We start from the raw sequence: 56,037 nt of genomic DNA, 5'->3' as shown, positions 1-56,037 counted from the left end.
GACGCCGGCGGTGCCGCCCGCGGGGGCGGCGGCGCCGTACAGGGCCAGGGCCTTGGTCAGCTCCTTCGGGTCGTGGCCGAACAGCATCATCAGCAGGGTGAGCGCGGATGGGGCGATCAGCGCGGCGCCGACGCCCTGGACGGCACGGCCGGTCAGCTCCACCCACACCTCGGGCGCGACACCGGCCAGGAGCGAGCCGGCGAGCAGGATGAGCCAGCCGGCGCTGAACAGCCGGCGCGCGCCGAACAGGTCGGACAGGCGTCCGCCCAGCAGGAGGAGGCCGCCGAAGGCGACGACGTAGGCGTGCTCTCGGGCTGACGCCGGTGCTGCTGACCGGCGACAACAAGGCCGTGGCCAAGACGGTGGCGGCCGAGGTGGGCATCGACGAGGTGATCGCCGAGGTGCTGCCCGCCGACAAGGTGGAGGTGGTCAAGAGGCTGCAGGCCGAGGGCAAGGTGGTGGCCATGCTGGGAGACGGCGTCAACGACGCCGCCGCGCTGGCCCAGGCCGATCTGGGGCTGGCGATGGGCACTGGCACCGACGCCGCCATCGAAGCCTCCGACCTGACGCTGGTCCGCGGCGACCTGCGGGTGGCCGCTGATGCCATCCGGCTGTCGCGGCGCACGCTATCAACGATCAAGGGCAACCTGTTCTGGGCCTTCGCCTACAACGTGGCCGCCCTGCCGCTGGCCGCGCTCGGCCTGCTCAACCCGATGATCGCGGGTGCCGCGATGGCGTTCTCCAGCGTGTTCGTGGTCAGCAACAGCCTGCGGCTGCGCCGCTTCAAGTAGTACAGGTGGATGGCTCGGCGTCGAACGGCGTGGAGCCATCCCTTCATTGCTGGGGTGCTGCGGTTCTGGATGCGGCGAATCTCATCTGGCCACGCGGCTTGAACACGGCCAAGAGCGTGGCCAGGAGCAGCAACACCACCGCCAGGACGGTGTGGATCAGAACGGAAGGGCTCCTCAGCACATCTGGATCGGGCTCCGGGGCCGCCGCGACGCCGGCCAGATAGCCCAGAGTCTCTGTGTACATCAGCCGGACGACGATGGCACCCACGTTGATCAACAGCTTGAACAACACCCAGTAGTGCCGGAACAAGCCCCACGTGGTGCCCAGCGACTGGATCACCCCGGTGAGCAGCGACGCCCCGGCCAGCGGCACGAGGGCGTACCAGGCAGCCGGCTCCATCGCCAGATAGACCGCGCGCACTGTCCGCGCGTCCGGGCTGGTCAAGCCGACGACGGCCAGCGCCAGAAATACCAGCACTGCGCCAAGCCAGCCCACGGAGGCGCTGACGTGCGCCGTAAGGGCCAGTTTGCGCAGGCGAGGCGCCATGGGGCTCATGCGGCCAAGCGATTCGCGGCGGCCGTGGTGGCCTCGCCCGCGGCCCCCATGTGACGGCCAGGCCCATGGCCTCCCATGAGCATCAGGATGACGAAGAGCAGCACGGCAACGGCCGTGATGATCCCGGCCACCTTCACCCAGCGCGGCATGCGTTGCTCTGTCATCTGTCTGACCTCCATGGTCGCGGCGACTGCATGCGAACCATATTTTACGAAACACTCTGTCTTCGTCAAGTCACTGTGTATTGATCCCTCACCGCATATGCTCAGAGCGTGCCGAAGCTGTGGAACGAGACGATCGAGGCGCATCGTCGCGACGTCCGCGAGGCGATCCTCACGCACACGTCGGCGCTCGTGGCCGAGCATGGGCTGCGATCGGTCACGATGTCGCAGATCGCGGAGAAGGTCGGCATCGGGCGCGCGACGTTGTACAAGTACTTCCCTGACGTCGAAACGATCCTGCTCGCCTGGCACGAACGGCAGATCGCCGGCCACCTCGAACAACTGGCGCAGGTACGGGATCAGGTCGGCGAGCCCGCCGCCCGGCTACGGGCCGTACTGGGGGCGTACGCACACATCTCGCACCGATCCCGCGAGCACGGGGATGGCGCGCTCGTGGCGTTCCTGCACCGCGACGAGCAGGTGGGCCACGCCCAACAGCAGCTTCACGACATGTTGCGAGACCTGCTGGCGGAAGGCGCACGGACAGGCGCCTTCCGCGCAGACGTCGTGCCTGACGAACTCGCGACCTATTGCTTGCACGCGGTCACAGCGGCCAGGGAGCTGCCATCGGAGGATGCCGTCCACCGCCTGGTCATGGTGATCTTGGATGCGGTCTCGCATACCGCCGAGGGGTAAGGTCATGGGCGGTGGCGCCGACAGAGGGGCGGATATGGCCGGATACAGCCATAGCAAGAAGAACCACATAACCCGGTTGCGCCGTGTCGAGGGGCAGATCCGTGGCCTGCAACGCATGATCGAGGAGGACACGTACTGCATCGACATCCTGACTCAGATATCTGCGGCCACCAGCGCGCTGAAGTCGTTCTCCCTGGCCCTGCTGGAGGAGCACCTCGCCCACTGTGTCGCCGAAGCGACCCGGCAGGGTGGTCCAGAGGCCGAGGCGAAGGTCAAGGAGGCCAGCGACGCCATCGCGAGGCTGGTGCGTTCCTGACCTGCGTTTCGTCTCGTAGAGAGCAGGTGTGGCCGGGTGCCGCTGGGCGAGGCGGAGCGTGGGCTGCTTCGGTTGCCAGCGGCCGATCTTCTTGGAGATAAGGGCGGCGACAATCCGCTCGTAGAGGCGTCGTGCAGCCACGTTGGCCTCGGTCACTTCCCCACGGACCACTTTGCCGTCCGCGACTTCGGCGATGGCTCGCATGAGCTGTTCCCCCACGCCGTCGCCGCTCTCACCTATGCCGTTCTGGCGGTGACCACCACTGGCCACATTGCTTGGGGGTTTCGAGACCGCACGTCAGCCTGCGGGTGAGTAGGCGGTGGTGAAGGTCTTGCCACTGTCCTTGGACTCCAGCACCGTGCCGTCCTCCATGGCGGCCAGCAGGCGCTGCCGGTCCACAGCGGTGAAGGCGGCAGCCTGTGCGGGCAGCTTTCCGGCGGCCGACCAGGTCTTGCCGGAGTCCTGGCTGATGTGTACCTGGCCATCGGCTCCGGCGCCCACGATCACCTCGCCGGGCAGGACGTCGACGTGGCTGAGCGGGGGAGCCTTCGTGAGGTCGGTGTAGTTCAGCCCGCCGTCCTCGCTCACCTTCAGTCCGTCGGGCGTGGTGGCGTAGATGCGGGACGTCTGCTCGGCGCTCGCTCCGAGGTCGATCACCTTCTCCTCGGTGCCCTGCGTCCAGGTGGCGCCGCCGTCGATGCTGCGCCAGACCTTTGAGGTCTGGCTGTCGTAGGCGTACAGATTGTCCCCGGCCGGCTGGATGGAATGGAAGTCGGCCGAACCGTCTTCCGAGACGGTCTTCCAGGTGAGCCCGGAATCCGTCGACTTGATGAGGCCGAGATGCGGCGGTCGTTCGGGGGAGACATCCTCCGCCGAGGGGTGCCCGCTCGCCAGGAACGTCTTCGGACCCATGATGGTGAAGCCCATGTGGTCCTGGTCGCGGTCGGCGACCCGGGTGGCGGCCGTGGGCGAAGTAATCTTGAACAGCCCGTAGTGGCCCGCTACGTAAAGGGCTCCATCGGCCGGGTCGACTCCGAGTCCGTGCACATGTCCGATGCCCAGGTCCGCATTGGCCGTGCCGCCCGGCTCCTGTGCCGCTTGGCCGCAGGCGGTCAGCGTGACGCCCAGTGCAAATCCGGCGACACCCATGCGCAGCCGCTGTCCCGCAAACTTCATGCCGCGAGTCTACAGCTTACTACTATTGCCCCTCGTAGCAGCTAGAGGGTCAGGAAGGAATGACAGTGATGGGCGAGGAACGCGGCCACGCCCGGTGCCACAGCCAGCGTGGCAGGACCCACGAGCAGCGCGGCAACCGCCACCAGCCCGGCGATGCGCTCCCGCCGGCCGAGCGGCGCCTGCGGATGCAGCATCCGGCGGACGCGAGTCAGTGCCGTCTCACCGCCCGCGCCCAGCGCGAACGCCGGCACCTTCCCCGTGGCAAGGCCGACCAGCGCGGTCGCGATGTGGATGCGCTGATGGCGGCGTGCCGCAACGTCGTCGGCCAGCAACTCGACCAGCCGCGCGATCTCCACGCGGGCCTGCTCGAACAGGGGCACGCGAGGAAACGCCCGGGCCAGGGACTCGGCGGCGGCGAGCACCAGATGGTGGCGCCCCCGCAGGTGCGCCTGTTCGTGGGCGAGCACGGCGGCGACCTCTTCGGGGGCGAGCGAGCGCAGCGCACCGGTCGTGATGACCGCGTGACCCTTCCTCCCGGGTAGGCAGTACACCAGGCGCTCGTCGTAGTCCACCACGAGCGCGCCGAGGTCGCCGTCGTGTCTGCCGAGAAGCGACAGCGCTTCGCCGTGCCGGCGACGTTCGCCGCGCGCACGGAGCAGGACCACGGCGCCCATGCAGGCGACTCTGCTCAGAAGGAGGCCGGCGACGGCGAGGCTTGCCCGGGTGCCGGCCGAGCTCAGGGCCGCTTCGTCGTGAAGCAGGGCGGCGCAGGCCTCGAACAGATCGGCCAGGCTGTGCCCGACCACGGAGGCGGGTACGGCGACGGCGAACGCCGACAACAGCGCCGAGCCGACCACCGACGCTCCGGCCGCCTGCCACATGGCGATCGCCAGTCGCGGCGCGCGGTCGGCCCAGGAGGCCCGCTTGAGCACCTTCGGCAGCACCACCGCCGCGAAGAGCCCGTACAGGGCCAGGACGATCGCCACGATCATGAGCTGCGTCCTCCCGGCGGGTACACCTGGAGCGCTGCCTCCAAGGCACTGACCTCCTCCGAGGTCAGGCGCTCGAGGAAGTGCACCAGCGTGGCCGCCCTGTTGCCGCTCGCGGCCAGGGACTCGCGCATCACGTCGGCGGTGTAGGCCTCCTTGGACGACACCGCCTCGTAGATGTAGGCGCGGCCTACCGGCCGGCGCTTGAGCAGGCCCTTGGTGTGCAGCTTGTCCATCACGGTCATGACCGTCGTGTAGGCGATGGCGCGCTCCTGCCGCAGGTGCTCCAGGACATCCCTGACCGAGGCCGGACGCCTGATGGCCCACATGCGATCCATGATTGTGGACTCGAGCTCCCCCAGGCCACGCACCATTTGATCGTCCCTCCACCCGCTGTCTGCCCAAATGCTACCGGTGATCGTAGATACGTGGCCAGGAGTGCCTGCTGGTCACGCCAGGGAACTCAGGCGATCGCCGGCCGCGATGGCGCGCTTGATACGGATCAGGTCCTTGGGGGCGTTCACCGCGACCGCGCCGACGAGCGCGCCGTCCTTGGCGAAGGCGACGGCGAAACGTCCCTCGCCCAGGTCTCCCGTCACGACCCGGCTCTCGTCCGCAAGATGCGGCAGGCCGGCGGTCTGGATGCGCGCGCCGTGCACGTGGGTGGCGAAGGAGGGCAGGTCGGCGAAGGGCTTGGCGTTCTCAGGGCCGGCCAGCAGGTTGAGCGCCGCGGCGGCGCCCTGGTCGTTGGCGTTCGACCAGTGCTCGATGCGGACCGGTGTGCCCCCGTACAGGTTGTGCGGCCAACGCGCGACGTCGCCGGCGGCGACCACGTCCTGCGCGCCCACGGCGAACAGGCGCTTGTCGCACACCACCCCGTCGCTCACCGTCAGCCTGCTGCCCTCCAGCCAGTCGGTGTTCGGCACCACGCCCATGCCGGCGATGACCAGGTCGGCGGGCAGCGTGCGGCCGTCGCTCAAGCGCACCGCCGTCACCCTGCCGTTGCCGTCGAACCCGGTCACGCGGGTCTCGCTGACGAGTTCGACGCCGTTGTCCTGGTGATGGCCGGCCAGCCAGCGTGCGGTCTCGGTGCCCAGGACGTTCTGCATCGGGTACGGGGACGCGTCCACGAGCGTGACGCCGAGCCCGAGGGCGCGAGCGGTCGAGGCGACCTCGCCCCCGATGAAGCCGCCGCCGATGACGACGACGTTGCCGGGTTCCGCGGCCAGCTCCGCGCGCAGCGCCAGGGAATCCTCGACGGTGCGCAGGGTGTACACGCCCTCGGGGGCGTCGGGCAGCCGTCGCGGGCGTGCGCCGGTGGCGATGATCAGGCCGTCGTAGTGCACCTCCGAACCGTCGTCCAGGATCAGTCGCCGCTCTGAGGTGTCCAGCCGTACGGCATGGCGGCCCTTGAGCCATCGGTCGCCAAGCTCCTCGGCACCGGGAAGCGTGACCTCGTCGTCGCCCCTCAGCATGCTCTTGGACAGCGGGGGACGGTTGTAGGGCAGGTGCTTCTCGGCCCCCACCAGGGTGATCGCGCCGTCGAATCCTTCACGCCGCAGGGCCTGGAACGCACGGAGACCTGCCAGCGAAGCCCCGGCGATGGCGATGGAGTTGAGCTTTCTCATGCGACAGACAATACCCCTATAGGGTATATCTTTCGACATGAGGTACATCTCATATACCCGTAGGGGGTTAGGGTTACAAGGCGGCCATCCGTGGCATATCGTCCAACTGCCTTATACCTGTGAGGGGTATTGAACGAGGGGAGTCATGATGAGCAGTGCGGCAGTTGCGGGGAAGCGCCGTTCAGCAGGGCTCGCGCGAGCACCGGGTAGCGCCGGCGGACCCGGTCGTCGGCGGCGACGTGCGCGTTGCGAGCCAGTGCCCCCAGGCGCAGCCCGCCGTCCGGCAGGTCCTCGATGGCCGACAACGGCAGGCGGGAGATGTCGACGACTCGCTCGGGCCGCTCCACCTCCTCCCGCATCAGATCGAACAGGTTCGTGCCTCCGGCGAGGTGCCTCACCGGGCCCGCGAGCCCGATCGCCTCGGACACGGACGCGGCTCTGACATAGGCGAACTCCCTCATGCCCCGGTCACCTCCCGGATGGCGGCCACGATGCCGTTGTAGGCGCCGCACCGGCACAGGTTGCCCGCCATGCGCTCCCTGATCTCGGCGCCGGTGAGCGGCGCGGGCCGGACCAGGTCCTCGGTCGCGGCGCTCGGCCGGCCGTCGCGGTGCTCGGCGAGCATGCCGATGATCGAGCGGATCTGCCTGGAGGTGCAGTAGCCGCACTGGAACCCGTCGTGCGCGCCGAACGCCTGCTGCACCCGGGCGCCCAGCTCGTGGCCGGCCATGGCCTCGATGGTGACGATGGTCATGCCGTCGCACTGCACGGCCGGCGTCAGGCAGGAGTTGACCCGCTCGCCGTCGAGCAGGACCGTGCACGCACCGCAGGCGCCCTGGTCACAGCTCTTCTTCGTGCCGGTCAGGCGCAGGTAGTCGAGCAGGCTGGTGCGGGGGTCCAGGGACAGGTGGTGAGCCTGCCGTTCACATTCAGGTGGATGGTATGTGGCCGTTCATCAACGCCTCCGACGATTTCGTACATGTGTGTACGAATTATCGGTCACGATGCCCCATGGGCGTATAGAGGGCGGCTGGGCGCCGTCCCCGAGCGCCCAGCCGTGGATGCTCGACTACCACCAGCGGACGAAGGCCACCATGATCCCCATGGCGCTGTCATAAGCGATGGGCTCGTTGTACTGGGCGTGCACTTGATCCGGTCCCCTATGGAGAAGGCGAGGTTCGGCTCGCACGTGGTGAAGTCCGACACCGAGGTCGGGTGCCTCCTCGCGGATCGCCCCTTCGGCCATGGCCGTTTCCAGGAGAGGGCGTAGGTCGCCGGCGTGCTGTTCGAAGGCCCACGTGGACAGCGGGCCGACGGTGGTCTCGATGTTCCCGGCGTTCCTGAAGTGCAGGAATCCCGGTCCGGTCTCGGTAACGAAATCGAGGTACGCGTCCAGGGCGCGGTCAAGGCGCTCGGCGGCGCTGCCCTCACCGGCGAACGCCGCGCGCAGCCGCGCCCGCAGCCGGTCAATGCCCTTCTTGGACCTGTTGTCTGTCAGTGCGGGACGACGCCCTCGGCCAGCACTCGCCGGTAGTTCTTCACCCGATCTTCGACGCTGTCCAGGCAGCAGCTGGAGCACTTCACCTTCTCGGCCGAGGTGTAGTAGAGACAGCAGGTGTTGCGCAGGTAGAAGAGCCCTTCTCGGGTGCCCTCCTTGAGCCGGATGACCGTGCCGAGGCGATCCAGGTCGCCCGTGGCGGTGGCCAGGAAGGTTTCGTAGGCACGTTCGAGCTGATCGACGTCGCCGCCGCGGCGGCTGGCGATGCAGAAGGCCGCCGCACAGCCGTGGGCCACACCGCCGTAGAGCTGCCGCAGGCCGGCCCGCGTACGCACGCGCATGGCCCGCGCCAGCGGCAGCAGATGCTCGGCCAGTACCCACGAGACCAGGGTCTCCACCGGCGCCTCGGTGACGGAGGGCTCACGTAGCCCGACGGCCTCGAAACCGTGATGCGGGGAAAGCCGGATGGCGACGTTGCGGGGACGCATGTCGATCGCCACGCCGTCGACGGCCCAGGCGAGGACAGCCGACGCGGTCACGGTGCCCGCGTAGACCGCCATCACGGTCAACGCGGTCGCGTGGTCGGAGACCTGACCGCTCGCTCGCCGCTCGGCGTCGAGCACCCGGCCGAGCTCGTCGGACCACGGATCCAGCAGCCGGTCACAGCCGATCCAGCCCTCATCCGGCGTCAGCCCGCGCTCGAGCCGGAAGCGGTCGCCGAAGGATTCCAGGCGTGCGAAGACGTCTGTCACTCTAATTCCGTCCTTGTTTCATGTGGTCCGAGCTGCTTCGAGCAACTGTGCCGTATAGGAATGCGAGGGAGCGCTGGCGAGGTCCGCGGAGAGCCCGTGCTCGACCACGGTGCCGTTGCGCAGCACCACGATTCGGTCGCATGACTGCACGGCCTCGCCGAGATCGTGGGTGACGAACAGGACGGCCAGGGCCCGATCGACGGCCAGCGTGCGCAGGGTGGTGGCGATCCCGGCGCGGGTGGAGACGTCCAGCATCGAGGTGGCCTCGTCGGCGACCAGGAGGAGGGGATCAGCCGCGAGGGCGCGGGCGATGGACACACGCTGCCGCTGCCCACCCGACAACTGCCCGGGGAAACGTTGCAGGAACTCCTCCGTCGTGGGCAGCCCGGCGGCGCTGATAGCGTCGCGGACCCGGTTGTCCCGCGGTGTACCGGTCGTGACCAGGGGCTCGGCGACCAGGTTCGCGACGCGCATTCCGGGGTGAAGCGCGTCGTAGGGGTCCTGGTGGACGAACCCGATCCGCTGTTGGAGGCGGCGGAGCGCCCGGCCGCGCCGCGTGGTCAGCTCCTCACCTGCGATTTCCACCCGGCCGCTCGACGGGCGGATCAGCCCGAGGATGATCCTGGCCAAGGTGCTTTTTCCCGAACCGCTCTCGCCCACGAGCCCGACGATCTCGCCGCCGTGGATGTCCAGATCCACGCCACGCAGCGCCTCCACGGTCCTGGAACGTGTCCGGTAGTGGTGATGGACAGCGGCCACATGGACGACTGGTCCTCCCGGTGTGTGGACGCCCCGTGGCACCACCGGGAATGTCGGCTTTTCGTGATGGTGACAGGCCACCTGCGCTGCGCCGTGCCAGCGCAGAAGTGGATCTTCGTCGGCGCACAGGCTGGTGGACACAGGACAGCGCGGGGCGAAGCGGCATCCGCTCGGCAGCAGGTCGAGTGCAGGCGCAGAGCCGGGAATGCTGCCCCACGAAACCTGCCGATCAGCTACCGGGGTGGCGTTGAGCAGACCCGCCGTATAAGGATGGGCGTGCTCGGTGGCGAGCGTACGTGCTGGACGGACCTCGGCCAGCCGACCTGCGTACATGACGGCGACCCGGTCGGCGTACGGCATCAGCCCGGCAAGGTCGTGAGAGACGACGAGCATCGTGGTGCCGAGCTCGGTGAGCAGGGCCAGAACCTGCCGTTGAGTGATCACATCCAGCCCGGTGGTCGGTTCGTCGGCGATCAGCAGCCGCGGCTCGCCTGCCAGGGCCAGGGCGATCGCTATTCGTTGACGTTGCCCTCCGGAAAGCTCGTGGGGGTAGCAGCGCAGCGTGGCCGCATGGAGTCCGACACGTTCGAGCAGTTCGGCGGGGTCCGCGTGGCCGCCGTGCAGGGTGAGCATCTCGGTGAGCTGCCCGCCGATCCGGTGTACGGGGCTGAGGCCCGTCATCGCGCCCTGCGGCACGATGGCGATCTGGCGCCCGCGGATGTTCTTCCAGTCGGTGCGGCCGGCCAGCTCGTCGTCGCCGAGCCGCGCGGAGCCGGTCACGGTCGCGGTGCGGGGGAGCAGGCCGAGCAAGGCACGGGCGAGCGAGGACTTGCCGCAGCCGCTCTCGCCCACGAGCGCCACGACCTCGCCTTCCGCGACGTCCAGGTCGATCCTGTCCACCGCCGCCAACCCGCCATAGCTCACCGTCATGTCGCGCAGTGACAGCATCATCGGGTGGCCTCCCTGAGCGCGGGGTTGAGCCGTTCCTCGACGGCGATGCCGATGAGGGCGAGGGCGAGCACGGTGAGCGTGATGGCAGCGCCGGGCGGCAGCGCCCACCACACCCATGCGTCGGAGAGGAACACGCCGTTGGTCTGGACCCAGAACAGCGTGGTGCCCCAGCTGGGGGCGGTGGGGTCGCCCAGGCCGAGGAAGGAAAGGGTCGCGTCGTAGATGACGGCGCGCATCGCCGTACGGACGAACACCGGGATGAGCAGCGGGCCGATCAGGTAGGAGCCGTGCCGCAGCAGCAGCCACCAGCGTGGCGCCCCCATCGCGCGGGCCACCTCCAGATGGCCCTGTGACCACGCGGTCAGGACGGCGGCGCGCAGCACCCTGGCCGGGACGGGCCAGAGGATGAGCGCCAGGATCGCCACCCTCGTGCCGAAGGACTGGCCGAGGAAGGCCGCTGCCAGGATGTAGAGGATCAGCTCGGGCAGCACCAGCATGACGTCGGTTCCGCGCATCAGCGTGGCCGACAGCCAGCGTGGCCCGATCCCGGCCGCCCCGCCGACCAGCGCGGCGAGGACGGTGGTGGCCGCCGCCACGATGAAGGCGAGGCTCAGCGAGGTTCCGGCGCCGATGATGAGCTGGTCGAGCAGACTCCTGCCGAGGTCGTCAGAACCGAGGGGGAGTCCTTCCCCGGGAGGGGCGTAGGGCTCCGCGACTCGGGCGCGGCCGGCGCCGTCGGGCAGCACGGTGCCGTACACGGCGATCCCGATGACCACGGCGAGGATCCCCAGACCGATCAGTCCCTGGGGGCCGAGGAGGTTGCGGCTGGGCGCACGCAGGAACATCATCGGCCGCCTCCGGTTCTGGCGCGTGGGTCGAGCAGCGGGTACGTGGCGTCGGCCAGCGCGTTCATCAGCACCACCATCAGCGTCAGCACGAGGAACGCGCCCTGCATCAGCGGATAGTCGCGGGCCGTGATCGCGTCGAAGGTGAGGCGGCCGAGGCCGGGATAGGCGAAGACGGTCTCCACGACGATCGAGCCCGCGGCGAGGAAGCCGATCTCCATCATGAGGATGGTGTGCACGGGCAGCAGTGCGGGCCGCAGTGCGTGCCGCCGGACCAACTGCCCGTACGGGACGCCCCGGGCGTGCGCGTGCTGGATCGGCTCGCTGGTCAGCACGGTCAGCAGCGACGAGCGGGTGTAGAGGAACAGGTAGCCCATCCCGGTCAGCGTCATGGTGCCCACCGGCAGGATGAGGTGCGTCAGGACGCCGGAGATCGTCACGCCCTCGACGCCGGACACGCCGAACGTCGGCAGCCACTGGAGTTGCACCCCGAACAGGACGATGAGCAGCATGCCCAGCCAGAACTGCGGGAAGGAGTCGAGCACGATGGCCGTGCCGAGCAGCCCCGAGCCCTTGCCCTTACGCCGGCGCAGCGCGCCCAGCACCCCGAAGGTCACTCCCACCACCGCGGTGCACACGATGCTGGTGCCGACGAGCAGCAACGTCCACGGCAGCGCTTCGCCGAGGGCCTGAGTGACCGGCCGGCCGTCGGACAGGGACGTACCGAGGTCGAGTGTGAACACGCCGCCGAGGTAGTCGAGGAACTGCTCGGGCAACGGCCGCCCGAAGCCGTACTGGGTGGCTATCTGCGCGCGCTCGTCCGCGGTGAGCCGGGCCAGCGCCTCTGGGCTGCCGAATAGTTTCAGCGGGCCGCCGGGCAGCGCTCGGGGCAGCGCGAAGTTGAGCGTGAGCGCCACCGCCAGCACGGCGCTGTACTCGGCCAGCCGGCCCGCCGCGTATCGCCAGGTCGTCACGGCTTGAACTCGACGAGGGAGAACTTGCTGAGCACCGCGGAGCCGTTCTGCCAGGTCCAGCCGTTGTAGGCGTCCTTGCGGAAGGCGTAGGCGCCGTTGCGGTAGTAGAGCGTCAGGAACGGCATCTGCTCGGCGATCTGGGTCTGCAGCTGCTTGGCCGCCGTCGTCCTGGCCTCCATGGTGGGGGCCGAGGTGAGGGTCTTCACGGTGGTGTCGATCTGTTCGTTCTTGAGACCGATGATGTTCAGCGAGCCGTCGTCCGGGTCGGAGGCGACGAGCTGTGCGATCGTGCCGCTGCTCAGCATGACGGGAGCCGACCAGCCCCACATCGACATGTCGTAGTTGCGGCCCTTGCGTACGTCGTAGTCGGGCCAGACCTTCGCGTCCAGCGAGTCGGAGTCCAGTGAGGTGACCTTCACGGCCACGCCCACGGCCTTGAGCATGTCGCGGATCAGTTCGGCGCTGCGCAGCCGGTCGGTGGAGGTGCTCTGGACCAGCAGCTCGTACGACATCGGCTTCCCGTCGAGCACCCTGATCCCGTCGGCACCCGGCTTGGCACCCAGGGCGTCGAGCTCTCGCTTGGCGGCCTCGACGTCGTAGAGCGGGGGAAGCTGGTCGGGCTTGATGGGGGAGTCGGCGTGGATGAAGCCGGGATTACCTGGGGTGCCCTGGCCGAGCAGGGCGGTCTTCACCAGGTCCGCCACGTCGATCGCCTTGGCGAGAGCCCGCCGGACCTCGGGCTTGTCGAACGGGGTCCTGGTCGTGTTGAAGGCCAGGAGCGTGGAGGCGAACTCGGTACCCTTGACGACGCCGATGTTCGGCTGCCGTTCCAGTGCCTGGAGCTGTTGCGGCGGCACGATGCGGGTCGACAGGTGGACCTCGCCCGTGCGCAGCGCGGCGAACTGCGTGGACTCCTCCGGGATGACCACGACCTTGACGGTGTCGACCTTCGGCTTGCCCATGGCGTAGGAGGTGTTGGCGGTGAAGGTGTAGCCGCGGGCGTTGTCGTATCGCGTGAGCTTGTAGGGGCCGGTGCCGATCGCCTTGTCGGCACCTGCCTCGCTGACCTTCTCCACCGACGACCACAGATGCTGGGGCAGGATCGCCATGTCCGCCAGGATGCGGCGGGGGAACTCGGGGTCGGGGGCCTTGAGGGTGAGGGTCACCGTGTCGCCCTCAGCGGTCACGCTGTCCACGGGCCGGACGTCGATCGAGGAGTCGCCCTCCATGTTCTTCTTGTAGAACTCGACGCTGAACACCACGTCCTCAGCGGTCAGCGGCTTGCCGTCGTGCCAGGTGATGCCTGATCTGAGCGGCAGGGTGAAGACCTTGTTGTCAGTGGTCTGGATCTGCTTGGCGAGTAGGGGCGTGACCCCGTCACCCTGGACGATGACCAGCGTGTCGAAGATCAGCTTGACCAGGTTGTTCCCCGGATAGCCCGTCTGGTTGGTGAACGGGGTCAGCGTGCCCTCATCGGAGGAGATGGCGATGGTGATGCTCTTCGCGGCTGTCGCTGTCTTCCCGCTCTGGGGAGGTTCGACATCCGTGCCGCATGCGGCCAGAGCTAAGCAGAGCGTGGCCGCCGTTGCGATGAACGTCCTCGATTGCCGGATCACGGAACCTCCCGGGGGTATAAGAGGTCGGGACCACCGCCGCGGCAGGCGGGCGGTGTTTCATGCGACTCTATAGAGGTATTCCGTAGATACAAGAGCTCAATATGTAAACTCCGAAATTCCCCTTCACGTGCCGGCCGAGGGTAGCAGATGGGCTTCTACCTGCCTGTATGTAGGTCGGTGAGCGTAGGGCCGATGGGCGGTGGGTGGCACGGCAGGGTGTCCGTAACTGCAGGGAAACCTAAGCTACTAGCAGCAGTCGTAGCGGTGACGGTCTGTCACTCCTGCGGGGCGATGCCAGACATCAATGCGTGGCTACCCTGCGCATGCGATCGCGCAGATCGGTCGCGTGCGGGCCTCGCGTGAGTAGGAGCTGGCGTGCCGTGCCGATCAGGGCCAGGTTGATCGACTCGGCGTCCGCATCCCTCCGAGTGCGGTCATGCTCTTGCTCGCCACGTAGGCAGGCAGGCAGCCATGGGCGCCGCAACAGTCGTGCTCATGCGCCTGGCAGCCGCCTGGGCCTGCTGAAGCGGGATCTGCCGCTCCTGGCCCGCCTTCCTGCCCCTCACCCCGCTGGCTCCGCGGACGCCGCCGCCTTCACGAGCGCCCTACTTCAACACTATATTCCGTAGTAGAGCAGGCTGGTCCAGCAGTTACGGAGGCGCACCATCTCGGCTGTACGCACGATCGTCCAGATCTCTCAGCAGGACGATGACTCGTAGTAGATTTTCGGCAATCTTCCTGCTGTCCGCGGCGATAGTCGTCGTCCTGGCCACGGGTGTGGTGGTCCTCTCCACGATGGAGCCTCTCTCCGAGGTCACCAGGCCGGTCGAGCGCCCCTCCGCCATGGGCAGGCGTCATCCTGCCACGACGCCGGCGGCTGAACCGGTCGCGCCGCTGAAACGGCGCCTTGAGGCGCACCTCCTCGTGCTCGGCGACCGCACGCTGCCCGAGAGGGTGGTGGCGAGAGTCCGGAAACAGGCGGGCGTGTCCGCGGTGGAGCCCGTGGATGCGGCCCGCCTGCCTATCGACGGCCGGTACGTGTCCACGGTGGGCGTTGATCCGTCGTCGTTCCGCTCCTACACACCCGGCCCCACGGCGCGGTCGGATCCGTTGTGGCAGAGCATCGCTGCCGGTGATGCCGCGGTCTCCTTCGGTTTGGGAACGGACGGCGGCCTGGTTCTAGGTAGTTCGGTGAGTGCCGGCAGTCAGAGGCTGCGAGTCGGGGCCGTGGCCACCATGGGGCTGGGCGTCATCGACGCCGTCGTGTCGAAGAATACGGCTCGGCGCCTCGGTCTCCCCGAGAAGAACGCGCTTCTGGTGAACGCCCCGCGTGCGGATTCCGCCAAGCTCAAGGACGCGCTGTCGCGTAGGTTGCCGGGGGAGATCCAGGTCGTCGTGCTCAAACCCGTGTTCAAACCTCTCCAACCAGGCAAGCCTGTGGATTCTCCGTCCAGCGACCGGATCCGTACGGTCTTGACAGCGGCTGCGAGCAAGCTCGGCGCTCCCTATGTCTGGGGTGCCGAGGGGCCGAACGCCTTCGACTGCTCCGGGCTGATCCAATGGGCCTTCGGCCGAGCCGGGATCCGCCTGCCCCGGGTGACGCACCAGCAGTTCGCCAGTGGCCCGCAGGTGCCCTTCTCCGAGATGCAGCCAGGCGACCTCATCTTCTGGCGGCTGGACCCTACGAATCCCAGTTACATCTCGCATGCGGCGATCTACTGGGGAGATGGGAAGATGATCCAGGCTCCCCGGACGGGCGACGTCGTCAAGATCGTGTCCGTGCACACGCGAAATCTCGCGGGAGTCGTCAGAGTGGTCTCCGTATGACTGGCGAGCGGTATACCGATGCCGCCTGGACTATCGGACCAAGCGCTCGAGCTGAGCCCGCACCGGCCGGAACTCTTACCGTCATGATGATGGAGTTCGACGATCAAGGTCGGGGAGTAGCTTCTGGACACGCTCGTGCATCTCACGCGTGGACCGGTCGGGCTTCCACTCGCTGGGCGCCCTGAGCCACTCCAGGGTCGTGTGCTCGATGTCCTTAAGCCCGACCGATCCGCCACTCAGAAAGGAAGGCCACCTTGGCGACGTCTTGCCCCTGCGCATCGCGGAAATGGACACCCCGCTCGCCGAACCCATCGCCGCGGCCCTGACCGCCGCCATCAGCCGCGGCGACACCGGATACGCGCCCGCCGGCCGGCTCCCCGAGGCCTTCGCCGGCTTCGCCGCACGACACTACGGCTGGCACCCCGACCCCGCCGCCGCCCGCCTGGTCCCAGACGTCATGTCCGGCATCGTGGAGATCCTCCAGATCATCACCGCGCCCGGCGACGGCGTCGTCGTCAACCCCCCTTGATACCCGCCCTTCTTCTACTGGATCGAACGCATCGGCCGCCGGATCGTCCCCAGCCCGCTCGCCCACGGGCCCGACGGGCACCGGCTCGACCTGGACCAGCTGGAGCACGACTTCGCCGCCGGCGCGCGGGCGTACCTGCTGTGCAACCCGCACAATCCCACCGGCCTGGTCCTCACCGCGAGGAGCTGACGCAGGTCGCGGAGCTGGCCGGACGCTACGGCGTGCGGGTCGTCACGGACGAGATCCTCGCGCCCCTCACCTATCCCGGCGTGCGGCACGTCCCGTTCCCGTCCCTGGGGCACGAGGCCGCGGCCGGCTCCGTCGCCCTCGTCTCGGCCTCCAAGGCGTGGAACATCGCCGGGCTCAAGGCCGCCCGCCGCCCGTACCGACGTGGCGCAGATCCACGAGGAGGTCAGCGAGGGGGCCGGCCTGGCGTGCTCGCCTCCGAGGCCGCCTTCACCGACGGCGGCCCCTGGCTCCGGCAGCTGCTCACCGGCCTGGACGCCAACCGCCGCCTCCTGACCGCCCTGCTCGCCGAGCACCTGCCCGGCATCGGCTACCACCCGCCCCAGGCGGGATACGTGGCCTGGCTCGACTGCCGCGCGCTCGGCTGGGACGACGACCCCGCTGAGGTGTTTCTCCGTCACGGCAGAGTCGGACTGTCCTCCGGTACGAGGTTCGGGCCGCCCGGGCACGGGTTCGTCCGTCTCAACTTCGCCACCGCACCGGACCGGCTCGCCGAGGCCGTCCATCGCATGACCACCGCGGGCCAGAGACGAGACCGGCGACACACCACGGTGAGCATGAGATGCACGACGACAGCTCTCACGCTTCCACTACCGATCCGCATAGTAGTCACTCCCAGCATCAATCCGAGGAGCACGGCCACCACGGGCCGATGAAGGCGACATGGGGAGTGGCCGCCTCGGCGACACTGGGACACCTTCGTCATCGACTCCGACCAGCCTGGCCTCACCCGGACCATCGTGCAGGCCCGCGCCGACCTGACGGCCAGCCCGCGCGCTGCCTGCGGCTACCGCAACCTGCTGCTGGACGCCGGATTCGGCGAGGTGGAGGTGGAGGTGCACGTCGGAGTCTTCACCGGCACGACGATGCTCGGCATGCTGACCGGCATCGCGCAGACCGTGCACGCGGCCGGGATGATCACCCGGGAGCAGCTTGACGCCTGGACGGGCGAGCAGGTGCGACGAGCAGAACAGGATCGGCTGTTCCTCGCGCTGCCGCTGTTCCTCGCCTCCGCCACCCGGACGGATGGTCATTCTTCAAGCGTCTGAACGGGGCGGGGCAGGGTGGTGAGCAGGCCGACGAGGGCGTCGAACGCCCAGCCGCGCCAGCGCGCCCGGCTCCAGCCGCGGCTGTGGAGCAGCAGGTTGTACGTCTCGGAGAACAGGATCGTCAGCGCGACGTCGGCCCCGAGCTCGCTGGTGAGCCCGTCGCGCAGGGACGTCTTGCGGGCCAGCGCTTCGGAGAAGACGCGTTGCACGGTGAGGAGTTGCCGGACGTTCGTGGCCCAGACCTCGGCGAGGTCGGGTCGGTGGTGGCGGCGCTGCGCACGACGTCCATCAACACCTTCCACGAACTCGGCGGCTCGATAGGCATGGCGGTGGTCTCGACCGTGGCCGCGGCGAGCCTGGCGCCCGGCGGCACGGCCGGCGTCGGCGGGTTCGTCTCCGGGCTGACGCTGTGCGCGGTGGCCGCCGGCGTTGCGGCGGTCGTGTCGCTCGGCCTGGTCCCGCCGGGCCGGCCCGCGGCGGCCTTCGTCGGGCACTGGCACGGACACTGATGGAGGCCGGCCAGGCCGAGGAAGACCGGAGGGCATCGGCGAGAGCCCGGCCGCCGCGCATTGACAGAAGTCAGCGAGCCTCGGTCGTGCCGTAAGCGAGCCACCCCAGGTCACGGAAGCTGGCGGCCTTCGCCACGGCGTCTGAGGCCAGGTTCGCGGGATCGTGCATGTAGGTGGGCAGGGCGCCTTCGTCCAGCACTCGCCTGGCCGCCTGTGCGACGAGCCTGCGCGCCAGGCCGCGCCCGCGTGCCGGGGGAGCGGTCACGACGGCCAGCTCGTGCCCGTAGGCGTCGTGCCGCTTGATGCCCACCCCTGCTAGATGCTCGCCCGTCTCGGGGTCCGTGGCCACCAGGGCCTCCCCGCCGAAGGGCAGCAACCAGTCCGGCACGCCGGGCGCGTCGGCAGACACCCAGGCGCCGGCGTCGGGCAAGACTTCCGGGCGGGTGGTCCAGCGGTAGACGGCGGTGAACCAGCCGCGTTCGGGGAAGCCCACCATGCTAGGGACCATCGGTCCCACGAAGTCGAGATCCCTGTCCTTCGCGTACTGCTCGGCCACGCTCGCGGCGGCTTGTGGTGGGACCGACAACACCCCGCCCTCAGGGCTCGATACGCCGAGGGCGGGGTGCAGCTTGCCGTCCCAACCGGGCCGCTCCCGTTCTCGCGAGCCGATCACGTCCAACTTGGTAGTCGCGGGCCAGCCGCCCAGCCAGTGGGACAGGTGCTGAACCAGCAAGCGCTCCATCGTCATTCCCTTCATGTACGGTAGGGGGGTATGGTACATCGATCGGCATTGAGGAGGACACATGAGACGTTTCCCCCCGCTTGAGCCCGCGACTGCGCCCGGCAAGTCGAAGGAGCTGCTGCAGGACATCCTGGACAGGAGAGGCAGCGTGGGAGAGATGGTCGCCACCATGGCGCACTCCCCGGCGCTGCTGGAGGGCTACCTGAACCTGTCCCGCGCCATGAAACGGGTCAAGCTGCCACGGGATCTAAGCGAGAAGGTCTCCCTCGCCGTACAGGAGTGGATCGGCTGTGGCACCTGCATGCAGGCGCACGTCGAGGCGGGGCGCGCGGCCGGGCTCAGCGAGGCCGACATCGCGCTGGCGCGGCAGGGCACGTCCACCGACGCCAGGGAGGCGGCGCTGATCGCCGTGGCCGTCCGCGTGCTGGCCGAGCCGTCCTCACTCACCGATGCCGACGTCGCCGAGCTGCGGGCGCACGGGTGGAGCGACCGGATCATCGCCGAGATCGTCGGCGTGGTTGCCCTGAACATTCTGACTGGCGCTTTCAATCTTCTGGTGGGCTTGCAGCCGGAGGAACACACCGCATAGCCGCCATCAAGCGGCAGCTTGGCCCTGGAGGTGGACGCGCCAGAGCCCTGAGAGAGGTGCTTGCCGTGGAGGCCAGGTGTTGAGTCAGGGGGACGACACGCCGGTGGCACGACTGGTCGCCGGGTCGTTTCGCTCTGTCAACAGGTCCGGCAAGTCACGGCTCCCGGCTAGCGCTGGATACGACGCGTTCGGGGAGGACGCCACGGAACGCCGACGGCTACTGCAGCTGGCCGCTAGTGCCGGAGTGGGGCTCGGTCTCGACGGGGAGCCAGTCCGGCAGCTACTCGACTTGGCGCTCAACGTCGAACGCAGCACGGAGGACTGGCAGCTCGCGTGCGCCGATCACCTTCACGCCCTGCGCACCCGTTCAACCGCACAAGTCGTCAGCGATCTCGCGGTCGACCTCTACGCGCTACGCCAGCAGATCCACCATGCCCCCGATGGGGATCTGCCTGCTCTCTGCCGGACCGTGGCGACTCTGGCGTGCATCCAGGCCAACGCCACCACCCGGCTCGGCGACCACGGGGCCGCGATCCGCTGGTGGCACACGGCCCGTCACGCGGCCGACGCCTCACGCGACGCCGCGCTGAACGTGCTCATCCGAGCCGAAGAGGCGAGCTGCGGCTTGTACGGGCAGCGCTCCCCAGCGACCGTGCTGTATCTGGTCGAACGCGCCGAAACTATTCCCGCCCCATCGCTCAAGCTCCTGAGCGCCAAGGCCCTGTCTATGCTTGGTCGGCACGACGACGCCATCCGCGCGGTATGTGAGCTGAGTAACCGTGCGGAGGAAGATCCGGGGCGCGACGACCGGGGGTTCTGGACTGATGCCGACGTCTACTTCACTCAGAGCTGGGTCTATTCGGCTGCGGGAAAGGAACACCTTGCCGAGGCCGGACGCTCAGATTTGATGCAGTCCACCAGCTATTGGTCCACCAGCGAAAACAGTCCCTACCGGACCAACACCCGCCTCCACGAGGCCATGGGGTTCGTCGCTCGGGGAGAGGTCGACAGAGGGCTGCGTTGCGCGGCCGAGGCGCTCGACTCGCTGCCTGCAGCCCTTCGCCACGTCTTCGTCAGGGAAACCGGGCGAATGGTGTTGCAAGCGGTACCACTGGGGCAGTGGGACCGCCCAGCAGCGCGGGACGTGCGCTCGCTGTTGGCCATCGAGGCCTGACCGGCGGAGGCGTCGCGCACCGCGGCACCCGAGGTGTTCAGGTCGGCGCGGATGGCCGGAGCCGCGATGGTCACGATGGTGGCGTCCAAGATTGCCATGAACTGGCCGAGGAGGAGCACAGCGAGCAGCCCGCCGCTCCTGGCCGGCCTGATCGAAGACGGTGAGGTGGAGGTGGTCATGGACTCCGAGCATGCGCGGGTTCGGAGCGTCGTGGCAGTGCGTGCCCATCCTGGTAGCAGGACTACCTGGCACCAGGATCGGCGCCGGGCCAGGATAGGAGGGTGTCGTCCAAGAGCATCCGGGCACAGCGCCGCAGCGAGCTTGGGACGTTCCTGCATGGCCGGCGCGAGCGCATCACCCCCCGATGACGTGGGTCTTGCCCCAGGGGTACGGCGGTGTACACCCGGTCTTCAAGGGCCACTTCAGGCTCGAGGACGTCACCTTCATTCACGCCGAACCGGTCAACGCCCGCCTCGACCCCTCGCTCTCCCACTTCGTGAGCAGCACGAAAAGTCGCTGGCGGCCTTGATGGAGGCGGCTCGGTGAACTGGCTGATCCTGGCCCTGGCCGGACTGGTCGAGGTGGCCTGGTCCCAGAGCATCAAGCCGACGCAGAACTTCACCCGGCCGCTGCCCACGCTGCTCTGCCTGGTCCTGATGGCCCGCGATGGACCCATGTCCGGCCGGGCGAGTTCGCCATCAACAAGCTGGACATGTGGGTGAGTCCATCCGCACCGAAGGCGTGGTGCGCAGCGCCTTCCCCGACGCGCTCGGCGTACCCATCCATGAGGCCGACATCGCCGCCCTCGTCCAGGACGGGCACGCCGGGAGGGCCTACTCGCTGAGCGGCCCGCAGGCGCTCAGCCACCGCGAGCAGGCCGCCGCCATCGGCGAGGGATTGGGCAGAAGCCTGCGCTTCGAAGCGCTCACCTACGGCCAGGCACGCGCCTCCTACATCACCGCCGGGATGCCCTACGACATCGCCGAATACCTGCTGGGCTACCAGGCCGAGTACGCCGAGGAGCCGCCCACGGTCCTGCCCGACGTCGAACGCGTCCTCGGCAAGCCCGGCCGCACCCTCGCCCAGTGGGCCAGCGACCACCGCGCCGATCTCACCCAGGACTCCTAGCGGCCGGCCCGGCTCGGGCCGACGCATATCCGGGAATCGCCCGCAAGACCTGAACCACCCGTGCCCTGCCGACCAGATCCTGCCCGCCGCGCTCGAACACCTCCGCCACACTCACCACACCGCAGGCCACCTCCGACAGCAACGCACGACTCGTCGTACGCGCCATTGCCCAGCCGGCGCAACAGCGTCACCGACGACAGGCGGCTCTCCCGGCGAGCGGGCGCTGGAGCGAATGCTCCACGAAACGGCGGCCAGAGCGGCTGAGATCCTCGCGCTCAACGTCGAAGACCTCGACCTGGAACACTGCCGCGCTTACGAGGCGCTCGCTATCACCTGCGCGACCAGGGCGCGTGGCACTCGCCGCAGACGATCCCGGAAAATCTGCGCGACGAGCACGGCCGGTTCCTGTTCCTGGACGCGCTCACAGCGCTCGTGAACGGGCCGCGCCGCCCTCGTCCAGGCCCCAGACATTGATCGACTCCCAGAGGCGGTCATGACGCGGCCACAGTGGTGCGCGGCCCGCCTTCGTGCGCGTGACGTACGACGAGGCCACCGAGGACTTCAGAGCGTACATGGAGCGCAGCCTCTTGGCCGGAGTCGAACGGTACGTGAACCGAGTCTTCATCTCCGGCGCCGAGCTCGACGACCTCACCGGCTCGAACCCGACCGGCCTGTCGCCGTTCCTGCGGGACATCCAGCGAGACTCCATCGTCCACGAAGCCGCGCGGATCATCGCCGACCACCGGCACGCCCTGCTCACCCGTTCCCGCCGCGAGATCCCTCCGGCGCTCCACCCCCACGCTCGACCACTCCACCTGGTAAAGGAATCCGCCTGGCCACGCCCGACACACTGACCACCATCTGTGCCTACGACAACGGTGTTATGTGATCTGTCAAGCCGTCTCAGGCGTCTGTGTCTCATACATGAGCGAGGCAGGGCCTGAGCGCGGCGATGGCCTGCCTCCTCGCGTGAGGGGCAGGCCATCGCTTTGTCAGGGGTGGCTCGAAGCCGGATAACAGATTGTCGTGGGGGAGCAGGAGCTCCCTTCGCGGGGACGGGTGTCCTGGGTGGTCAGGCGAGGGTTTCGTGGACGTTTCCCTTCAGCCTGTGTCGGGCAGCAGGCTCCAGCGCTGGTTGTCGGAGCCGTCGTCGGTGTGCAGGCGCACATCGCCCAGCGGGAAGGCCGGGGGCTCGGCCTCCCAGAGCAGGTCCCGATCGGGCATCTTGATGATGTAGGTGTCCTCGCCCGCCGGCTCGATGGACCAGGGGAAAGGTTCGCCGAAGGTGGCGATCGACGCCCTCTCGCCTCTCCATGCCGGCGCGGCGTAGCTGGAGAACGTCGTGGCGTGGATGCCGACGTTCTGGATGGTGTAGCCGTTTTCGAATCGTTCGATCTTCCAGAGCTCGAACGAGCCCGGATTTGGGTCGGTGCCAACGACGAGGGCCTGCTCCCGTGGGGCGTAGGCCCGCATCGAGGTGTACGCCGCCATGTTGATGATCCGGTAGGTGCCCGGCTTGATAGCCGGGGCCTGGGGGCTGTTGGCGGTAGCTGCGGCGGCCGGGCCGCTCATGGCGCAGGAGCCGAGCAGCAGGGCTGTCATCAGGGCGGTTCTGATGAGGCCACGTGCGCTGCGGCCTTGGCGGGTTTTCGACAACACGTCCTCCTTGCGCGACTGATCGACTGCGGAGCATGAAACGGCCTTCTCGGCACCGAAGCAATCAGTCACTTTCTGTAATGAACTATGGCTTACGGTGATTAAGGGGCTCATCCTGTCCACCCAGCAGGTCGCCCGGCGGCGCCGCCCGGGGCAGCGGCTGTCCGGCGGGGTGATGCCGTCCGCGTCGGGCTGGAGGAGGAGACCGCAGGTGGCTAGCCGGCGATCCTGGCGTATTGGTAGTGGGTCTGGCCGTTCTCGTCGCCGGAGTGCGAGCGGCCCACCATGACTTCGTAGTCGCCTGCTTTGGAGTAGCTGTTGCTTTCGCGCTGGCCTGGGCTCCAGCGGTAGGAGGTCAGTTCGATGGCGCGCCCTCCGGCGCTCATGCTGGCGGTGGCGTAGCGGGTGGGCCCGTTCTCGTCTCCGGAGTGTGCGCGGCCGACCAGGACCTGGTTGCCCTGAGCGGTGAAGAAGGAGTTGCTCTCGCGCTGGGGCTCGCTCCAGGACGGTCCGCTCACCGTGGCGACTTGCCCGTCAATGAGAATCATGCCGCAGTAGTAGGTAGTGCTGCCGTTCTCGTCCCCGGAGTGGGCGCGGCCGACCAGGACCTGATTATGCGGGCAGACGACGGGGTTGCCGGTCGATTCCCTCACCGTCTCGCTGTAGCCGTTGATGATGATGATCTCGGCGGCGTGGGCGGGGTTCGCTGGTGAGAGCCCAGCGAGGGCCAGGGTGAGGATGGTGCCGGTGAGGACGGCGCGGATGGGGCGGATGGGGCGGATCTGTCGCAAGAGCATCTCCGGTGCTTGACTGGTAACGTCAATGACCACATCGCTTACTGTAATGCATTAATTACAGTAAGTAACTAAGTTTTGGCAATCCCCACCTCGCTCGCTGCCACCTGCCATCGCGCCCCAATCAGGAGTGTGCTGCAAGCGCGCCCGTGGAAGCGGACCGCCCCGAGGCCGGACTCAGCGGCCGTTCCAGCCCCAACGTAAGGTGACGCACAGTGCCGAGCCCTGTCGGGGGCGAGTACCTACCCTGCGTGACAACCGTGGTGGGGTCGCCGTTGCGCTGAACGGAGGACCCCGTGGCGGGAAGCCGCATCTACCTGGAGCCGCGCGGCAGCCTTGACTTGGTGGACATCCAGAGGGTGCATCTCGGTTTGTCGCCGTTCGACCACGGCCTTGAGTGGCTGAACGGCAGCCTCGCCGTGGTGAGGTGTGGACGGGGTATGCGCTGATGGGCGCTGAGCTGGAGGCGGAATACCCGTTCAACGACCCGCTGCGTCGAGAGAACCTGCGAGCCTTCTACCGGTTCGAGACCGCATCCGGCGGTGACGGCTCGGGCAACGGATTCCATCTGTCGGGGTGGGGTCGGGGCGAGCGCGGAGCTGGACCCGCCTGGGCTGATCCCGCCGCCTGGCGCTGATCCCACGGTTGTCCGCGGGTGGGGTTCGCTCCCCATCCGCTGAGGCTGTCTTCCGCACCGCTGAGATGCAGTGCTCACCAGGCGATGGTGCCAAGTGCCACGAGAGCGTCAGCGGCTTCTGCCATCGAATGTCAGTGGCTAAATGGGCCCGCGCTTCGGCCTCATTCCGGTGTCATGCTCAATGCCAGGGCACCGGCCGCCAAGTGTCGATCAACGGCTGCCCCAATCCGGACTCGTGGCCGATCTATGCGCAGGCGCTGCGGGACTGGGTGATGTTCCTGGCCGAGCATGGTGTCGAGGTGTTCGACACACGGACGCGGCTGAAGATGGCATTGGGCGTGTACGCGGCGCATCGCGGCTTTGGGCCGGTGAGGGCCCGGTTCAAGGCATCCACCTGGAACCAGCACGTCAGCATCCTGGCCACCTTCTACCGGTGGGCGGTGGATGAGGAGTACGCGGCCGCTCAGTCCAGCACCGCCGGCACCCGGGCCTTGGTCTTCCGCACCCACGGCCAATGCCGAGCGCGACATGACGAACTGCAGAACCGCGCATCGCGCCGTACCCAGCCCGGCAAGATCTGCCCCAACCCGGACATCGCCGCTGACGCTTCTCCGCCACCCCACAAGGATGCTCCAGGTTAGTCCAAGGCGCCATGATCGTTGCCAGGGAAGATCAAAAGCTTAGGAACGGCGTCCTCCTCCCGAGGGTGGCCCAGCCCCAAGGTGGAGTGATCGTCGCAGGTCACCTGCATGACGACTTCTCGCTGCAGGTGCGGGTTTCGGTCCGAGCGTTCGGGGATGAGTCCGGCGGCTTGTGCCGCGATAGCGATGGCGGGCACGTTTACGCAGGTCGCGGTGCCCGCTAACGACTCTTATGTCAACCGTCCACGGGCGTTCGGTTGCTCAGCGCTACCTGGCGGCTTGGGACACGTTCGGCAGCGGAGGGCCATCTCCGCAGGATTTGACCTTGGCGAGAGTAAATACTGAGAGTAACTTTTAGTTGCTAACAGTTATCAAGGAGAAGATCATGCACCTGACCCGGCACCATCAGCGCTCCGCCACGGCAGCCGCCACCGCGCTCGCCACCATCACCACGCAGAAGACGTCACACAAAGCGGCGACGCGCAAAGCGGCCGCGGCCGCAGCCGTCCTCGGATGCGCCTGGGCGCTCACCGTCCCACCCGCAGTCGCCGCCGGCGCCACCGCGGCGTCCGCGCGGGGCGGCGTGCTCACCATCGACTCCGCCGAAGTCTCCGGAGGTGCTTCCGACCGGCTCCACGTCACCGGCACGGCCACCTGCCACACCTACCCCAACAGGGCGTTCCTCCAGGTGTCCGCCAGCCAGGGCGATGCCGAAGGCAGTAAAGCAATCATCTTCTACTGCGATGGCGCCGAGCACCGGTGGGACGTGCGCTTCACCACCGACCAGCTGGGCCCCCGATGGGCCCGCGGGGAGTCGGCCACGATCAAGGCCAAGGTGCCCTCCATGACCGCAGAGAACGACATCGTCCTGACCTAAGCCGCCCCCGCGCCGCCGCGGTGTCGCCTGCCGACTCGTCCGCGCGGACCCGCTCACCTGCGGGGCCGGGACTCCTGGACAAAGACCATCACCCCAGAGTCCCGGCCCCTCCGCTTGCGTCCGCGCCCGCCCGTGCACGAACATCAGGAACTGCTTTGCCAGAACACGCCCATACATCACCCGACGACTCGAAACTGTCAGCCAGAGGCTGACCATCGGATCGGAGGGAAATGGTTGTTGCGCGCGCTGCCATTAGCGCAGCCGCGCTCCGCGAGGCCCAGGCCGTTTCGCTGACCTGCAACGGAGCTGTGCACCGCGGCGGCCGCGGCGGCCTCACCGGCTGTCCAGACCGAAACCCGCACCCGCCATGAGAAGTCGTCACGCGGGGTGACCTGCGACGATCGCTCCACCTTAGAGGCTGAGGCCACCCGCGGGAGGAGGACGCCGGAACAGGCACTGAGACAGGACGAAACACCACTGAAGCCCGAGCCGGGCCGTGAGACGGTCGTGCGCCATCTACGGCCTCGGGACTGGCAGGTACAGCCAATAGCGATACCTGCCAGTAACCGACGGACCAGGGGAGCGCAATGGCTCGCGATAACGCCGCTCATCTCGGGCTGGAAGGGCCGTGGGAAGCCTGGCCGCCGTGTGGCCCAGGCGGGCAAAAGGCCCCGGCATGGGCCGGGGCCAGGTGGGGAGCGCGCCCGGGCGTCCGAGGCGGACTCCGAAGGGGCGGCCCTATCGGCCCCCTCCGAGGTCCGCTTTCGGACCTGCTTCACGTCAGGGCGTCAAGGCATACAGGTAGTACACGTTGAACGGCCGGTCGCCCTGAGAGATGCATTGGTAGTCGATGACCCCGTGGGTAGCTTTGATCCACTGTCCTTCGGCGTGGCATCCCATGTTGGTGGCCGATGTTGACCAGTACTGCCAGGTGGAGGCGTGAGCAGGGGTGGAGATAACCCCGCCCGCGACGATTGCGACGCCGAGTGCGGCGGGCAGGAGCCTGAGGGCCGTGGTGAGCTTCATGGCAACCCTTTCGTGAGGACCGCCTCCACGTTTTCACTCTCAGTAGTTGTAGAACTACTTCTAGTGACGATACTTAATCGTCGCTTCCTGTATCCGATTTCTGGCGGCCACGTCCCATGTGATCACCACGAGCTTTGTTGCTCGCGGGTATCGCTAATCGCTGTTCCCATCGTTCCCCAAGGCCCATCTATGCTCGTTCACCGATCTCCGCGGCTGTCAAGCAGGGCCTGGCCCCCTTCGCCAATCGGGGAACGGCTCTGACGGGTTGCGTTGCTCAGCGCTGCGACTGAGGATCGTCGAAGATGCCGTGTTGAGAGTGGTCGGCGAGGCCAAAGTTGACCAGGTGCTGGCAGAAGCCCGTCATGGCGGCACCTGTGGCAGGCGCCGACGCGAATGTGGCCCCCCAGAGGTTTGCGAGTGGCCCCGCCTCCGGCGCGCTGCAGTTTGTGGCAGAGTCTGTTGGCGGTTGAGCAGCTGCCGACGAGGTCAGGCCGAGCAGGACTGCGGCGGCGATGGTGGACACGGCGAGTAGACGGCGCATGGTTCTCCTTCAGATAGGGCGGGGAGGGTGCGCCGGGAGTGCACCCACTCGCCCCGGCGCTTCCCCTCAACCGCGAACACTGTTAGTAATGATCTTATCACGGAACGCTAAATTCGAGGTTGGGAAGCGCCCGCCATCGCCCACATCGCTACTCATCGAAACGAGACATACGTGATCCCGGCGGCCTCTCAGGGGATGGCTCGGATCCTCTAGCGATCTTGGTTCGGGCCGTAAAGGCGTAGAGATTTCGCCTCACCGAATGTTACTCATTGCCGTCGAATGATCACTAAAAGCAGTGATCATTCGATGACAAGGAGAACCGTGGCGAGCACCGACAAGACCAGGACCCAGACGCCGGCGACCGCAACCGCCCCCACCGACCAGGACGTCGCCGAAGTGGTGGCCGAGGCCACCCAGGCCACCCGGGCCGCCCAGGCCGGCGCGCCCGCCGCCGGCACCACGGCGGCCAAGACCCAACGCTACGGCGACCTCGAACTCGCCTTCACCAGCACCTTCAAACCGGCGCTGATCGCCTTCAACCCGGTGCCGCCGTCCGGCTGGCGGTCCCTGGGCACCGTGCTCTGCGACCCGGAGGCAGACGTCGCGCTGGTGGTCAAGGACTGCTCCGCGCAGGGTGATCTGCTCAAGGCTCCCACCGGGTACACCCCGCTAGCCAAGTTCGAACTGGCGGGCTTCATCGCGGCCACCGCCTGGCAGCCCATCCCTCCCTCCGATGACTATGTCGCCCTGGGGATCTACATCACCGCAGGAGATGGCCACGTCCCGTCCGCCGATGCGATGGCGTGCGTGAAGAAGACCCACAACGGCCGCACCTACGCCCGAAGGGGCGAGCTGAGCCAATCCTCGATCCGCGGCGTTCTACGCTACAACGTCAACCCGCCCTACCCGTACGGAGACGCCGAGGAACACCTCATCCTGCCGGTCGGCACCCTGTCCTTCGCCCGGGGCGATCACCCCGCGCCCACCGCCACGACCTACGTGCTGGACCTGCCCGCCGTGGTGGAGAAGTTCGACGGCCCCGACACTCCCGATCTGGAGAACTACAACGCGCCGCCGGCCCAGACCTTCATCACCGACCGGGCCGTCACAGTGCCGTTCTACCTGGTCACCGACACCTCGCGGTCCAGCCGGTGGAAGGCGGAGAACTCCCCGTTCTACAAGCTGCTGCGCCGGCGTCAGTTCAAGCTCGTGCGCCACGTGGACTTCCGTGGCGGGGGCGGCGGGCAGATCTCCGAGACCGTCGAGCAAGGCGTCTCCACCGAGAAATCGGAGGAGTTCTGGCAGAGTACCGGGGTCACGGTCGGCGTCACCGTGGGCGTCGAAGCCTCCGCCAAGCCGTTCGGCATGGGCACCAGCATCAGCATGGAAACCTCGGTCAACACCTCCGTCGAAAGCGGCTACAGCAGCCGCACCGGCGTCACCAGCATGCAATCCAAGAATGTGGGCGTCACCTACAACGTGCCCGCCGGCCACGCCGGTGCCCTGTGGTCGGAAAGCCATGAGATCATCCCGGTCCGCGCCGACGACGAAACGATCACCAACGCCACCCTGACCTTCGACAACGGCTACTACATCGGCCGCACTTACCCGTACTCCGACCAGCCGCCCCCTCAGGTGAGCGACCTTTCGCCGGCTGCTCTCGCCGAGGACGGCACACCCCTCAAGAGCCTTTGGGAGATGGCCGACCAGATCAAGATCATCCCGGCAGAAACCGCCGACCGATGAGCATCGTCACGGAGCTCGGTTCCTGAGGTGATCGCCACACCGTTGGCGCGACATGCCGCCGGTGCCCTGCCATGGGGGCCGGCGGCGCTTCACGGCGGACCCGCCGGTAAGACTCGCGCCACGCGGCCCAGACGAGAGGTGTCGCTGCAGGTCACGGTGCGCGACGATGTCCCATGCAGAGGGCAGGTTTCGGTCCGGGCGTTCGGGGACGAATCGGGCGCCTTGTGACGCGATAACGCTGGATCGGATGTTCCGCCCGGTCGTCGCACAGAGCGACGACCAGAGGACCCTCTTTCAACTCCTCGTCAAGGTCACGCATTACCACCCTTTCAATCCATCGTCCGCGAAACAGGAGGCTTGTATGTCCGAAACCGCAATCTCGCCACCGCGCAATCTCACAGCACAATCCGTTCCTCGAGACGACGGCAGTCGCGGCATCCAACTGGAGTGGGCGGTGGGGCAGAACCACGGCGAGGACTGGCCGCCGCCGCCCGACTGGAACAACGGAGACGCGCCCTATCCCAAGCACTACGAGCTGTGGCTGGACGGCGAGAGGAAGGAAGCCTTCGACGTCTCCTGGACCGACCACATGCCTGGCTGGACAATGGCCCGCACCCACTGGGCGTGCCTGGACACCGAGCCCGCCGCCGAGTACCGGGTGAAGATCAGGGCCGAACTGGCCGACGGCCTCTGGAGCAGCTTCACCGACGAGATCACCGTCCACATGGGATGACTGGCGACACTCGATGTCGCCGTGATCTCGACCAGGAACGGGAGGGGTTCGGGGGTTTTCGACGGAGAGGGGCGTTCACCGGGTCCGAAGCCATCCCCGGTGATGAGCCACTGGGGGGTCTTTCAGCGCCTGAAGGAATGTCTCTCCCCGCGCCTCCGCCCGGCCGTCCCCAGCACGGCGGGGCGGAGGTGGCGGTCTCTCGAAAGTTGATCGTACGTCGTACGGTTCACGCTTGCGAGAACGCGCCTTCCCGCAAGCGACCCCGCCCCCCGCGATCCCCTCCGAGGGTCGTGAGCACGCCGAGTTACGCTGCGGCTGGTCTCGCGAACCCTGCGGAGGGCCTGGATGGGCGTCTGGTTAGGCGCTGAAGCTTCCCCCGGGCATGACACGCGCGCCGTAGCCGGGGCGGATGGTCATGCCAGGGGTGAGACAGAGCGGGTCGTTGTGGACCTGGACGTCGCCGTCGGTCTGGTTGTTCACCTGGTGCGCGCTCATGGGCAGCTGATGACAGCCGGTGGGGTTGTCCCAGGTGGTCAGCGGCACAAGCTCCTGGGAGAAGACGACGATCTGGCCGGTGGCGGCCTGGGCGGGGACCGCGGCTCCCAGCAGGGCGAGGGCGGCGGTGCCGGCCAGGACGGTGGCGGCCCGGTGGCGAGACATCATGTGGTGCTCCTGACTTTCATTTCGCGAAGAACGGTTCCGGGCAGCGCCGCGCTCTCGTGGCTGGGCTGCGCCGCTGCTGAGGCGATCGGCCGGGCGGGGGTCCTCAGGGTCCTCAGGGGATGGTCAGGTAGAAGCCGGCGTCGGCGGCCTGCTTGGTGTCGCTTTCGTTGACGGCGACCAGGATGGTGTTGATCTGGTTGTTGCAGTGGCTGTGCGGGGTCCAGATGCCGTAGGTCTTGTTGTAGTCCCGCCACGGAGTGACCTGCACGACCTCTTTGGAGAGGTCGATGTCGGCTCCGACGCGGACGCAGTAGCGGCCGGTGCCCCAGCGGGTGACGGAGACGATGTTCTTGCCGTGGTCGAGGGTGCCGTCCCTTTGGACGGCGGCGGCGGCCTGGGCGTAGGGCGAGGGCGCGGCCGCGTAGGCGGCGGTGGGTGCCAGGATCGCGGTGCCGGCCAGCACTGCGGCCGTGAGGCGTGCGCGCATCTTCGTGGTGATCATGTGTCTCTCTTCGTCATGGCGCGGCGCGATCCTCATGGTGAGTCCCGGCCCCGCGATCACTACTGTCAGTAGTCATTGAACTACAAAGAGTGACTATGTTTGGGTAGCCGAAGAGTAAGGTCTTCGGACCCTGGGCACCGCTTCTGGGTGGTGGAGTTGCCGGGCGGACGGCCAGTTGCGAGGCAAGATCAACCCGGTTTGGGTTCGTGGCGGGGTCCCTGCCGACCCTTCACGGTCTGGAGCATTTTAGCCACACGCTCCTAGAAAAGATCGTTTGAGGGGATCCGAGACACCCCCTCACGCGCGGCCCCTCACGACGCGCGACCACAACCGGTCGTAGGCCGGCCAGGCAGACGCGGGCCTCGGGCTCCGCGGTCGGCTCCCCGTCCGCTGTGGAGTTCGTCCGTGCCCCATAACAACCAGCCCCGTCCGCTGCCCGGTCTGACGTCCCGCGGCCCTCCCTGGCCTCGTGCGGTTTTTGCCCTCTTCGCGTGGTGTCCGTTAGAGGGCGTCAACGAGACCACCGAGATCATCCAAGAACCAGAGCAGCGACCTGTGAAAACGTCGTCTCGTTTGGCCAGTCCGCGAAACTGTCCGGTGAAGGGGTGCTCAACGATACGCCCGCGCTTTCCACCTACGATCAGGCGTTCCGACGACGTACGTGGTGGAACACGCGCCGACAAGATCGACTCGGAGGCGTCCTGCACGAGTACTCACCTGCCGCTTGTACTGGATGAACGTTTTCGGCAGGCGCAACTGCGGGCAGGACGAAGACGATGCTTCGCAGAAGGGCAAACGAGCGATCATGAGCGGATCTGTTCTGCGGAGGAGCTCGTTGCGGCATTCACCGTGAAGGCGTGTGAATTCGGCCGGAGGCGGCTTGACCAGTGCTTGGACGGGTCTGCGGTCAAGCCTGGCGTGTCCCGCCCGCCGACCCTTCCGCTATGCCCTTCTGTTGGGTGTCGTTCGGGTGTGGCTTGACGATCCGGTCTCAGGCGCCCGATACCCGGCAGCGCAAACCGGCTCATTTCGATCACGCTGTCAACCCGCCGATGTGCCGGACGCGTGCCGAAGAGCATGTAACGAGCATGAACTCGGCCATCTGCGCCTCGCAGAAGATGCTCGAGAATCGAGAAAGTGCAGGTCGGGTGGGGTATGGAGTGGTAGGGCGCCCGGGGCTCGAACCCGGAACCTACGGATTAAAAGTCAGCAGCTATGGTGCTGGAAGATGCCGCAGCGAATCCAATTATATTGCTCCGCCGGTAAATGTCGTTCTGAAAATGTCCAAAAATGCCGTCCGGTGTCATGCCGTACCGCAGACCGATGAGCATCCGCCGAGCATCCAATCCCGGTACCGGCGGAGCGCCCCGACGCCCATGGCCGCACCTTGACCAATCGGTTTGTCCCGCTAAGCGGTTCGAGACCTGCACGATCGTGGCTGCTACGTGTCACTGTCTTCGCGTTGGGAGATGACACGAAGCCACTCGATGTCTCCGTCTCCTGCGGTCGCGATCAGGCCTGCGCACAGCCACATCATTGCCGGGGCGAAGTCCTGCCCGAGGAGTTCGTGCATGTCGTTGAAGGTAGGTTCGGATGTGCCCAGATGTTGTTCAAGGTGGGACTGGCCATCTCCGCCCCAGATAGCCGTCGCGACGGCGGAGGCGGGCCCGGCGTAGTCGACCCCGCCGAGGTTATCTGCGATCCACTGAGCCGCGATGTTGAGCTCGTTCTCACCGATGCCTGCTGCTTTGGCAGAGACGAGCAGTCTCAACGGGACCGCAAGCATCATCGAGATCACAAGGCCAGCGTCGTGCTCGCTCGCCTCGGATCTTTCGGAGAGTAGCTCTTCGATAAGGAAGCGTGGCAGATCCACATCGGCAGATCCATCGGCGATCATGCCGATGACCGCCTGCATGCGGCTCTCGATGAAATCGATCAGGCCTTCCTGCTGGGTATGCACCTCCAGGTGTTTGGTGACGGAGGCGCTGAAGGCTTCGACCTCGTGGGCGGTGAACAGGTGCTGATTCAGCTCGGTGACCATGTACCCCGTGTCCAAGCTGGCCAGTGCAAGGGAGCGGAGCTCGGGATCATCGGTATCGTCCGCGAAGGCCTGAAGCAGCTCCTCATAGTGCTCTGCGGGTACGGGAACAGGCTCCTCTGCATCTGGATCGAAGAAGATCGGGTCGTCTGGCCGAATGTCTCGTCCGAATTTTTCGCGGAAGCGCTCGCGCTGTTGGAGCATCAAGTCCATCATTTCGGGTGGCAGGGTGAGCGACTGGGAGCCGTCTGGGTTCAACGTTCTCTGGACGTATCGAGGGTCACCGTGGCGCTCGACCACAAGCGCGGCGTGACGTTCGAAGCGGCTGGCGCGCTCGGCAAGGCGTTGCTCGCGCCGGCGGTGTTTGGCGTCCTTCTTCCGACTACCCACGGGAACGTTCCCTTCCCAGGCATCTGCAGTGACCTTTTAAAATGATGTGGAATCTACGGCTATATTAACGACTCCTTGTCTCATCGGCTGGTAGTTTGCGGTAGTTGGGGTGTCATAGTAGGTCGGCAAGGCGCAAAATTAACCTGGCCACGCGTCACTGGTGAGGCAGCCGACCGGGCAGTCAGCGAGATATGAGGGCTTCAGGCCTTCACCGCCACAGGAAACACCACTACGCCAGCCTCAGTCTGCGTGGTCTCGGCGCGGCCAGTCAGTCGGTCTGATCAAAGGCTCAAATGCGTGGCGTGGTCGCGTGCTGGCCCGGCTGTCGCGTTGGGTGGGCGGGGTCCGCGAGTCCGCGGAAGATGTCTTTCTTGATCGTGAGGTCGGTGTCTCTGACGCAGCGGATGCGGTTCACGGTGCGAGCCTGGCGGCAGTAGCGCGGCTTCAAATCGGCGAGCTGACCGCGTCGGGTGTTGGTGACGAAGCAGGTGACGCGGCACCTGGCGATGCCGGTGAAGCAAAGCTGGGCGCGGGGTGCGGTGCTCCTTGTGGGCGATGACCTGCATGCCCTTACCACGACGACGAGCCGCTCGCCGATGACGGACCGACACTGGCGGCGATCAGGACGTTCTGGCGATTGAGGAGCAGCGGGCGGTTGTTCGGGTTTAATGCGCCGGTCAAGCAGCAGGTCGCTGGTGAAGCGCAGGCGGTATGCAACTTCGAAGGCGTGTCAATCGACGAACTCAAATAGAAGGATCAGGATACGCACGAGCGAAGCCCCGTGATGTGCTACCCCAATGGAGAAACGATGGGGTGATGACTGGGTCTCGGGGATTCGCCGTCTACGTGATCGACAGAAGCGCATCGTAGCGGAAAGCCCCAAGCGTCCCGTTCGAACAACTGCTTCCTGCACAAGCGGATCACCGACTTCGAGGCCCAGCTTCTCGACCGTGTGTTATCCGAGTAGAGGCCATGAGACCAATCAAAGCTCTACACGAGGCCGCTCGATAATATCTCTGTCGAGCAGAGTATGGATGTCCAATTCGGGAAGTCCCGACCGGTTGATAAATTCACGAAATGAGATTCCTGTCGTTTCCATCAGAGCCAGCGCACGGTGTAGGAGAACTGGGGCCTCCGGATTTCCTAGGGGGCCCGGTTCCACTTTTCGCCATCCTCGTACAGACAAAGCCTTCCATGCCTGCGCGTAGGTATGCTCACTCATGACGCCGAGCGTCTTTGCCCTGACCAGGAGGGCAGCCAGAGAAACGTGCCATTTCGCCTTCAGGCGGAGAAATGAGGGCCAGTCGAGTCGATCTGGAAGCTCATTTCTAATTTCATTAGCCGGCATGAGGAACGCGGCGGCAAACTCGTTAGCTTGATTTTCGGTCAGCTTGTCGCCGATTTGGCCGTTGACACCATGTAGAACAAGATGGCCCAGCTCATGCGCAGCGTCGAAGCGTGAGCGATCGCGCAATCCTTTGTCTGCCCCCAATGCGACAACAGGCCTGTCCGAAAAGTCTACGCAGAATGCATCAACTTTCTCGATGCTGACGCGAAATCGAATCACAACAATTCCATTCCTCTCTAGAAGCCTCACTATATCGTGAATGGGGCCAACAGGCACGTTCCACTGGTGTCGCACCTGAGCTGCGGCCTGCTCAATATCACCAGAATGAAGCGAAACTCTTTCGTCGACAGGAATGCGTGGAAGATTGAGACTCGGAAGCGCAACATACTTCTCGAGTTCGAGAGCGAGTTCACGCGCGAGGTGGACAAAGGCCAGCGCTTGTTGGCGATCCCGGGGAGAGGTGGATCGGAGACTTCGAAAGAACCCGCCGACTTCCGCTTGGGCGGGTGGGCGAGCTGGAGCTGCGAAGAAGGGCAGCGGCACACGCAGGACCACCGAAAGCCTGTGCAGGGTTGATGAAGCGGGCCTGGCGTGACCGTTCTCGAACTGGCTGATCGAGGCCGCGGTGACAGAACCGACCTCCCGGGCGAGCTGTACCTGGGTAAACCCCCGAAGCTCGCGCGCCAATCGCAGTCTGGTGCGGTCAAAAAGGGCCGCGATGTCGCGGGGGTCAAGTTGCGGGTCGCTCACGTCTCGTCTCCGAAGCAAGGTCCGGTCCGCTGGCCGGCGAACGGTTCGATCTTGTTTGATCCGCTCACATCTTAGGCATGCCTTGGTTACTGGTGGGTCAAGTTGGGCCGTCGATGCAGGCTGGAGGGGAAGGAACTTTCTTGACTTGAGGAGGTCTTGAGTCGTGTACGCTACCCACATTCGAGAAGATGATGTTCAAATCTGAGGTACATCGCCAGCGGGGGCGGGGTTGAAGCCCGAAGGGCGGGCATACCGACGAGGGCTACAGGGGGTGCGGATGTGGAGCGAAAGATCACACATGCCTACGTAAAGGCCTTCGCGGCGCGCGTGGTCAATCTGCCGCGCGACATGGCGATCGAGAAGCGTAAGCAAGTGAACACCTTGCGTGATCGACTGAAGTCGCACATTGCGGCTTATCCCGGGTTTTCGCTGGTGAAGATGCTTCACGGGGGGTCGGTTGCCAAGGGGACTGCGCTTCGCACCTTCAACGACTTCGACGTGGCGATTTACGTACAGCGTGACGATGCCCCCGTCGAGGAGGCCGAGATCGTGGAGTGGATCGCCGAACGTCTCCGTGAAGCGTACAAGGGGTTGCTCGACCCGTCACAGATCACGCCGGGCACGCACTGCGTCAACGTCTACTTCAAGTCCAGCGGCACCAACGTCGATGTCGTGCCGGTGCTCTACGAAGGCGACCCCGATGACCGTGGCTACTTGATCGCCAAGGAGGCGGTCGACCGGACGGATTGGTTGCTCACCAGTGTCCGCCTGCACCTGGCCTTCGTCCAAGCCCGCAAGAACGCCTGTCCTGAGGACTGGGCGCAAGTAGTGCGCCTTGTGAAGTGGTGGGTGCGCGAGCAGAACATGAGTAGCCAGGGAGACAAGTTCCGGTTCAAGTCCTTCATGATCGAGCTGATCTGCGCACACCTGCTGGACACCGGGCGCGTCGACTTCACCGACTACGTCGGCGCGCTGGAGGGGTTCTTTGACTACATCGTGAGGACCGAACTGCGTGAGCGGATCGCGTTCGACGCCTATTACTCCGCATTGGAACTGCCGAATGAGAGGGTCGGGGAAATTGAGATCTTCGATCCAGTCAACCCGATGAACAACACCGCTCGCCTGTACGAGGACAGCGATCGCGTCCGAATCGTGGACGCGGCCGAAGTTGCCTTGGACGCGATCACTGAGGCGAACTTCGCCACGACGAACGATCAGGCCGTGAAGTGCTGGCAGGTCGTGCTCGGCAGCAAGTTCCGGGGCAAGGAATGACAACGTCTTACACCCGCACCGAGTCGCAGACTTATAGCCTGGCTTCGGCCAAGTACGTCGTCTCAAAGATCGCCACCGATCTACGGCAGGTGCAGCGTTACTACGGCTCGCCCTCCGACGACGACATCGAGAATTATGCCTTGGAAGCAGCGCTGCTATCCTACGGCCGCTACGTGGACAAGATCATCTATGGGTTCCAGCGCAGCGGAAAATGGATACTCTCCTTGGAGTACACCAGTGCTGACGGGACTCTCGTCACCGACGATCGCGCTGGCGGAATCTACCGCCATGCCAACACCGACGGGGCCATTTTCACCAGTTACCTGTACTACAGCTGGAAATGGTCACAACTAGTCGGCGCCGATCGAGATGATTTCGTCGAGCTTCTGCCCTTCGCCCGCACCAGTGCTCCCGCTCCGGGTTACACCGGGGGCTACCACACCTCCGACCGCACCTACTCGGCCCACGGGACGGGATTCAACAGGAACACGTACAGACCGCTATGACCACCAGCCGCGAACTCTTCGAGGACGACCTCGATCTCCCCGACCCCTCGGCCCAGCAGCGCTACGCCCGCTTGATCGGGCTCGACCCCATCAAGGCCCGTTTGGCGAAAGAAGCCGAACTGATTCTTCAGCCACACCTGCTGCAGGAGTGGAGCCTCCGCACCCACAAGACTGTGCTGCCCGCAATCGACCGTCTAGCCCACCGCCCTCCATTGATCATCTTCGCCGGCGACGTGGGCACCGGAAAGACCACGCTGGCAGAGACCTTCGCCGACGCTGTCGCCCGCCGACACCGCATTAACGTGCGCGTCAAACGATTGAGCCTGCGCGCCCGTGGGACTGGCGCCGTCGGTGAGATGACCCGGCTCATCGGGACAGCGTTCGACACCGTGCTCGACGAGGCCCGCACCGCCGGCACGACAAGACCCACCATCCTGATCATCGACGAGGCCGATGCCCTAGCCCAATCTCGCGAAGCCAGCCAGATGCACCATGAGGACCGGGCCGGGGTGAACGCGCTGATCCGCGGCATCAGCCAGGTCGCAACCGAGGTGTCCGGAGTGCTGGTGGTCATGTGCACCAACCGGATCGGCGCCCTCGACCCTGCCATCCGTCGCAGGGCCGCAGCCGAATTCGATTTCAGCCGACCCGAGGACACTCAGCGTGCTGCCATCATCACGGATCTCTTCGAGGGAGTCCCTCTCAGTTCGTCGGAGTTGAGGCAGTTGGTCGAACTGACAGGGCCAGGAGACCGTGGATATGGCCACACCTACTCTGACCTGGTCGACAGAATCCTCTCGGCGACTTGTATGGCCGCATACCCCGCCGATCCCATCACCGCAGAACTCATCGCCGAGCAGATCCGCGCTTGCCCTCCGACGCCTCCGTTCACGGCACAACCATGAAGCCGCCGCCCAGCATGAAGCGCCCGAGTGCGAGCGGCGCCCGCTTGACCGGCGATGACGTGCAACACGCCGTAGCGTGGCATGCCGCCCTGCGCACACTGGTTCCGCACACCGGAGTCCAAGCCGTCACTGTCGAAGCTGCTCAAGTCGGCAATGTGGATGACGTCGTGATCGCCAAAGACCCTGGCCCCAACGAATACCTCCAGGTCAAAGCGACGGTATCCGCAGAACGAGCCGCGACCCTCGACTGGCTGTGCGAGCCAACGCGATCTGGAGGAGCGAGCATCCTGCAACGATTCCACCACGCCTGGAGCGACCTCTCTCGGAACGAGAAGCACCCCCAAGTGACCCTGGTCACCACTCGCTCCATCGACCCCGATGATCCAGTCCTGACCCTGCGAGATCGCCACGATCGACTCGGCGAGCGGCTCAGATACACAACGACGGCTCACGCCTTGGCGGGCCGTGGCCGCCTCGTCGAGCACTTGGGCTGCACCGACGACGAACTTTTCGCCTTCCTCGCCGACCTGCGACTGCGTACCGACGCCTCCGAAGCGGTCTGGCGAGACCACATCGCCGAAATCAGCTACGCAGCCGGAGTCCGTGCCGACGACACCGCCTACCGGCTCGGAATCGCCGAAGTCCGGGAATGGGTTAAGACCAACCGCGCCGAAAGAAGAGCCGACGACATCCGTGACGCTGTCGACCGACTCGGCCTTCACGCCACTGAACCGTTCACCATCATCGCAATAAACTCCCTCGACGAACACACGGCGAACCCCGACGCTGCGATCACCTTAACCTGGGCGGACCGGTTTTGCGGTAGCGAAGCCCGCAATCGCCGAGGCTTGAAAAACCCACAAGAGTGGGACAGCATCCTTCGGCTACAACTCATCGAAGCACAGCGGAAATTGCGAAGCCTCCGTGCTCGTCGCATACTCGTCACGGGAACCATGCGGCTTCCCACTTGGTTCACTGCAGGGGTGATCTTCCAGGAGACCGCAGGGTTCACCGTCGCAAAGGTCAAAGACGGGGAACTTTGGGTCCGACCGACCCGCCACGTAGAGCCCGCACCGATCTCTCTTTCTCGCCCGCTCAGCGACCTGACGGTTGGACGAGATATTGCTCTTGCTGTCGCAATCGCCGCCGACCTGACCGCGGATGTCCGCCAATATCTTATCTCAACTGGCAGTGATATTCCGCTCCTGACGGTTCGGCCATCCACGGGGACCTCTAATTCGAGTCTCACAGGTCTGGAACACGCCTTTGGAGTCGCGCTCGCCATCCGTGACCTTGCCCGGGAGATTGCACGCACTAATAAACCCCCAGTGCTCCATCTTTTCCTCGCCACACCCTCCGGATTTGCAGTACTGCTAGGTGGCATCTGGGATCGTGTTCCCAGCACTCAAACCTACGAAGACCTCGCAGTCAACGGTTACGAACCAGCCTTCCTCATTCCCAACTAGTCACATTCTGGGTTATCTGAAGTACGACGTCTTTTCCCGAGTTCATGGGTACCGCTTGGCGGGGCGACGTATCCATTCAGCCTGCTGTTGAGCTGGGTCCGCTTTGGGGTAGACGCGCCGGATTCTGCTGAATACGTGGATCTTGGGATGGTTCGTCGTAGATTCAGCTCGTGTCCGGCCCCCAGGGGCTCAGCCGTGAGGAGCTATTGGCTGCTCTGGATGAGATGCGGGCCGCGATCGCGGAGCGAGATGCCGTGATCACAGCTGGCCGAAGTCGAGCAGCTGAAGCGGCGGGCAGGCATGGATTCGTCCAACTCCGTCCAAGCTCGCACCCGCAATGGCTACGACTGCACTGCCTGCACCATCGACTGGGACGACCGGCAGGTCACTTACCCTCAAGGACAGGCCAGCACCTGCTGGACACCCTGCCGGCAAAGACCGCCCGATGATCGTCGCTGCCTTCCCCTCAACACCTGCCGCCCCTGCCCGGTGCGGACCTCATGCACCAGCGCCCAGCTCAGCGGCCGCTACCTCATCCTGCACCCACGAGCGATCCAGGAAGCCCTCGACGCCGCCCTCACCGAACAAACCACCCCTGCCTGACACGACCGCTACGTTCTCCGGTGCGGTATTGAGGCCACCATCCACCAAGCCGTCACCGTCACCGGCCTGCGCGCCCGTTACCGCGGCATCAAGAAAGTCCACATCGAACACATCGTATCCGCGATCGCGGTCAACCTGATTCGCCTGCACGCCTGGAGGAACGGCCACCCTCAATAGCGCAGACGCACCAGTCACCTCGCCCGGCTCGAACCAGCCCTGACCGCCTGAAACGAGTTGGCCAGCAAAACCCTACGGGCTACAACAGCGTGGTGTGAAGATCTTGCATGGCGCCGGTACGATCTGGCGCCCCGTTGGGTCGGGCCGCCGTGGCGGCCGTTCATAGTCGCACAGACCCACGCGGTCATCGCGTGCGTCGGTCGCCTGGGCTTGTCTGCAGGCAGATAGCATCCACGTCAACCTTTGGACATCTACGAGTCGCTGGTGCTCAGTTCGTTAGCAAGGGCTTCAAACTGCGCGAGTGCCACCCTGAGATCGGCCACGATAGACCGCGCAAGTTCCTCCGGCGTCTGCTGCGTCTCATCGTCGCGCCCACCGGTCCTGGGCCAGGTGATGTCGAGGTTGACCTTGTCTCGGCCGAGGAGTTCTTCGTATGTGAAGGACTTGAAGCGGTCGGTCTCGACACGCTCGTCTCGTGCCTTCCCAGGAAGATAGGCGTCGACAAAGGGCTGGAGGTGTTCGCGGCGGAGTGGGCGCTGCTTGAGTGTGAAGTTCTCTCCACTTCGGAAGTCGTACACCCACAGCTTGGATGTCCATGGGCCCTCGGCGGGGCGTTTCCGCTCGAAGAACAGGACGTTTGCCTTGACCCCGCCCGCGTAGAAGATGCCAGTTGGTAGGCGGAGCAAGGTGTGGACGTCATATTCTTTCAGCAGGCGGCGACGGATGGTCTCGCCGGCCCCGCCTTCGAATAGCACATTGTCGGGCAGAACGACCGCGGCCCGGCCGTCGATCTTCATGAGCTTAGCGATGTGCTGCACGAAGTTGAGCTGCTTGTTCTTCGTGGTGACCCAGAAGTCTCGGTCGATGTATACGGCCTCGTCCTTTAGGACCTTGCCGCCCTCACCGAGGACGTTGATGGCCGACTTCTGGCCGAATGGTGGATTGGCCAGGACCAGCGTGGCGCGGATGCTCGGTTCCGTGACGAGGGTATCCGCTACCTCGATGATCTCGTACGACTCGTCAGGGACAACTCCGTGGCTCAGCATGTTCATCGCGGCGAGCCGGGCAGTGCCACGGACGAGCTCGACGCCATGGAAGGCGAGGCCCCGGGTGACGCGGTTTCGCTGGTCGGGGTTGAGGGTTTCGGCCGGGTACTCGCGCCTGAGGTATTCGTTGGCCGCGAGGAGGAAGCCACCCGTACCGCAGGCCGGGTCAACGATGGTGTCGTCCGGAGTGGGCTGCATGCAGTCGACCATGGCTCGAATCAGGGAGCGCGGCGTGAAGTACTGCCCGGCACCTGATTTCACGTCGCTGGCGCTGCGTGACAGTAGTTCCTCGTATGCGTCGCCCTTGACATCTACGCCTTCTCGCGACCACTGGATCTTGCCGATCAGGTCGTGGATGAGGCGCTCCAGCAGCGACGGTGTCTGGATCTTGTTCTGTGCGCCCAGGAAGATGAGCTTGAACATGCCCGACTTCTTGCCGAGTTCTTCCAGAAGATGCTCGTAGTACTTCTTGAGCTGGTCGCCCTTCTTGCTGGCGAGGGTGTCCCAGTTCAGCCCGATCGGCAAAATCGGCGCGGGCAAGGGCTTGCCTCGCCGCTGCGCCTTCTCCTTCGCCCGCTTCTCCTTCTCGTCCATCATCTTGAGGAAGAGGAGATACGTAAGCTGTTCCACGTAGTCGATCGCGGGCACGCCGGCGTCGCGGAGCACATCGCAGTAGCTCCACAGCTTGTCTACGAGGGATCGAGTATGGGCGGTCGTGTCCCGCGACTCGAGGCCCAACGGCCCTGCATTGGTTGTCGTGGTCACGAGGACACCTCTTCCTGCTCAAACAAGCTTTCCTGCTCTCCCGTACGGATGCCGCTGAGGGTAGCGGGTGGCACAGGCAGAATTCGTGTTCCCTGGGAATCCTTCTCGCCGCTCCCATGAAGGGACGTCTTCACAGACTGTGCACGTGGCTTACCCGAGCGAAGTGAGTGACGGGACTTTTCCGCTGTGGCACGCTCGGCCGCGATTCGTTCGAGTAGCTGATTGGCGGAACCGTCATCCTCGGCTTGCCTGACGAGATAGCCCCGGAAAGCAGTGTCGAGCAGGGTGTTCCGCAAGTTGGTGGCACGCACTCGCGCTAGTCGCAGCTCTTCGCTCAGCGCCGCGACACCGGCTAGTTTCCGCTGCACCGTCTGAACGATCGCCCGCTGCTCCTCCAGAGGTGGCACAGGAAACTCCACGGACTTGAATCTGGTGGCAGACAGGTGCGCGATGTTTGTCGTGATCCTTGTCTCCTCCATGAACCGACCCGCGTGCATGTGCCGCCGGAATACGAGAAGTGCCCACTCGGGGTCCACCTCTGATCCAGCTCTGAACCGCAGCAGACTGTTGGTGAAGGCGATGTCCTTCGGTTCCCCTCGGTACATCGCGGGGCGTCCCAGATACTCTGGGCTCTGGCCTTCATTGAGAAGGATGTCATCTTCGGCGAGGCGGAAGCGTTCAAAGATCGCAGGTGGAAAGTCCATTTCCATGACGTCGCCTATATCGATTCGGTCCTCGAATACATTGGCGACCCGGAGGTATGGCCTCATGTTTGGGCCGGTGTGCCAATCGGGATGCCGTTGGCGGCCGAGGTCTACCGTGCCGACTTCGGACACCCTCGCCAGGCGCCAGTGAGTTGGTCCTGGTATCGGGACAGCGTCGATGAGGACGTGCTTCCTGAGAAGGCCTACCTTCTGGCAGGCTAGTTTCAGGGCTTCGTCTGCCGTCTGAAGGGTCGCGAGATGGCGATCAAGCGCTTCGATGATCCGCTGTTGCTCATCCAGCGGAGGTATGGGCACCGGGAGTTGCTGGATTTTTGACATGCTGATCGAGGCTAGATTAGTAGTCTGTTTGCCGTTGGTTTCGAACCACTTCTGAGCGCATTCGTTGGCGAACCATGCGAGAAGTTTCGGATGGAGAATTCCGCTATGGATTCGCGCGCGAAAGACATGATTCTGATGAATGCAGTTGGGAATCTGCCCTTCCCAGACCCACCCTCTACCGAGCTTGTCACGGTCACCGCCTTCATTGAGGAGGACATCGCCGGGTTGCAAGCGCAAGCGCTCGGCTGTGGCCTGTGGAACTCTGATCTCCGTGACGTGGCGAAGGTCGAGGTGGCCTCGCTGAACGTTGGCCACACGAAGGTAGGGGACCAAGGGTATGGCTGGGTCCGACTGCTTCTTCGTGTCCTTCGTGACACCCCCGACGACATCGGCGATCTCCCCAAGAGTTGCCCACACCCATGATTCAGGGGTCGGGAGCAGAGGTGTCATGCAGTCAGTTCCCTTACAAGCTCGTCGAGGACAGTGGTGGCGCGGTCGCCGAAGGCATCGTAGAAGGCATCTTCGCCCCCTCGCTCATCGAACGGTGCACGGTCGAGTGCGTCGTCTTCGATTTCGGCACTGTTGATGACGATTTGGCGGAGCTTGTCCAGGAACCAGTGCTGCATCGGTGAGAACTGGCCATGTGCCGCCTCGTGCCGGGCCAGCCAGTTGGTGTATCGCTCCTCAACCAGGCTGCGGAATGGACGCAGCTCGGAGTCGAGTTGCAGCTCGTAGCGCAGGATAGACACCAGATCGGTGGGCTTGGCCTGGTATCCCGACTCGCTCACCTGCACGCCTGATTCCTCGTATGCCTCCCACAGATGCACTACGTTCCCGACGAGAGGGACGCGCTCGATGCGCTGTGCCAGGTCGTGTACCTCCGCCCATGACAACCGGGCGGAGCCGTCGCCCTGGAGAGCGCGGATCAGCATGATCGAGTCGCGGTGGTCATCCAGGTAGGTGCGGAACGACTCCACCGTGGTGCGGGCGATCTGCGCGCGCGGCACCATCCCCGCATGCGTGATCTGGTCTCGACTGAGCTCGTCGATGGTCTGGTCGTGCTTGTCGCGGATCTCCGCGATCCGGTCGCGAAGCTCAGGATTGTCGGCCAGCGGTCGTACGGCATCGCGGAGCCGTTCGGCAACCGCGCCCTCTCCGCCACGTTCCGCGGTGAGCGCCAGGCCCTGAGCGTCCACCGCGGTGGCCAGCCGTTGAACGAGCTGGCGAAGTGTGGTGCCGCCGCCGACGTTGGCGAGTTCGTCGCGTTCGGAGTCAGTGATCTGCCGGTCGAGGGCGTCCAGGCGGGAGGCCAGGGTGGCGGTCTGATTCTCGTCCAAAGACAGCTGGGCTGCCCGGGACAACAGCTGCTTGAGGCTGAGCCGGTTCTGTGGGTCGCGGTTGAGCGGCGTGGCTGCACAGAGCGGATGGTCGGTGACGCCCACGGCGTCGACGATCACGAAACGGTCCTTAGCCTTGACATCCTCGTCCGGGGTGACCGCCTGGAACTCGTCCGGGTCGATAATGCGGCAGCCGCGGCCTTTCATCTGCTCGAAGTAGACCGCGCTCTGCACGCTCTTCATGAAGAAGACGCATTCCAGCGGCTTGACGTCGGTTCCGGTGGCGACCATGTCGACCGTGACAGCGATGCGCAGCTCAGGGCTGGTGCGCAGCCGGCGCAGCAGTTCCTTGGGATCGTCTCCCGCCTGGCGCGACTTGTAGGTGATCTTCGCGCAGAAGTCGTTACCCTTGCCGAATACCTCGCGGACGGCCTGCACGATGTCATCGGCGTGGTCGTCGGTCTTGGCGAAGATGAGCGTCTTGGGGACCGTACGGGAGTAGCGGGGGAACATCTGCGGCAGCACACGGTCGCGGTAGGCCTCGATGACCGTACGGATCTGGTCCTTGGCCACGACCGACTGGCCGATCTCCTTGGCCGTGTAGGTGTAGTCCTCCTCCAATTCCTCGTACCACTGGTGCCGGGTGCGCCGGTCCCTCTTGGGGACAACGGTCCTCGTGCCCTCCTCATCGAGCGCGGGGATCGTGGAGCCTTCCTCACCGATCTTCGTCTTGATCCGGAACACCGCGAAGTCGACGTTGACTTTGTCGGCGACGGATTGCTCGTAGGTGTACTCGCTGACCGGGTCGTCGAAGAACGCCAGTGACTGCGCGGTCGGTGTCGCCGTTAAGCCGACGATGGGCGCATCGAAGTACTGCAGGACGGCCCGCCACCGACCGAAGATCGACCGATGACATTCGTCCACCACGATCAGATCGAACGATTCAGGAGGCAAACCCGGGTTGTAGACGGTGTCCACAGGCGCGGAGGGGACGAACTCGTCGATCTCGTCATCGGCGTCTCCGGCCGGCAAGGACTGCCCGGTCAGCGTCCAGTAGAGGCGCTGGATCGTCGTCACCACGACGCTCGCCGACGACAGCACCGTCCCGCCCGACAGACGCTGCACGTTGTATTCCTCGGCCAGAGTCTGCCCGCCGACCGTGACGTAGCGGGCGAACTCACCGGCTGCCTGATCGCCCAGGTTGTTCCTGTCGACCAGGAACAACACCCGGCGGGCTCCGCCGTACCGAAACAGCCGATAGGACAGCGTGACAGCCGTGAAGGTCTTGCCGGCGCCGGTGGCCATCTGGACCATGGCCCGTTGATGGTTAGTACGCAAGTGGCGTTCTACGCCGATGATCGCGGCCGCCTGCGCGGGACGCAGACCGTCCTCATCCAGTTCGGGCATCGCGCGCAGCCGCGCCCGGAACGTCGGCGTCTCGGGGTTTTCACCGGCCTCTGCCATCCACCGTTTGATCGTCTCGGGCCGGTGGAAGGAGAAGACCGCACGCGATGCGGCGTCTGGATCGAGCGTGTTGGTGAATCGTGTTTCGATGCCGGTGCTCTCATACCGGAAGGGCAGCGGTTCATCACGTCGCCAGACGGCGATCCGATGCTCCGCGGGCAGCTCCCGAGCGTAATCGCCGGACTGCCACTCGACCTCGATGAGCGGGGTGCCTTCTCGCTTGGCCTCGATGACACCAACGATCTTGTGATCGACGAACAGCACGTAGTCCGCGCGCTTTCGCCCGATCGGGAACTCGCGGACGGCAACAGCGTCCGCGCTCAGGTTGAGGTCTTGGAGATCCTGTACCGCCCAACCCGCCTCGACGAGCATTTGATCAATACGGAGCCGGGTCTGCGCCTCGGTCAGCGGAGCCGCACGGCGAGCACGCTGGGCGATCGCCTCCCGCCGGGAGGGACGCACCGTCATCGGTTCGGCGGATCTGCGGTCGAAGTCTGCACGGAGTGCTGTGAGCTGGGTTTCGAGCGCCTGCACCTGGCCGGTCACCGCATCACGCTCGGCCCGGGCCTTGGCTAGCTCGATCTCGGCTTCGCGGGACGCCGCCTGCTCTGCCTCTGCCCTCGTGCGAGACCCATCGAGCACGAGCTTGGCCTCGGCCAACTCGGCCCTGAGACGATCCACCTCTCGAGCGAGGTCGGCGCTTGCGATGGCGGAAGGTGGTTCGGGCGGGACAAACGCCCTCAGATCCCGCTGGTCACCGAGAGCACGATGCAGAAGAAGCCCGAGCTGAAAGCATCGCTCCACACAACGCAGCGCAGTAGAAAGATCGGCATCATGCCGGTGCACTGCGGCGTTCCCCGCCTTGCGAATCTCATGGAAGACTGCCGTGACGCTTGGGACGAGGACGTCCGCACGGCTGAGGGCGCTGATCTGCTCCACCAGATCGTGTCCGGCGTGGCGGATACCGGTCTGTTGGATCAGGACCGCGGTAAGAACTTCAACGAACTGCCGACACTTGACCAGCGCAGCATTGGGGTCGGTGTAGACGATTGCTTCCGCGCCGGCGCCGTAGACGACCAGAAGCGGTTCGTACGGCAGCAGGAACCCGAAGTTCGGGGACTTGTCCGCCAACCCCTGCAGGCGTGGATCGTCGGTCACCTTTCGCCCCTCCCCGCCGCTCCCTGTCAATGACCCCGACTTTTCAGTGTGCATGACAGGCCGGAGGTATTTCGCCACGTTCTGGGCAACTCGCACGACCTGGATGGGGCACAATCTGATCACGAAAGTCTAGGCGAGGCTGAGGCTCGGTGTGGGCATACTCCTCGCGCACAACAACGCCCCCCAAGAGGATCCGCGTGCCGAACTACCCTCCGAAGACACAGGCGTTCCTGGACTTCGAACGCAACCTGGAGTACGCTAAACAGCTTGTCCGCGGCGGGGAAAATCTGACCGCGATGGGAGTGACGGCATTCGACGTCGGTGATCTCTATCGGGCGGCCTGGGTGCAGGCGGTCGCGGCCCTCGACCACTGGGTGCATCAGGAGGTCTACTACCGAGCGATCCTGCTGGCCCAGCAGCCGGATATGCACAAGCCGAGAAGATACAAAGAGTTCACCATCCCCATGGAGCTCTTCGAGGAGGTGCATCACGGCAACACGCCGCTCGACCAAGCCCTCAAGCGGCACCTTCGGCAGGTCATCGGCCGCAAGACCTACCAGGGGTCGGAGGACATCAAGGACGGGTTCGCCATCGTCAGCGATGTCCCCCTGTGGGAACGGGTCACCCAGGTCATCAACGGCGAACGTCCCCCAGCGGGGGAGAGGCTTCAGGTCAAGGACGTCCGACGGATGCTCGGTGCCATCGTCTGGCGCCGCAACAAGATCGCCCATGAGTCGGACCGCGACGCCGACGACAACGACAACAAGCGACCGATCAATGCTGAACAGGCAATGCAGGCGGTCGAGACCCTCCAGATGATTGCCGCAGCGATCTTGGTGGCTGTGGATGGACGAACCCCATGATCAACTGGAAGAAGCGCTGAGCCCACAGGTCAGTTGCTTCGGTCCGGTCCATGCCCTCGCTCGCGGCACAATCGTGGCTGATCCCATATCGGCCAGATCGGATCAGCCATCACCAAGGAACTGTCCACGGTGTTCAGGGCAGCAACCCGCGCGTCAGCCCTTCGTCGCGAAGCGTTTTGATGGGGACCTCGCCGGAACCGGCGAGCACCTTCCAGAAGTCCCACCCAGCGCATGACGTGACCCCTAGAACGAACTGGCCAGCACCGGACAGTGAGGGAAACACCTCACCTGTTGAGACCCGGATCCGGCCGTCGGGCTCGACAGTGGCTGCATATTGAGTGCCGCGTCTGCTGCCTGTCAGAGTCGTGCCTGGTCTGAGCAACTCCACGCGGATCAGGTCCGCCACGTCTACCTTGTAGTGCGCGCGGGTGCGACGTCGAGTTGCTTGCTCAGGCAAAGTCACTTGTGGGACGTCGAACCCAAGCGCCGAGGGCTCCCAGATCCTTTCGCACAGTGCCCGGTATAGCCGCTGCCGGTGCTCGATCGCATCCTTGCCGATTTGATCGCGGAAGGCCCGGAATGCCCCTGTGAGATCGACGCGCTTGATGAACTTGGTGAAGCCCGGGTTCTTCCGGTAGGTCAGGTCATGAAGGGACGCCGCGAGGAGGTTCTGGCCTCGGTAGTACTGAATCTTCTGCTGGTACAGGTCATCACGGTAGCTGGCGTTATCCGACTTCGGTAGCAGCAGAAGAGCGCCCAGCCGATTTCGCCAGGTCACGAAGGTCTGGTAGGTCTTGACTTCGGTTTGAAAGCGGTCGAAGTGGTTGGCCCAGATATGCTCGATCTCGTACGGCCTCGTCTGGTCCAGGTAGTCGGCGATCAGTTCTGCCCGGCCGCACTCGCGTTCGACGTAGTGAGTCATCCGCGCTAGCAGGTAGCGAACCTGTCGGCGGTTGTCCGACCTCAACCCGAAGGTCGAGATACCCTGGAAGTCGTACGGCAGCGTGGCGATCTCCGCACCGAGCAGTACGGAGATGTCTTTGGCGCTGGTGCACTTGCGAACGTTGGGGATGAGGCGATCGACCTCGGCCTCCATGTCCGAGGAGTTGGTGCCTTCGTTGTTGACGAGTCGCCGAACGTAGAGCAGATCCAGGAAGGTAGCGAGCAGTCGGGCCTTTTCCTTGAATGTGGCGTTGTCGTCATCGGGGCGCAGGCCAGCGAGGATCAAGCGCGTCTGGCAGTACAGGCCGTTGCGTGAGTTGTAGAAGACGGCTTCGAGGCCGCGATCCAGTGTCTTGCTCGCTGCGAGCAGGGTGGCGAAGCGGGGGGCCAGGGCCGCAAGCCACTCGATGAACTCCGCGAAGTCGGATGGACGCCGGAGTCCAAGCTGCTCTTGGTGGGTTCGGACCCATTCGTGGAACGCCTGTGAGATCCGCTGCCGATCGTCTGAGGGCTCTGACAGATCAGCGTGCTGGGATGTCAGGAGTGCCTTGACGAATTCTGAGGGTGCGTCCTTCTCCACAGCCGTGAGCTTCGACAGCATGTCGCGCCACTTGATGTTGAGGCGAGGTTGATCCTTCTTGCTTTCCTGAAACAGGAAGCTCTTGAGCAGATCGATGGGCCCGAGCCGGTCCCCGCGATCGTTCATCGTTTCGAAGATTTCCCAGCCGCTGTCCTGGCCGAGTGCTTTGATGCCGACCAGGCACACGCGGTCCAGTAGCCAGTCGTGGAAGTACGGCAGAGCGTCGTCTCTCAGCATGGTTGGGAAGTCGTCGGCTAGGTCCTGGCTGCGCTCCCACAGGTTGCGAACAGACACGGAGGGTGGACTATCTGGCAGTTGGTAGTCGGTGCCGTCGCATAGGGCTTTGAGTAGGGGCTCACGTTCGGGGATATCCATGGCGAAGGTGGGTTTGCCGTGCCGCACAGACCTAATGAGCTGGCCCAACTGCTCCGCCTCGGCGTGCCTCTCCTGGTCGAGCAGTAACCGCCGGACGTAGATCAGCAGAAGGTGCAGCGTCGTGATGCGCTGCTGGCCATCAACGAGATAGGTGATGCCGTCCTGCTCGTGGTAGACGAACGGTCCCAGGAAGTACGGCGCATAGTGATCCGTCTGCTCACGATCATCTAGATCGTTCCAGGACGCGGCGAACCGCCGCCAGAGGTCGTCGAGCAGGGCGGCGACGGCCTTCCGTGACCAGGTGTACTCGCGCTGGTAGTAGCCCAGCTGGAACCGGCGACCGGTGAAGAGTTGCCTGATCGTTAGTCCGTGGCCAGATATTGGGCTGTCCGCCATGCTCGCGTTTCTCCATGTCTCCCGACGCATGTCTCTCTGTTACGGATGCTGACTGGTGCGGTACTTTCAGTCAATCGACTGGAGTCTGTCCGGCGTTAGCAACCTGCGCAGATCTTGTTCGATGTAGTTGTACAGACAGCTCGTGCCACGGTGCGCCGGCCTGGACCTGACTGTGACGTTCCAAGCGCAGCTGCCATCGTGCCCGCGGCCGATTACAGGTCCTGACCGGAACCTGGTGCTGAACTCCGCCAGCGTGCGAGCGCATCAGCATGCCACCGGAGCGCCTCGACGGGTGGGGCGCGGGCGTCGGGGTTGCTCAGACCTCCTCCCGCCCGTCCGGCCATGGTTTCGTTGTGATCGCTCAGGCCCAGGCAATGACTAGTTGAGTGTGGCGCTTCGGGAAGATTCGGCCGATGGCCGGGGCTGGAGCGATGACGTCTGCGGGGTGGAGGGTGAAGTGCGGGCCGGGGCCGTAGCGCCAATCGCGGTCCCAGGTCTGCACATGAGTGAGCAGTTGCTGGGCGAGTTCCGCGCCGTGGGAGCCGTGTCCGTGGACGCCGAACTCGTGGCGGAGTTGCTCGGTTTCGTGGTCGCGCGGTGTTTCGCGGACGGTGAGGTAGGCGAAGCTGCCGGGCGTGACGAGGGCCGGGCAGAACCATCGAGCGGCGGGCTTGATGAGGCCGCTGTCTCGGTCTGGGTCTTGCCAGATAAGGCCGAAGGTTTTGTCCACGGTGGCGAGCCAGAGGTGCAGCGTGCTGAACGGCTCGGTGCAGGCGACCGTGACGCCGGTCCACACCTCACTTCGGTGATCGACCAGTGCCTGGTCCAGCGCGGAGGCATTGAGGGTGGGACCGCCGTCGATTGTCAAGGTCACTGCTCCGTCAGCGAGGGCAGCTACTTGCGCCTGGTGCGCTCCTGCGCCCTGCATGGGTACGAAACCGCACACCGTCGGATCCAGCCCGATGAAGCGATCTCCATCGCGGACGAAGGTGATGGAGCGGGTGATTCCGCAGAAGCGCAGCGGCACGACCATGCGCCCGTCCGGAGCGAGCAGGTGCGCCCATGGACAGTCCCAGGCGCCGACCGTGACGAGGATGGCGTCGTAGGGGCCGTGCTCCTCGGCGGCGTGCTCGGCGTCTCCAAGAACGACTTTCACGTGTGGGTAGCCGGTCTCGGCGAGGAAGCGGGTGGCTCGCTCGGTGACGAAGGGATCGATGTCCATCGTGACCACGCAGCCCTCGGGGCCGACGATTTCGGCGATGAGTGCGGCGTTGTAGCCGCCTGAGCCGATTTCGAGCACTCTCGCCCCGGGCGCGAGCCGCGAGGTTTCGAGCATCTCGGCTTGGAGCCATGGGGCGCTGACGGAACTGATCGCCTTGCCAGCGGCGTTGCGTTTGGTGATGACGACGTCCGTGGCGGAGTAGGCGGCCGACAGGGACGGCGCTTCGGGAGCAAACTTCTCGCGCGGGACCGTCGCGAACGCGGCGGCTACCTCAGGAGAGCGGATCGAACCTCGTTTCTTTAGCTGGGTGACCATGTCGGCGCGCAGGCGATCGGCAGACTCCGATGACAGATTGTCATTGCTCACTTGCTCAACGTTAGCTTCGGTCTCCGACAGTTTCCGCATGACGGAGGTCGCCCCACCCGGCGAGGAGGGATGTGCGTGCGGCGTCAGATGGGTACCGTCAGTGCGTGGATGCGTGCAGGATACGGATCGCCTTGTTCCTTGCGGTGCGGGACGTGCCGTACGCGACGGACGGTGCTCACGACGCCGAGACGCTGATGACGGTGGGGCGGGGCGATTGCCTGGCCAAGTCCGCCTACCTGATCGAGGGCTTGCGGGCACTCGGTCACCAGGTCCGGCGGGTCCGATGGCTGTATCACCTGCCCGACCGGCCGGCAGAGGTGCGGCTGCTGCCGTCACGGGAGGACGTGCACTCAGCTGCGGAAGTATTGATCGATGGCCGGTGGACGCTGGTGGATGCCACGCACGATCCGCCCCTGGCCGCCGCCGGGCTGGCCGTAGCCGATTGGGACGGCATCACTGACACCATCCCGGCTTACGAGCCGCGTGGGCCGCTGTGGCGACCCGGGGGCGGACCCGAACCGGTACCGAACGCCGACGTTAACGCCACCTACGACGCCGACAGCGGTGACTGCTATCAGAAAGCGTTCAACCGCTGGTTGCGCGAGGCCCGCGCCGGAGCCGCAACGAACGCGCCCCGGCCGGGAGCGGCTGATGTCTGACGCTTCGCCGCTCCACGCTGATGCCGCTTTTGCCCGCCACACCTACCTGGTCATCGACTTCGAGGGGTTGACCCCGGCCGGGCGTCCCGCCGTTCCGGTGGAGGTGGCGGTCCTCGCCCTCACCGTTACCGCTGGCGGGTTGTCGGAGCTGTGGAATTTTGAATCGTTGATCGCGCCTTCGGCCGATGTGGCCGTCACCTTCTTCGACGTGCGCATGACGGGCATTACCGCGGCGATGTTGGCCACGGCTGCCGGACCCGAACAGGTCATGGCGGACCTCGACCGTCGGCTCGCGGCGCCGCCGTACCGGCTGGTCGCTCACCACGCGCCCATCGAGGCGGGACTCATCGCCCACCAGCGGCAGCACTGCCCTAACCTGGCCGCTGTCCCACTGCTGGACACCGTACGGCTGGCCCGCGCGCTGTACCCGGAGCTGCCGTCACACCGGCTGGACGTCCTGGTGAGGCATCTGCGCATCGAGCCGCCTGTGCGTCGTCATCGGGCGATGCCGGACGTGCAGGCCACGGCTCGGGTATTCGAGCGCTTGGTGGCCGAGGGCGGGCGGACAAATCGATGGCGCACGCTTTTCGATCTTGACCGCGTTGGTGGGTTGGCGCCCAAGCGTCTGGCATCACCGGACGGAGTTCAGGCCGGACTGTTCTGAGGCCCCAGCACGCAGCATGACGATGGCGGCCTCCACGGCGGGAGAGCCTCGATAACGCCGACGTCGCCTCCTTCGCCAGTCTCACCGCCGCCAACGTTCAGCATGCCCGCTCGTGAGGAGCCACAGGAATCTCCCTGGTGACCTGCGGGGACGCTTTAAAGCATCGCGTCCGTGTTCGCGAGTGTGCAGGCCATAGCCGTGCCGGTGCCTACTTCCCCGCCCCTCTTGGGATGCGGACGCGTGAACACATCTGCTGCGACAAACCGGGCGGCGGTGAGGCCGGTGGAGAAGTCGAACCACCGATACCTCACCGCCGGGCGAGACAGCCGCGCATCACGAAGGAGCAGAGGACATGACGATCAAGTTCGGCTTCTACGGCCGGGTATCGACCGAGGACAACCAGGATCCGCAGGCATCACGGGCCTGGCAGCTGCATCGGGCGCGGGCGTTGATCGAGTCGCGGGGCGGGGTGATCGTCGCGGAGTTCTTCGACGTCGATAAGTCTCGCTCGATCCCCTGGCAGCTCCGGCCGCACGCGGCGGCGCTCCTCGAGGAGCTGAAGGCCCCGCGGCGGGGCTTCGACGCGGTGGTGATCGGGGAGCCGCAGCGGGCCTTCTACGGCAACCAGTACAGCCTCACCTTCCCGCTGTTTGAGCACTTCGGCGTCCCGCTGTGGGTACCGGAGGTGGGCGGCCCGATCGACCCGGCGAACGAGGCCCATGACATGATCATGGGTGTCTTCGGCGGGTTGTCGAAGGGTGAGCGGAACCGGATCAAGATCCGGGTGTGGGCTGCCATGGCGGCGATCACGGCGACCGAAGGCAGGTTCCTGGGCGGGCGTCCGCCGTACGGGTACCAGCTCGCCGACGCCGGTCCGCACCCGAACCCGGGCAAGGCGGCCGACGGCCGGAGACTGCGCAGGCTGGTGGCCGATCCGGTCACCTCACTGGTGGTGCGGTGGATCTACCGCGAGTTCCTCAAAGGGCGGGGCTATCTGGACCTCGCCGAAGAGCTGACGCTGCAGGGCATCCTCTGTCCATCGGCCAGCGATCCCGAGAGGAACAAACATCGAGATCAGCGGGCGTGGTCGAAGTACGCCGTCCGGGTGATCCTCACCAACCCCCGCTACACCGGCCACCAAGTGTGGAACAAGCAGCGCAAGGACGAGGTCCTGCTGAACGTGGAGAATGTCGCGCTGGGGACCACGACCAAGCAGCGATGGAACACCAAGGACAAGTGGATCTGGTCGGAGCATCCCGTCCATGACGCGCTCGTGAGCGTCGAGGACTACCAGCGCGTTCAGGACATCCTGGCCAAGCGCGCGAGCGGCCAATACAGCCAGCGCCCTCATCCCACCCGGCGTCCGTACGCCTTGCGGGGCGTACTGTTCTGCGGGTACTGCGAGTGCCGTATGCAGGGCAGCTGGAACAACCAGCAGGCCTACTACCGGTGCCGCCTCCCCGCCCAGGACGCTAACGCCGGCGTCCACCATCCCAAGATGGTCTACCTGCGGGAGGCGGAAATCCTCGGTGAGGTCGATGGCTGGCTGGCGACCGCGTTCGGGCCGGACGCGCTGGAACGCACGATCGCGGCCATGAGCGAGCAGGCGATCGACCCGAACGAGACCACCCAGCTCGACCCACGAAAACCGCTGGCAATGTGCGATCGCAAGGTCAGCCAGTACCGGTCCGCGCTGGACGTTGGAGGCGATTCGATCGAGATGTTCCCGCGGATCAGCGAGCCCAAGAACGAAAGCGACTGCCGGGAGGAGAAGTTGAAGGCCGTCCCGGCCGGGCAGCCCGCCAGCGTCGCGGAGATCAGATCGATGATCGAGGAAATCGCCGACGTAGTGAGCCTCGTCGCAGAGGCAGACGCCAGCGACAAGGCTGAGATCTACACCCGGCTCGGCCTGAAACTCACGTATTACCCGGACAAGCACTATGTGGAGGCCCGGGTTGAACCAAGACCCTCACCTGTGCGATCGGTGAGTGTCCGTGCGAGACTTACCGCCGTCCTCCGGCTGAATGCGTGAACGGTGCCTAATTCGCGTACCGGGATAGGGGCAGCGTCTGGATTGGTGATCAAGGCCGCTACCCTGCGCCGGTGCTGCTTTCGCGGGTCTCGCCTGCTCCGGGCGCCCGTCGGAGTGTAGAGAGTCAACCCGGGCACAGGCCTTGGCAGAGGCGCGGCACCTGCGCCTGGTGCCCGGGCACACCGGCGTAGCCTCCTGACAGGTGAATCGGGACCTGGCTTCCAGCGATCGCTCGAACTGGACCGCACCGTCGAGGGTGGTACCGCGACCATGGTGCCCATGCTTGCGGGGGATGAGGCGCCCGGCCAGTTCCGGACATGGTCCCAAATGCGCCTATATGCCTGACTTTATCA

Annotated in this window: 56 protein-coding genes and 1 pseudogene (1 of these 57 only partly in view); 28 read left to right on the top strand and 29 right to left on the bottom strand. The window is 65.6% G+C overall.

Annotated elements, in window-relative coordinates:
• Positions 1-249 carry the start of an MFS transporter gene (locus ACFPZ3_RS33580; RefSeq protein WP_379518357.1) on the bottom strand. The gene continues 963 nt to the left of window position 1, outside the view, so only the first 249 of its 1,212 coding nucleotides appear in the window; the start codon lies at positions 247-249; its stop codon lies beyond the left edge, outside the window.
• 44 nt (positions 250-293) lie between these two features.
• Between ACFPZ3_RS33580 and ACFPZ3_RS33575 the strand changes: the two are divergent.
• Positions 294-791 (top strand): annotated as a pseudogene (locus tag ACFPZ3_RS33575) (HAD-IC family P-type ATPase); the annotation flags it as partial.
• 43 nt (positions 792-834) lie between these two features.
• On the opposite strand, the gene ACFPZ3_RS33570 reads toward ACFPZ3_RS33575, so the two are convergent.
• Positions 835-1,347, bottom strand: a complete 513-nt coding sequence (locus ACFPZ3_RS33570; RefSeq protein WP_379518320.1) for a hypothetical protein — start codon at positions 1,345-1,347, stop codon at positions 835-837.
• Positions 1,344-1,511 carry a hypothetical protein gene (locus ACFPZ3_RS33565; protein WP_379518319.1) on the bottom strand — a complete coding sequence of 56 codons (168 nt, stop codon included), beginning with the start codon at positions 1,509-1,511 and terminating at the stop codon, positions 1,344-1,346. The genes ACFPZ3_RS33570 and ACFPZ3_RS33565 overlap by 4 nt, the downstream gene beginning before the upstream one ends.
• A gap of 108 nt (positions 1,512-1,619) precedes the next feature.
• On the opposite strand from ACFPZ3_RS33565, the gene ACFPZ3_RS33560 reads away from it, so the two are divergent.
• Together ACFPZ3_RS33560 and ACFPZ3_RS33555 are read left to right on the top strand one after the other, a co-directional pair.
• Entirely contained in the window at positions 1,620-2,204 is a 585-nt protein-coding gene (locus ACFPZ3_RS33560; protein ID WP_379518318.1) for a TetR/AcrR family transcriptional regulator, read from the top strand.
• A gap of 34 nt (positions 2,205-2,238) precedes the next feature.
• Entirely contained in the window at positions 2,239-2,520 is a 282-nt protein-coding gene (locus ACFPZ3_RS33555) for a metal-sensitive transcriptional regulator (RefSeq protein ID WP_379518356.1), read from the top strand.
• A gap of 297 nt (positions 2,521-2,817) precedes the next feature.
• On the opposite strand, the gene ACFPZ3_RS33550 is transcribed toward ACFPZ3_RS33555, so the two are convergent.
• The 11 genes from ACFPZ3_RS33550 to ACFPZ3_RS33500 all read right to left on the bottom strand — a co-directional run bounded on the left by ACFPZ3_RS33550 (position 2,818) and on the right by ACFPZ3_RS33500 (position 13,708).
• Positions 2,818-3,696, bottom strand: a complete 879-nt coding sequence (locus ACFPZ3_RS33550; RefSeq protein WP_379518317.1) for a F510_1955 family glycosylhydrolase — start codon at positions 3,694-3,696, stop codon at positions 2,818-2,820.
• Positions 3,697-3,737: 41 nt separating this feature from the next.
• A complete protein-coding gene (locus tag ACFPZ3_RS33545; RefSeq protein ID WP_379518316.1) occupies positions 3,738-4,688 on the bottom strand; it encodes a M56 family metallopeptidase in 951 nt (316 codons plus the stop codon).
• Positions 4,685-5,059 (bottom strand): BlaI/MecI/CopY family transcriptional regulator, encoded by a 375-nt coding sequence (locus tag ACFPZ3_RS33540; RefSeq protein ID WP_379518315.1) that lies wholly within the window; start codon positions 5,057-5,059, stop codon positions 4,685-4,687. The genes ACFPZ3_RS33545 and ACFPZ3_RS33540 overlap by 4 nt, the downstream gene beginning before the upstream one ends.
• 75 nt (positions 5,060-5,134) lie before the next feature.
• The gene (locus tag ACFPZ3_RS33535) at positions 5,135-6,313 is read right to left on the bottom strand and encodes an NAD(P)/FAD-dependent oxidoreductase (RefSeq protein ID WP_379518314.1); all 1,179 of its coding nucleotides are present in this window, start codon (positions 6,311-6,313) and stop codon (positions 5,135-5,137) included.
• Positions 6,314-6,456: 143 nt separating this feature from the next.
• A complete protein-coding gene (locus ACFPZ3_RS33530; RefSeq protein ID WP_379518313.1) occupies positions 6,457-6,774 on the bottom strand; it encodes an FAD binding domain-containing protein in 318 nt (105 codons plus the stop codon).
• Positions 6,771-7,067 (bottom strand): 2Fe-2S iron-sulfur cluster-binding protein, encoded by a 297-nt coding sequence (locus ACFPZ3_RS33525; RefSeq protein ID WP_379518312.1) that lies wholly within the window; start codon positions 7,065-7,067, stop codon positions 6,771-6,773. The genes ACFPZ3_RS33530 and ACFPZ3_RS33525 overlap by 4 nt, the downstream gene beginning before the upstream one ends.
• 740 nt (positions 7,068-7,807) lie before the next feature.
• Positions 7,808-8,563 (bottom strand): (2Fe-2S)-binding protein, encoded by a 756-nt coding sequence (locus tag ACFPZ3_RS33520; RefSeq protein ID WP_379518311.1) that lies wholly within the window; start codon positions 8,561-8,563, stop codon positions 7,808-7,810.
• Between the two features lie 18 nt (positions 8,564-8,581).
• Complete coding sequence (locus tag ACFPZ3_RS33515; protein WP_379518310.1) at positions 8,582-10,273, bottom strand: oligopeptide/dipeptide ABC transporter ATP-binding protein; 1,692 nt, start codon at positions 10,271-10,273, stop codon at positions 8,582-8,584.
• Positions 10,270-11,121 (bottom strand): ABC transporter permease, encoded by an 852-nt coding sequence (locus ACFPZ3_RS33510; RefSeq protein ID WP_379518309.1) that lies wholly within the window; start codon positions 11,119-11,121, stop codon positions 10,270-10,272. Before ACFPZ3_RS33510 ends, ACFPZ3_RS33515 begins: the two co-directional genes overlap by 4 nt.
• Complete coding sequence (locus tag ACFPZ3_RS33505; protein ID WP_379518308.1) at positions 11,118-12,092, bottom strand: ABC transporter permease; 975 nt, start codon at positions 12,090-12,092, stop codon at positions 11,118-11,120. Before ACFPZ3_RS33505 ends, ACFPZ3_RS33510 begins: the two co-directional genes overlap by 4 nt.
• Positions 12,089-13,708: an ABC transporter substrate-binding protein gene (locus ACFPZ3_RS33500; RefSeq protein ID WP_379518307.1), complete on the bottom strand. Its 1,620-nt coding sequence runs from the start codon at positions 13,706-13,708 to the stop codon at positions 12,089-12,091. The genes ACFPZ3_RS33505 and ACFPZ3_RS33500 overlap by 4 nt, the downstream gene beginning before the upstream one ends.
• 924 nt (positions 13,709-14,632) lie before the next feature.
• Here ACFPZ3_RS33500 and ACFPZ3_RS33495 point away from each other — a divergent pair.
• The 4 genes from ACFPZ3_RS33495 (at position 14,633) to ACFPZ3_RS33480 (ending at position 17,359) form a co-directional block, all read left to right on the top strand.
• The gene (locus tag ACFPZ3_RS33495) at positions 14,633-15,535 is read left to right on the top strand and encodes a C40 family peptidase (RefSeq protein WP_379518306.1); all 903 of its coding nucleotides are present in this window, start codon (positions 14,633-14,635) and stop codon (positions 15,533-15,535) included.
• 265 nt (positions 15,536-15,800) lie between these two features.
• Complete coding sequence (locus tag ACFPZ3_RS33490; RefSeq protein WP_379518305.1) at positions 15,801-16,064, top strand: beta C-S lyase family protein; 264 nt, start codon at positions 15,801-15,803, stop codon at positions 16,062-16,064.
• A 140-nt stretch (positions 16,065-16,204) separates the two neighbouring features.
• Positions 16,205-16,966, top strand: coding sequence for an aminotransferase class I/II-fold pyridoxal phosphate-dependent enzyme (locus tag ACFPZ3_RS33485; RefSeq protein WP_379518304.1), 762 nt, complete (start codon positions 16,205-16,207; stop codon positions 16,964-16,966).
• A gap of 84 nt (positions 16,967-17,050) precedes the next feature.
• A complete protein-coding gene (locus ACFPZ3_RS33480; protein ID WP_379518303.1) occupies positions 17,051-17,359 on the top strand; it encodes a hypothetical protein in 309 nt (102 codons plus the stop codon).
• Here the strand turns inward: ACFPZ3_RS33480 and ACFPZ3_RS33475 are convergent.
• The gene (locus ACFPZ3_RS33475; RefSeq protein WP_379518302.1) at positions 17,341-17,568 is read right to left on the bottom strand and encodes a hypothetical protein; all 228 of its coding nucleotides are present in this window, start codon (positions 17,566-17,568) and stop codon (positions 17,341-17,343) included. The two genes, ACFPZ3_RS33480 and ACFPZ3_RS33475, sit on opposite strands and share 19 nt — an antisense overlap.
• A gap of 9 nt (positions 17,569-17,577) precedes the next feature.
• Between ACFPZ3_RS33475 and ACFPZ3_RS33470 the strand changes: the two genes are divergently transcribed.
• Complete coding sequence (locus tag ACFPZ3_RS33470) at positions 17,578-17,868, top strand: hypothetical protein (protein WP_379518301.1); 291 nt, start codon at positions 17,578-17,580, stop codon at positions 17,866-17,868.
• 70 nt (positions 17,869-17,938) lie between these two features.
• On the opposite strand, the gene ACFPZ3_RS33465 is transcribed toward ACFPZ3_RS33470, so the two are convergent.
• A complete protein-coding gene (locus tag ACFPZ3_RS33465) occupies positions 17,939-18,610 on the bottom strand; it encodes a GNAT family N-acetyltransferase (protein WP_379518300.1) in 672 nt (223 codons plus the stop codon).
• A gap of 61 nt (positions 18,611-18,671) precedes the next feature.
• Between ACFPZ3_RS33465 and ACFPZ3_RS33460 the strand changes: the two genes are divergently transcribed.
• The 6 genes from ACFPZ3_RS33460 (at position 18,672) to ACFPZ3_RS33435 (ending at position 22,355) form a co-directional block, all read left to right on the top strand.
• A complete protein-coding gene (locus ACFPZ3_RS33460; RefSeq protein WP_379518299.1) occupies positions 18,672-19,199 on the top strand; it encodes a carboxymuconolactone decarboxylase family protein in 528 nt (175 codons plus the stop codon).
• Positions 19,200-19,488: 289 nt separating this feature from the next.
• Positions 19,489-20,373 carry a hypothetical protein gene (locus ACFPZ3_RS33455; protein ID WP_379518298.1) on the top strand — a complete coding sequence of 295 codons (885 nt, stop codon included), beginning with the start codon at positions 19,489-19,491 and terminating at the stop codon, positions 20,371-20,373.
• Positions 20,374-20,737: 364 nt separating this feature from the next.
• A complete protein-coding gene (locus ACFPZ3_RS33450; RefSeq protein WP_379518297.1) occupies positions 20,738-20,902 on the top strand; it encodes a hypothetical protein in 165 nt (54 codons plus the stop codon).
• A 13-nt stretch (positions 20,903-20,915) separates the two neighbouring features.
• Positions 20,916-21,095, top strand: a complete 180-nt coding sequence (locus ACFPZ3_RS33445) for a DMT family transporter (protein WP_379518296.1) — start codon at positions 20,916-20,918, stop codon at positions 21,093-21,095.
• Positions 21,088-21,501: a Rossmann-fold NAD(P)-binding domain-containing protein gene (locus ACFPZ3_RS33440; RefSeq protein WP_379518295.1), complete on the top strand. Its 414-nt coding sequence runs from the start codon at positions 21,088-21,090 to the stop codon at positions 21,499-21,501. The genes ACFPZ3_RS33445 and ACFPZ3_RS33440 overlap by 8 nt, the downstream gene beginning before the upstream one ends.
• A 533-nt stretch (positions 21,502-22,034) precedes the next feature.
• Entirely contained in the window at positions 22,035-22,355 is a 321-nt protein-coding gene (locus ACFPZ3_RS33435; RefSeq protein WP_379518294.1) for a hypothetical protein, read from the top strand.
• A 247-nt stretch (positions 22,356-22,602) separates the two neighbouring features.
• Here the strand turns inward: ACFPZ3_RS33435 and ACFPZ3_RS33430 are convergent, their stop codons facing one another.
• Positions 22,603-23,271, bottom strand: coding sequence for an RICIN domain-containing protein (locus tag ACFPZ3_RS33430; RefSeq protein WP_379518293.1), 669 nt, complete (start codon positions 23,269-23,271; stop codon positions 22,603-22,605).
• A 101-nt stretch (positions 23,272-23,372) separates the two neighbouring features.
• Positions 23,373-23,954 carry a hypothetical protein gene (locus ACFPZ3_RS33425; protein ID WP_379518292.1) on the bottom strand — a complete coding sequence of 194 codons (582 nt, stop codon included), beginning with the start codon at positions 23,952-23,954 and terminating at the stop codon, positions 23,373-23,375.
• Positions 23,955-24,399: 445 nt separating this feature from the next.
• Between ACFPZ3_RS33425 and ACFPZ3_RS33420 the strand changes: the two genes are divergently transcribed.
• The 3 genes from ACFPZ3_RS33420 (at position 24,400) to ACFPZ3_RS33410 (ending at position 26,106) form a co-directional block, all read left to right on the top strand.
• A complete protein-coding gene (locus ACFPZ3_RS33420) occupies positions 24,400-24,588 on the top strand; it encodes a hypothetical protein (RefSeq protein ID WP_379518291.1) in 189 nt (62 codons plus the stop codon).
• A gap of 203 nt (positions 24,589-24,791) precedes the next feature.
• Positions 24,792-25,229 (top strand): hypothetical protein, encoded by a 438-nt coding sequence (locus ACFPZ3_RS33415; RefSeq protein ID WP_379518290.1) that lies wholly within the window; start codon positions 24,792-24,794, stop codon positions 25,227-25,229.
• A 385-nt stretch (positions 25,230-25,614) separates the two neighbouring features.
• A complete protein-coding gene (locus tag ACFPZ3_RS33410; RefSeq protein WP_379518289.1) occupies positions 25,615-26,106 on the top strand; it encodes a hypothetical protein in 492 nt (163 codons plus the stop codon).
• A 780-nt stretch (positions 26,107-26,886) separates the two neighbouring features.
• On the opposite strand, the gene ACFPZ3_RS33405 is transcribed toward ACFPZ3_RS33410, so the two are convergent.
• Both ACFPZ3_RS33405 and ACFPZ3_RS33400 read right to left on the bottom strand, forming a co-directional pair.
• Positions 26,887-27,132: a hypothetical protein gene (locus ACFPZ3_RS33405; protein ID WP_379518288.1), complete on the bottom strand. Its 246-nt coding sequence runs from the start codon at positions 27,130-27,132 to the stop codon at positions 26,887-26,889.
• 274 nt (positions 27,133-27,406) lie between these two features.
• Complete coding sequence (locus ACFPZ3_RS33400) at positions 27,407-27,673, bottom strand: hypothetical protein (protein WP_379518287.1); 267 nt, start codon at positions 27,671-27,673, stop codon at positions 27,407-27,409.
• Positions 27,674-27,994: 321 nt separating this feature from the next.
• Here ACFPZ3_RS33400 and ACFPZ3_RS33395 point away from each other — a divergent pair, with 321 nt between their 5' ends.
• Positions 27,995-29,419, top strand: a complete 1,425-nt coding sequence (locus tag ACFPZ3_RS33395; RefSeq protein ID WP_379518286.1) for a hypothetical protein — start codon at positions 27,995-27,997, stop codon at positions 29,417-29,419.
• 361 nt (positions 29,420-29,780) lie between these two features.
• A complete protein-coding gene (locus tag ACFPZ3_RS33390; RefSeq protein ID WP_379518285.1) occupies positions 29,781-30,152 on the top strand; it encodes a hypothetical protein in 372 nt (123 codons plus the stop codon).
• Positions 30,153-30,509: 357 nt separating this feature from the next.
• Here ACFPZ3_RS33390 and ACFPZ3_RS33385 read toward each other — a convergent pair whose 3' ends face one another.
• From ACFPZ3_RS33385 to ACFPZ3_RS33370, 4 genes are all read right to left on the bottom strand, one after another.
• Positions 30,510-30,815 (bottom strand): hypothetical protein, encoded by a 306-nt coding sequence (locus tag ACFPZ3_RS33385; protein WP_379518284.1) that lies wholly within the window; start codon positions 30,813-30,815, stop codon positions 30,510-30,512.
• A 112-nt stretch (positions 30,816-30,927) separates the two neighbouring features.
• Positions 30,928-31,317 (bottom strand): hypothetical protein, encoded by a 390-nt coding sequence (locus ACFPZ3_RS33380; protein WP_379518283.1) that lies wholly within the window; start codon positions 31,315-31,317, stop codon positions 30,928-30,930.
• Between the two features lie 1,441 nt (positions 31,318-32,758).
• On the bottom strand, positions 32,759-33,745 hold the full coding sequence (locus ACFPZ3_RS33375) for a hypothetical protein (protein ID WP_379518282.1): 987 nt from the start codon (positions 33,743-33,745) through the stop codon (positions 32,759-32,761).
• A gap of 982 nt (positions 33,746-34,727) precedes the next feature.
• Positions 34,728-35,843 carry a helix-turn-helix domain-containing protein gene (locus ACFPZ3_RS33370; RefSeq protein ID WP_379518281.1) on the bottom strand — a complete coding sequence of 372 codons (1,116 nt, stop codon included), beginning with the start codon at positions 35,841-35,843 and terminating at the stop codon, positions 34,728-34,730.
• A gap of 279 nt (positions 35,844-36,122) precedes the next feature.
• Here ACFPZ3_RS33370 and ACFPZ3_RS33365 point away from each other — a divergent pair, with 279 nt between their 5' ends.
• The 5 genes from ACFPZ3_RS33365 to ACFPZ3_RS33345 all read left to right on the top strand — a co-directional run bounded on the left by ACFPZ3_RS33365 (position 36,123) and on the right by ACFPZ3_RS33345 (position 40,772).
• Positions 36,123-37,115 (top strand): CBASS oligonucleotide cyclase, encoded by a 993-nt coding sequence (locus tag ACFPZ3_RS33365; RefSeq protein ID WP_379518280.1) that lies wholly within the window; start codon positions 36,123-36,125, stop codon positions 37,113-37,115.
• Complete coding sequence (locus tag ACFPZ3_RS33360; protein ID WP_379518279.1) at positions 37,112-37,621, top strand: HORMA-1 domain-containing protein; 510 nt, start codon at positions 37,112-37,114, stop codon at positions 37,619-37,621. Before ACFPZ3_RS33365 ends, ACFPZ3_RS33360 begins: the two co-directional genes overlap by 4 nt.
• Positions 37,618-38,526, top strand: a complete 909-nt coding sequence (locus ACFPZ3_RS33355; RefSeq protein WP_379518278.1) for an AAA family ATPase — start codon at positions 37,618-37,620, stop codon at positions 38,524-38,526. Before ACFPZ3_RS33360 ends, ACFPZ3_RS33355 begins: the two co-directional genes overlap by 4 nt.
• The gene (locus ACFPZ3_RS33350; RefSeq protein WP_379518277.1) at positions 38,523-39,992 is read left to right on the top strand and encodes an SAVED domain-containing protein; all 1,470 of its coding nucleotides are present in this window, start codon (positions 38,523-38,525) and stop codon (positions 39,990-39,992) included. Before ACFPZ3_RS33355 ends, ACFPZ3_RS33350 begins: the two co-directional genes overlap by 4 nt.
• Positions 39,993-40,622: 630 nt before the next feature.
• Positions 40,623-40,772, top strand: coding sequence for a transposase (locus ACFPZ3_RS33345; RefSeq protein ID WP_379518355.1), 150 nt, complete (start codon positions 40,623-40,625; stop codon positions 40,770-40,772).
• Between the two features lie 251 nt (positions 40,773-41,023).
• On the opposite strand, the gene ACFPZ3_RS33340 is transcribed toward ACFPZ3_RS33345, so the two are convergent.
• Genes ACFPZ3_RS33340 through ACFPZ3_RS33330 form a run of 3 tightly spaced genes read right to left on the bottom strand, consistent with a single transcriptional unit; the run spans position 41,024 to position 47,585 of the window.
• A complete protein-coding gene (locus ACFPZ3_RS33340; RefSeq protein ID WP_379518276.1) occupies positions 41,024-42,583 on the bottom strand; it encodes a type I restriction-modification system subunit M in 1,560 nt (519 codons plus the stop codon).
• Complete coding sequence (locus ACFPZ3_RS33335) at positions 42,580-44,076, bottom strand: restriction endonuclease subunit S (protein WP_379518275.1); 1,497 nt, start codon at positions 44,074-44,076, stop codon at positions 42,580-42,582. The genes ACFPZ3_RS33340 and ACFPZ3_RS33335 overlap by 4 nt, the downstream gene beginning before the upstream one ends.
• Positions 44,073-47,585 (bottom strand): DEAD/DEAH box helicase family protein, encoded by a 3,513-nt coding sequence (locus ACFPZ3_RS33330; RefSeq protein WP_379518274.1) that lies wholly within the window; start codon positions 47,583-47,585, stop codon positions 44,073-44,075. The genes ACFPZ3_RS33335 and ACFPZ3_RS33330 overlap by 4 nt, the downstream gene beginning before the upstream one ends.
• Positions 47,586-47,782: 197 nt before the next feature.
• On the opposite strand from ACFPZ3_RS33330, the gene ACFPZ3_RS33325 reads away from it, so the two are divergent.
• Entirely contained in the window at positions 47,783-48,448 is a 666-nt protein-coding gene (locus ACFPZ3_RS33325; RefSeq protein WP_379518273.1) for a hypothetical protein, read from the top strand.
• A gap of 133 nt (positions 48,449-48,581) precedes the next feature.
• On the opposite strand, the gene ACFPZ3_RS33320 is transcribed toward ACFPZ3_RS33325, so the two are convergent.
• Positions 48,582-50,741 carry a GmrSD restriction endonuclease domain-containing protein gene (locus ACFPZ3_RS33320; protein WP_379518272.1) on the bottom strand — a complete coding sequence of 720 codons (2,160 nt, stop codon included), beginning with the start codon at positions 50,739-50,741 and terminating at the stop codon, positions 48,582-48,584.
• Between the two features lie 361 nt (positions 50,742-51,102).
• Positions 51,103-52,329 carry a methyltransferase, FxLD system gene (gene fxlM / locus ACFPZ3_RS33315; RefSeq protein ID WP_379518271.1) on the bottom strand — a complete coding sequence of 409 codons (1,227 nt, stop codon included), beginning with the start codon at positions 52,327-52,329 and terminating at the stop codon, positions 51,103-51,105.
• Between the two features lie 104 nt (positions 52,330-52,433).
• Here fxlM and ACFPZ3_RS33310 point away from each other — a divergent pair, with 104 nt between their 5' ends.
• The 3 genes from ACFPZ3_RS33310 to ACFPZ3_RS33300 all read left to right on the top strand — a co-directional run bounded on the left by ACFPZ3_RS33310 (position 52,434) and on the right by ACFPZ3_RS33300 (position 55,684).
• Positions 52,434-52,988, top strand: a complete 555-nt coding sequence (locus ACFPZ3_RS33310) for a transglutaminase-like domain-containing protein (RefSeq protein WP_379518270.1) — start codon at positions 52,434-52,436, stop codon at positions 52,986-52,988.
• Positions 52,981-53,652: a 3'-5' exonuclease gene (locus tag ACFPZ3_RS33305; protein WP_379518269.1), complete on the top strand. Its 672-nt coding sequence runs from the start codon at positions 52,981-52,983 to the stop codon at positions 53,650-53,652. The genes ACFPZ3_RS33310 and ACFPZ3_RS33305 overlap by 8 nt, the downstream gene beginning before the upstream one ends.
• A gap of 352 nt (positions 53,653-54,004) precedes the next feature.
• A complete protein-coding gene (locus ACFPZ3_RS33300; RefSeq protein ID WP_379518268.1) occupies positions 54,005-55,684 on the top strand; it encodes a recombinase family protein in 1,680 nt (559 codons plus the stop codon).
• Positions 55,685-56,037: the final 353 nt, after the last annotated feature.

Source organism: Nonomuraea insulae (genome assembly GCF_042656245.1).
Note: the sequence above shows the minus strand (reverse complement) of the source record. Positions and strands in the feature narration are given on the sequence as shown.

Coding starts and splice junctions, on each gene's coding strand:
- ACFPZ3_RS33570 (WP_379518320.1), bottom strand. CDS start 1,347: ATGAGCCCCATGGCGCCTCGCCTGCGCAAACTGGCCCTTACGGCGCAC.
- ACFPZ3_RS33565 (WP_379518319.1), bottom strand. CDS start 1,511: ATGACAGAGCAACGCATGCCGCGCTGGGTGAAGGTGGCCGGGATCATC.
- ACFPZ3_RS33555 (WP_379518356.1), top strand. CDS start 2,239: ATGGCCGGATACAGCCATAGCAAGAAGAACCACATAACCCGGTTGCGC.
- ACFPZ3_RS33550 (WP_379518317.1), bottom strand. CDS start 3,696: ATGAAGTTTGCGGGACAGCGGCTGCGCATGGGTGTCGCCGGATTTGCA.
- ACFPZ3_RS33545 (WP_379518316.1), bottom strand. CDS start 4,688: ATGATCGTGGCGATCGTCCTGGCCCTGTACGGGCTCTTCGCGGCGGTG.
- ACFPZ3_RS33540 (WP_379518315.1), bottom strand. CDS start 5,059: ATGGTGCGTGGCCTGGGGGAGCTCGAGTCCACAATCATGGATCGCATG.
- ACFPZ3_RS33535 (WP_379518314.1), bottom strand. CDS start 6,313: ATGAGAAAGCTCAACTCCATCGCCATCGCCGGGGCTTCGCTGGCAGGT.
- ACFPZ3_RS33530 (WP_379518313.1), bottom strand. CDS start 6,774: ATGAGGGAGTTCGCCTATGTCAGAGCCGCGTCCGTGTCCGAGGCGATC.
- ACFPZ3_RS33525 (WP_379518312.1), bottom strand. CDS start 7,067: ATGACCATCGTCACCATCGAGGCCATGGCCGGCCACGAGCTGGGCGCC.
- ACFPZ3_RS33515 (WP_379518310.1), bottom strand. CDS start 10,273: ATGATGCTGTCACTGCGCGACATGACGGTGAGCTATGGCGGGTTGGCG.
- ACFPZ3_RS33510 (WP_379518309.1), bottom strand. CDS start 11,121: ATGATGTTCCTGCGTGCGCCCAGCCGCAACCTCCTCGGCCCCCAGGGA.
- ACFPZ3_RS33465 (WP_379518300.1), bottom strand. CDS start 18,610: ATGGAGCGCTTGCTGGTTCAGCACCTGTCCCACTGGCTGGGCGGCTGG.
- ACFPZ3_RS33460 (WP_379518299.1), top strand. CDS start 18,672: ATGAGACGTTTCCCCCCGCTTGAGCCCGCGACTGCGCCCGGCAAGTCG.
- ACFPZ3_RS33450 (WP_379518297.1), top strand. CDS start 20,738: ATGACGTGGGTCTTGCCCCAGGGGTACGGCGGTGTACACCCGGTCTTC.
- ACFPZ3_RS33430 (WP_379518293.1), bottom strand. CDS start 23,271: ATGAGCCCCTTAATCACCGTAAGCCATAGTTCATTACAGAAAGTGACT.
- ACFPZ3_RS33425 (WP_379518292.1), bottom strand. CDS start 23,954: ATGCTCTTGCGACAGATCCGCCCCATCCGCCCCATCCGCGCCGTCCTC.
- ACFPZ3_RS33420 (WP_379518291.1), top strand. CDS start 24,400: ATGGGCGCTGAGCTGGAGGCGGAATACCCGTTCAACGACCCGCTGCGT.
- ACFPZ3_RS33410 (WP_379518289.1), top strand. CDS start 25,615: ATGCACCTGACCCGGCACCATCAGCGCTCCGCCACGGCAGCCGCCACC.
- ACFPZ3_RS33405 (WP_379518288.1), bottom strand. CDS start 27,132: ATGAAGCTCACCACGGCCCTCAGGCTCCTGCCCGCCGCACTCGGCGTC.
- ACFPZ3_RS33400 (WP_379518287.1), bottom strand. CDS start 27,673: ATGCGCCGTCTACTCGCCGTGTCCACCATCGCCGCCGCAGTCCTGCTC.
- ACFPZ3_RS33390 (WP_379518285.1), top strand. CDS start 29,781: ATGTCCGAAACCGCAATCTCGCCACCGCGCAATCTCACAGCACAATCC.
- ACFPZ3_RS33385 (WP_379518284.1), bottom strand. CDS start 30,815: ATGATGTCTCGCCACCGGGCCGCCACCGTCCTGGCCGGCACCGCCGCC.
- ACFPZ3_RS33380 (WP_379518283.1), bottom strand. CDS start 31,317: ATGATCACCACGAAGATGCGCGCACGCCTCACGGCCGCAGTGCTGGCC.
- ACFPZ3_RS33360 (WP_379518279.1), top strand. CDS start 37,112: ATGACAACGTCTTACACCCGCACCGAGTCGCAGACTTATAGCCTGGCT.
- ACFPZ3_RS33355 (WP_379518278.1), top strand. CDS start 37,618: ATGACCACCAGCCGCGAACTCTTCGAGGACGACCTCGATCTCCCCGAC.
- ACFPZ3_RS33350 (WP_379518277.1), top strand. CDS start 38,523: ATGAAGCCGCCGCCCAGCATGAAGCGCCCGAGTGCGAGCGGCGCCCGC.
- ACFPZ3_RS33335 (WP_379518275.1), bottom strand. CDS start 44,076: ATGACACCTCTGCTCCCGACCCCTGAATCATGGGTGTGGGCAACTCTT.
- ACFPZ3_RS33320 (WP_379518272.1), bottom strand. CDS start 50,741: ATGGCGGACAGCCCAATATCTGGCCACGGACTAACGATCAGGCAACTC.
- ACFPZ3_RS33305 (WP_379518269.1), top strand. CDS start 52,981: ATGTCTGACGCTTCGCCGCTCCACGCTGATGCCGCTTTTGCCCGCCAC.
- ACFPZ3_RS33300 (WP_379518268.1), top strand. CDS start 54,005: ATGACGATCAAGTTCGGCTTCTACGGCCGGGTATCGACCGAGGACAAC.